We start from the raw sequence: 56,335 nt of genomic DNA, 5'->3' as shown, positions 1-56,335 counted from the left end.
AAGATTTCGCTCGACCTGGAGTTCGAAATGCCCGGCGCACTGGCCAGTCTGGCCTTCGGCACCGTGTTCAATCAAATCTGCAATACGATGGTCGCCTCGTTTACCGAGCGCGCCAAGGTGGTTTATGCCTAACGACAACGATTTGATCGTCGAGGTCGCCTACGCGCCTCCTGGCGTTCAGGCTTTGGTCACTTTGAAATTGCCCGCCGGCGCGACGGTGCAGCAGGCGATCGAGGCTTCGGGATTTTTAGGGCACTTTCCGGACATCGATTTGGCGGTCAATCCGGTCGGCATTTTCGGCAAAGTTTGCAGCCTCGACCAGGCGCTGAAGCCGGCCGACCGGGTCGAAATCTACCGGCCCCTGCTGCATGATCCGAAGGATGCGAGAAGGCAACGGGCGGTCAAAAAATAGCTGTCGCATCCGGCTATAGATTATCGAGAGGACTTATCCTCCCCTTGCGACCCTTGTTCAGCCCATGCGTGTAAGTCACCCCATCCAAGCGGTTGAAAATCGATAGGTGAATGGTGGGAGCGACGCCCACGTCGCGATTAAAGCCTCAAGTCGCGACGTAGGCGTCGCTCCCACAGACAAGTTTCATCTTTCGGGGAAATGAATGGCCGGTCCCTTCTCCTTTATGTCCTGTGGATACGGAGAGAGAGTTTTTCACTTAAATTCAGTTCAGTGCCCCAAACAACTGAGGACTGCCTGTATCTCGGACTGTGTCAGCACCACCGGCAAACGCTTTGGCGCCTTCGCCTTCGTCACGTTATCCAGCCACGGCAAATCGACTCCCAATACTTCTTTATAAAGGAAAAGGAGCGCACATTTCGCCTGGTTTTGCGTACTGGCAGAAACATGACGCTCGACCGCCAGATGCGATAAAAATGCCTCGACTTCCGCAGCCCCCATATCTTTGGGATGCCGCTTACCGTGATGCCTTATATAGCGTTTTATCCAATCGACATAACTTGTCTCGGTACGCAGGCTGTAGTGCTTAACCCGCATTCTAGAAACAACTTGATCTAATAGCCTTGGCGGTTTGGTTGGGTCGGGTGTGTTTAGCATGCTTGATCGGTGCTATGTTGGGTGCACTAAAATTTATTTGCCTTATGATATTGTTTGAATTATAGTCGCGCCTAGATATTTAGCAGACTGACTCCATAAATTTTTAGGTCTTTTTTTGGGGTCTAATTTTAGTTATGTTTGCTCAACCTCTACCAAAAGGAAAAAGTTATGTTAAACAACGTCTTGAGAGTGGCATTTGCATTAACGATCATTTTTAGCCTACCTAATGTATTGGCGGATGATCCTAATGACGGTCCTGGAGATACACCAGATCACCCTGACGTTTGGGTGGATACGACTCCATCCGGTGGGCAAATTATTACTCCGGGCGACAATCAACCAGTAAACGAGAGTCGAGAGGGAAATACCATTAAACTTGATTTTGATACGGAACCAGCAGCAGATAGCGACGTTGTTGATATATCAGGTGGTGGAGATGCTGATTCGTCTGGCGAAGGAAATAGATAATGTTGAACTGGCTTTGGCCGGATTGTGCCTGGATATTTGTCAGGAGTATTTTGCCGATATTTATGATATTGGTATCTCCCGTAACATTTGGAGAAACAGGTGTTTGGGCCAAAAGTGGAAGTTCTGCACAACTCCACACGCGCTGCCTTCAAACTTGGAAGTGCGGTCCGAAGGAAGACATTATCTATGGCGGGGATAAAATTCTAAAAGCCACCTCCCCTAAGTCAACCTTGGGAGTTTGTTCAGCAGGTGACGGGCCTATAGATAGTTGCAACTATTGCCTGGCAAATCCGCCTAAAGACACCTGTACTTGGACCCTTGAAAACAGAACTGGCCAATAAACATAACATTGCGCTCCAGCCGACCGCTTTCCGCTACGCTCCAAGCGTCGGCTGAGCTCTACGTTAGCGCTTAGGGATCAAGAATGCCCTCAGAAATCAAGGACACTGCTGAGCAGGTGATCCGTCGAGCAGAAGAGATTCTGCAGACGGCTCAGCACGGTCTTGAAGATCTCAAATCAGGCAACGGCTCAAAACGCTTTGCTGGTCTTCAAAATCTATTGGTTTTTGGCCGCTCGGTAACTTTCGTAATCCAAAATCTGCGGAGCGTGGTTGAAGACTTTGATCGGTGGTACAGCCCAATACAGGAGCAGCTGCGAGCTGATGAGGTAATGAAGTACTTTGTTGAGCTCCGAAATCAAATTCTGAAACAAGGGCGTCTGCAAACCGCGATAGAGATTAATGCGTCGTTTTCCTCTAACGACCTTCAAAAGCTCGGAACTCCGCCACCCGGCGCAAAGGGTTTTTTCATTGGGGATCAGTTTGGCGGCAGCGGCTGGACCATTGAACTCCCAGACGGCTCCGAAGCGAAATACTACGTCGAGCTTCCAAGGAGTATTGCTGAGGTGAAGCAAGTCTTCGCTGATGTGCCGGAGTCAGCAAGGGCGGCCATGGAAGGAAAGAGCGTTGAGGAGCTTGGCGAGCAGTATTTAGCCAAGCTTGGGGAGATTGTTGATTCGTGTCGCAAGCATTTCCTTGGAGCACCGGCGCAAAGAGTGGGCGGTAGGCGTCTTCCGCCATACCTTCGGGTCGTAAAATGAACCGCGCGCTAACAAGAGGTTCAAGGGCCGACGTCCCCGCCTTCGGCGGGGACGCGCCCTTAACCTGAGCGTTAGGCCGCACAGGACACACCTCTTTGCCCGCAAAAATTCATTCACTGAGACCCAAAATCGTGGAAGAAAATACAGCCGACCCGGATGACTGGAGGGCAATCGCGTTCTCGCACCAGCAAATCAAGGACTTCCTTGAGATCGCCGCTCTGCCGGAGGCAACAGCTCGTGAGATATTCGGCGGTCGATCAGCTCAGCTACGATGCTTCGGAACTGGCTTTTACTTCTTTTCTCGCGCGATCGAGTCGGAGTTGAATCCGCAACTTGCCAATGACCTATCCAGTCTCGCAGTTAGGGTCGAGCAATTTTGTCTAAATGACACTCTTGGTTCATGGACACAAAACGCAGCCGAAGCATCCCGGTTACTCGACCTCTTCTTTCGGCCGTAGCACCGCGATGCGCGGCCTAACAATTCATTCAAGCCGAAGCCGCTTCGCGGCTCGGCTTAATTCAGGCGTTAGCGTTTACTTATTGGGGTATTTATGCATATTCGCGACAAGACGATATTCGATATTTTTGGTGATCTCATGACTCTCAAACCTTCAGAAGTTTGGAAGCTATTAGGAGCAGTCATAGTGTTGCTCTCCGGCTTCAGTGGATCGGGATATTACATCGGCGGTTTGGAATCGAGACTTGATGCTGCTCTCTGCAAGATGTCACTTGAGAGGCGTACCCAAATGCTCTCGGACTTTTCCGATCAAGCCGCAGGTGAATTGCAAACACAGATTCAATCTGAATTGAAAAGTACAAGGAATAGATAATGAATACTTCTGGCCGCTCACTATTACTGTTTGCAATATTGCTTAGTACAATTCCGACGGGTAGCGCGTTTGCAGCAGACTGTGAAAGCCCTTCTGATTATGTTAGAAAGGTGTACAGCACTGAAGAAGGGAAAATAAATTATGAGCTTGATCCGGCGCTCAATTACAAAGAAATTACGGTTACCTTCTTTGGAAAGCGTGGACAAGTTAAGCGAAATAATACTGTGGTCAAGCTCGATAGCCACACAGGCACTATCTCCGTACCCGAAAGCGCGCTTGCTCCACCAGCGCAGTTGTGGTTCAACTTTATTGTGAAAGATAGTGCTGACTGCACACGATGGGGCTTGGTGAATGAAACGCCGCTGAACATCAAGGACAACCTTATTGGAATTGACAATCCGTCAGGTGAGGGTGATGCGTTCTTCATCAAGCCAAAGCGCTAACACAGCGGTCAAAGGGACGCGCCGCTCTAAGACGGTTTTGAAGGTTTGCTTTTTAATCGGATTTGGCGGCTTCGCTTGGTTTCCTTTAGCGGCGCGCCCCTTACCTCTACGTTAGGTTTTACTTATGAGTTGCATCGAGGACATCGCTCCATGAAAGATGAAGACGTTCAGGACCGTAGGATGCGGTGACGATAGGAACCGCATCAATCGCGAACGATGCGATGCGGTTCGTTCCTCACCGCATCCTACAAAGACGCGATTCATGGCCGGCCTAACACGACTGTACAAGGGACGCGCCGCTCTAAGGTGGTTTTTTGAAGGTTTGCATTTAAATCAGGCTCGGTGGCTTCGCTGAGCGTCCGTTGGCGGCGCCCCCTTTACGTTCGGCGGCGCAAAGCATCAAGCCCCTGAGCGTAACGGTTTTTTGCCCCCCCGTCCCAAACGTTTGAAGGCTGTTCCCTTGCAGCACGGTAGGATGCGGTGAGGCACAAACCGCATCGATCGCGTTATTCACCTGCAGCCACAGCCGATAAATTGATTTCATTGCCCCAATTTTCTGGATACGCCCCACGTTTCACATAACCATGAAAACTTGAATGCGGCCAATCTTTAGCGCATTGCACCCAGCCATGTTTAACCGGATTCCAATGAATGTAGTCGATATGTTGCTGATAATCCGTTTCGTCGCGAATAAGGTGCTCCCAAAACCGTCGCTGCCATACACCCCGTTCACCCCGTTTTTCGCGGCTTTTGGAGATCCTCTCTCCTTTTTCGATGTGGCGGGAAAAATACGCCTTGATTAATCCCCAGCGAGTGGAAAAGTCGGAGTCACCCTCCGGCAATGTCAAAATGCAATGTAAATGTTCAGGCAATATGACAACCGCATCGATTTTATAAGGATGCTTGGTTTTAACATGAGCAAAGGCCATCCTCAGCACGTCAAGCCGATCGGTTAATAAACTGTTGCCATGGCGCTCGGCCAGATTGACCGTAAAAAACCACGTGGCTCCGGGATGTTGAAAACGGCGGTATTCGGTCATGATTTAAATAATGCGGTTGAGTTTTCGATCGATGCGGTTCGTGCCTCACCGCATCCTACCGGGCTAATCTATGCGGGCTCTCAAACATTACGGACGGGATGAATATCCCGTCCGGCTCTAGTGCGCACCCGTGGCTCATCCCGAGTCAAAGGCGCCAATCAAGACCTCATCAGAGCTGCCGCAGTTGTGCGCAATCACCCCATGCCACGGCGTCGCCGACTTCCTCGAACAAGGCCGGCAGCGCCGTTTTGGCCTTCGGATGAACGTCATGAAACAGCATGACCCCGTGCCGTTTGATCAGCATCAGCGTCAGCATGCGGTTGCGGATATCGTCGGACGTGACATGGTTGTTCCAGTCCTGCGAATCCAGATTCCATAACGCCACATGCAAACCCTGGGCTTCAAAAAACGCGCCGCTGTCCGCTTGGCGTTGCCCGTAAGGCGGCCTAAACAACGGCATCACCTGTTTTTCAGCGAGCGTATCCTGCAACAGGACTTGCGTTCTTTTAATCGAATCCTGCCATTGCCCCCATTTGGCATGCGACTGATGTTCCCAGCCGTGAGAGGCAACGCATTGGCCTTGATAAAGCGCCGCCACCGTCGACGCCTTGGACCGGTCGACGCGTTTTTTCAGATTTTCGCCCAATACGAAAAAGACGGCGCTCTTGCCCTGCTTTTTCAGCATCGCCAAGGTGTCGTCGCTGTTTCCGTTCGGGGTGGAAGGGCCGTCGTCAAAGCTCAAAAAGAACTGGCGATCGGGCAAGCTGTCGCCGGTCCATTCCCGGTCGTTGAAACGGTCGATCTCGCTGCTGACCTTCGGAAATAACGCGGCGAGACGCAATTGTTCGGCAAGATAGGCATGGGTGAAGCCATCCAGCTTGGCGCGCCAGGCCCGAAGCGATGGCGGCAGCTTGCCGTTCGCGTCGGCCGCCTTGTCGAGCAATGCCTGCGGGGTTTCGGTGTCGCCCACGCAAGCCCAATCGGCTTCGGCGCAGGTTTCCGCCGCACGCTGATAATTGGCGAGCGTATTTTTCAATTCCTGGCTCAGCCATTTTGCCACCGACGCCCGATTTACGCTCTTGATCTTGAACGCGGTCAGCATGTCGCTGTCCGACAGTTTCTGCATGTCCTGCAAGGCCAGCGCATACGCCAAAATCGAAGCGCGCGAGGCTTTATCAAACCCGGCCGGCGAATTGACCGCTTCCGGCCAAAGATGCGGATCAGCCTTGGCAACCTGCGCCGGACCCGCCGCGCCCGCATGCGTCGAAAACCCGAGGAACAGCAGCGAAGACAGTTTCAACAAGAAGGATTTAGGGCGGCGCATCATTTGGCTCCCTTTTCTTGCATGCGCTTGATGCCCTTGTCATACGCCGGATTGGCTTTTTCGGCCTTGGCATATTGATATTCCCGTAGCGCGTCCTGCCATTGGCCGGCCGCCTCGTAAATCTTGGCGTTGTTGAAATGCGAGCTGGCGCGCACGACCGGCGCGGTGGCGCCGTCGGCCAGCGCGATCGCCTTGCGGTTGGCCCACATCGCCTCGGCCACGCGGCCGGCTTTTTGGAAGGCCAGACCGAGATTGCTGTAGGCCTGGCCATAATTGCCGTTCTGTTCGATCGCGCTTTGATACAGCCGTATCGCCTCATCCAGCTTGCCGGCATGATAGGCCGCTTCGCCCTGGGTATTGAGTTCTTTGGCGCTGTCCTGGCTGGCGGCACTGTAGCTGACGGTTTGCGCGGTGCTCTGGTCGATCACGCCTTGAAACTCGGAGGTTTGCAGGCGCTCCTCGCTGGTCACGCCCTTGATGGTATTGAAATCCTGGAACTCGCCGCCCTCGGTCACCGCGAACACCGTCCAGAGATTGCCGACCTTGTCGGTCGGGACATAATAGGTCCGGATCAGGGTCTGGCCGACATAAACGAACACTTTCGCGTTGCTCTTCGACAAGGCCGTCGATTCCGGGTTTTTTCCGTCCGAATAATTATGCACCGCATAGACATAGCGTTCGCCATCGTGCTTGCGGCTGATCGTGATCGTCTCCGGGCCGAAGCTGGTGGTGTCGTCCACGTCGAGCTGGGCGTCGGCGCCGCTCATGCTCGAAAAATAGACATGATTGTTCGGGTACACCGTGTGCGAATCGAGGTCGAGAGGCTCGGCGCCCCAGTTCAGCACGATGCGCATGCCGTCGAGATTGTTCATCACCGGGCTCAGCGCATAGGTGGTGCCGTTGCACGGACATTTGACGACCAGGTCGGAATAGCCGGGTTTTTTGATGATCAACAAGGCGGAGGCGTCGTCGGCATAGGCCGTATTCAGGCTGACCTGGCCCTGGGCATTGCTGACGGCGCTGACCGACTGCTCGCCGTTTTTTTGCAGGGTGGCGCTAGCATCGGCAATCTTCTGATCCTTGACCGTGGCGCTCAGAATTTGCACGTCGACCGCGCCGAGGGCGTTGCCGCTGACAGCGCCAAGCATGATTAACGAACTGGTTTTGAATAGGTTCAACACCCTGGCTTTATTCATAAGAATCCTTGCAACTGCATTAAGAGTTTGGAATGATTTTTCCCGGCGGAAAAACAAAAATCCGTGCAAGTATAGCAGATTCGTTAGAATCACCTGGCTTTGCCATGGAGGGAGAAGAGACTTATGATCTGATGTTACGCAGTGTCCAGGAACCTTCAGAACTTAGGCTCCTCGGCTTTTTCCGCATTTTCCGGTTGCGGATTGCCGCCGGTGCTTTGCTTCGGCGCTTCCGCATCGGCAGGCGCGCCCTGCCCTTGCTTAGGTTCCGCCGGCTTTTCCGAACTCGTTCCGCCGGTCAAGGTTTCCCATAAGCCTTTGGATCCCGTTTCGATCTCCTTGTCCTTGACCTCTTCCGCCTTCGCCGCCGTTTTATCAGAACTGAACCACCCGGTCAGCGTGCCCCACAAACTGTCGTCGAGATTCCGCTTCGGCACGTCCACGGTGGCGTCCGGCGAAGGTTTCAGCACCGGCAACTTGCTCGGCTTGAAGTCGCCTTGCAGACCGACGATCTTGTCGCCCTCGAAACGTAAGGTGATTCTTTTTTGCTGACGATCCTCGCCGCCCGGCTGGTTCGAATACAGATATTCCCAGCGGTTTTCATGAAACGGATCCTTCAGCATCGGCGAGCCCATGATGTAAAGCACCTGGCGCTTGCTCATGCCGGGCCGCAGCTGATCGACCATGGCCTGATCGACTATGTTGCCCTGTTGCACATCGACCGTATAGACGCCGGGCAGGTTGTTCAAGATCATCGAACAGGAAGCAACGGACAGGCTAGCCAACAGCGCGGAATAAAATAGAGGCTTACGCATGAATCTCGAGTATCATAGAAAAATACGGAATCATACCCGATGTGAAAAAATAATCCTATGAGACTTTTGCCGGGATACGCGCCTTTGCTGCAATCCGACACAGGCGCGAAGCCTTCATCTTGTCATGCCATTCGCGGCCAAAAAAGGCTACAATGGTCAATTGCTTTTGAAAACGGCTGATCTCGGCTCTATCGGAGATAATTAAGTGGAATCGCACGATTTAAGAAACGCCGGTCTGAAGGTGACCCTGCCTCGGGTCAAAATCCTCCAGATCCTGGAAAATCAGGTCAATAACCGGCATTTGACCGCGGAACAAGTCTATAAAATTTTGCTCAGCGAAGATGAGGAAATCGGTCTGGCCACGGTCTATCGCGTCTTGACTCAGTTCGAGGCGGCGGGACTCGTCACCCGCCATCATTTCGAAGGCGGCAACTCGGTTTTCGAACTGGCCAGCGGCGACCATCACGACCATATCATGTGCATCAAATGCGGCAAGGTCGACGAGTTTACCGACGAGGTGATCGAAAAGCGCCAGCGCGAAATCGCCGAACAGCTGGGTTATCAGCTGACCGACCACGGCCTTTATTTATACGGCTATTGCCCTAACTGCAAGAAATCCTGACTTCTCCCCATCCTGACTCAACTTCATGTTCAAACCCCTGATCTTGTATATCGGCCTCCGTTACACGCGGGCCAAGCGCCGTACGCAATTCATTTCGTTCATTACGCTAACGTCCGTTTTCGGCATCGCGCTCGGCGTGACCGCGCTGATTACCGTATTGTCGGTGATGAACGGCTTCGAGGCCGAATTGCGCGAACGGATTCTCGGCATGACCTCGCATGCGACAGTCACCGGCCTGAACGGCCAGCTCGACAACTGGCAGGAAGCCGACGCTAAACTACGGAACCAGCCGCATGTCGACGGCGCCGCGCCGTTCATCAACGGCCAGGTCATGATCAATGCGGAACGGCGCGTCAGCGGCACGATGCTGAACGGCATCCTGCCCGATTATGAGGACAAGGTGTCGAAAGTCGGCGCGAACATGGTGTCGGGCAAACTGGCCGATTTGACGCCGGGCAGCTACAACATCATCCTCGGCGCGGAACTGGCCAATTATCTCGGCGTAATGGTCGGCGACAAGATCACCGTGATCAGCCCGCAGATCAATTCGACGCCGGCCGGCATTTTGCCGCGCATGCGCCGATTCACCGTGTCCGGCATCTTCAAGGTCGGCATGTACGAATACGACCGCAACATGGCGCTGGTCCATATCGACGACGCGGGCAAGCTGTACCGGATGGAAGGCGCCGTCTCGGGCCTGCGCATCAAGCTCGACGAAATCTTCAATGCGCCGCGCATCACCCGCGACCTGGCCTCGCAATTTTACGGCGAATATGTGGTCAGCGACTGGACGCAGGCGCACAGCAACTTTTTCCGCGCGGTGCAGACCGAAAAGCGGGTGATGTTCATCATCTTGTTGCTGATCGTCGCGGTCGCGGCGTTCAACATCGTGTCGACCTTGGTGATGGTGGTCACCGACAAGCGCGGCGACATCGCGATCCTGAAAACCCAGGGCCTGACATCAAAAGCGGTAATGGGCATCTTCATCGTGCTCGGCACCATCATCGGCGTGACCGGCACGGTGATCGGAACGATCGGCGGCATCACCTTGGCCTTGAATGCGAGTTCGATCGTCCGAAAGATCGAAACCTTCTTCCAGGTCAACTTCCTGCCGGCCGATGTCTATTACATCAGCGAATTGCCGTCCAAACTGGTCGCAACCGACGTTTACGCGATCGCCGGCATGGCTTTCTTACTTTCCCTTCTGGCCACGCTGTACCCTGCCTGGCAGGCCGCCAAAGTCAACCCTGCCGAGGTCCTGCGCTATGAATAACATGAACATTCTCGAATGCCGGCAATTGACCAAGCGCTATACCCAGGGCGAACTGGACGTCGAAGTCCTGAAAGGCGTCGATTTGACGATCGGCGTCGGCGAACGCGTCGCGATCATGGGCGCTTCGGGTTCCGGCAAGAGCACCTTGCTGCACCTCTTGGGCGGGCTTGAGAAACCCACCAGCGGCCAGGTCGTGCTGGACAACGTCGACATCAATAAAATCAATGCGTCAAAGCTCGCCAAACTCAGAAACCGCGCGCTCGGCTTCATCTACCAGTCGCACCATCTGCTCGGCGAATTTACCGTGCTCGAAAACGTCGCGATGCCGCAGTTGATCGCCGGCAAAACGGTCAAGGAAGCGCGCCATAATGCGGAAGAACTGATCAGGCGCGTCGGCCTCGGCCACCGGATCGAACACAAGCCGGGCGAACTCTCCGGCGGCGAAAGACAGCGCGCCGCGGTCGCGCGGGCTCTGATCAACAAGCCTGCGCTCGTGATGGCGGACGAGCCGACCGGCAACCTTGACAGCAAGACCGCCCATCAGGTTTACGAATTGATGCTGGAATTGAATCGGGAAATGAACGTCAGTTTCCTGGTCGTCACGCACGACCATGAGCTGGCGTCGAGAATCGGCAAGGTGCTGCATATGGAAGACGGCGTGATCGTTTACTAAAACGATCCCTCGCATACGCTAATCCCCTCGGGTAGAGGGGATTAGCGGCTCACCTAAAAAAATAACTTGCCGGTTGAAGACCAGCGAGGTTTTAAAAACCTGGCAGGTCTTCGGGGACGTTATTTATATTCAAGTACTGTTTCTGGATCATGAACGCCAGAACGTGCATTGGAACGGATTGCCCTTTGCAAGCCTATGTTTCCGCTCGGCCCATTTTTTGATGATGTGCAGCCGCCAAAAGTATTGAATGCCGAAATAGCCGGCGGACGAGCACAAAACTCCCAATATCAGGCAACCCAGCAAGAACGGCTGCCAGACATCGCCCAATTCAGACAATATATTGCCGACCGAAAATTCGGCGCTTTGTTCGGTGACCGGACCATTCGTAAACAACAGCCCGACCCGGTAGGCGAAATAAAACAGCGGCGGCATCGTGAACGGATTGGTCACCCAGACCAGCGCGACCGACAACGGAATGTTGGAACGGAAATAGATCGCTCCAACCGCAGCAAACACCATCTCCATCGGCAACGGAATCCAGGCGCAGAACAAGCCGACCGCAAAGGCCTTGGCGACCGAATGCCGGTTGAAATGCCAAAGATTCGGCTCGTGCAGCCGGTCGCCCAAAAACTGTAAATGCTTGTGCTGCTTGATCACCTCCTGATCGGGAACCAGCTTGTCCATTAGCCGTTTTACAAATTGTTTTGCCATAATGCTTATAATTCTGTTGAGGCCTTATAAACTCCCGCGCGGAAAGGCGTTCCCGGCAGGCATGGCCTAAGTGTAACAGTTTTTCGATTGTGCTAAAAAAATATTGCGGACGGCCTTATGATCACTGCGGCGCTCTGCTTTTTGACCGGCATCGTGCTGGTTCAGCAATTGCCAGGCCTCCCCGAGCCGGGCTATTTATTGTTCCTTGGAACCGCTCTGGGTCTTTCGATCTGGCGGCGCCACTGGCGTACAATGTTTCTGCTGCTGGGCGTGGCCTGGGCGATCGTATTCGCGCTGATAAGACTGGATGACCGCCTGCCCGCGCGGCTGGATGGCAATGACATCCCCGTCACCGGCCGCATTACCGGTTTGCCGCTGGCGGAAGATAAAAGCGTCCGCTTCGACTTTGCGCCAATCCGATCCGAACCCCGCTTGCCGTCACGGCTGCGTTTGACCTGGTACCAAACGGCATCTGTCATCAAGGCCGGGCAAAGCTGGCATTTCACGGTCAAACTGAAACGGCCGCACGGCACGGCCAACCCGGGCGGCTTCGATTACGAGCGCTGGCTGTTTAGCGAAGGCATCGGCGCCACCGGCTATATCCGCAGCGCGCCGCCGCCGGAGTTGATCGAGGAAGCCGCAGACGCCGACGTCGCGGGCTTCCGGCAAGCGCTTGCCGACCGGCTTTCAGGATTAGCCGCGAATGCAACCCGCCTCGCGCTGATCCGGGCGTTGACGCTAGGCGACGGCAGCCAGATCACGCAGGCCGAGTGGGATGTATTCAGAAAGACCGGCACGACGCACCTGATCGTGATTTCCGGTTCGCATATCGGCCTGATCGCAGGCTTCGTCTATTTCCTGGCGCTCAAAGGCTGGGCCCGAATCGGCTTGCTCCGCTGGCCGCCGCCCCGGGTTGCCGCGATCATCGCGCTGCTCGCGGCGGTGTTTTATGCGTTTCTGGCCGGTTTTGCGGTGCCGACGCGCCGCGCGGTGATTATGCTCGCGATCGCGATGGCCGCGGTGCTCTGGCAGAGAAACGCACGGCCCTTTAACACCCTGGCCGCTGCCTTATTGGCGGTGTTGATCGCCGATCCCCTGGCCGTATTATCGGCAGGCTTCTGGCTGTCTTTCCTGGCGGTCGGCCTGATCCTCTTCGCGATTTCCGGACGGCTGGAAAAACCGAACCTTTTTATTGGGGCACTCAAACTGCATGGGGTCACGTCACTCGGTCTCGCCCCCTTCCTGCTATTTTTCTTTCAGCAGGTCTCTTTGATCGCGCCGCTGGCGAATCTGATCGCCGTGCCGGTCATCAGCGTGATCGTCCTGCCTTTGTCGCTGCTGGCCCTGCTGCTCCTGCCGCTGTCATCGGCCGCCGCCAGCCTGTTGCTGCTGCCGGCCGGCTACACCTTGGAAGGATTGATGTGGCTGCTGAGCCAGATGGCAGAGATTCCGGCCGCGACGATCAATCATCCGGCGCCGTCTTACTGGACGCTGCTCGCGGCGATACCCGGCGCCTTGCTCCTTCTCGCGCCGTTAGGCACGCCCTCACGCTGGCTCGGCGGCGTGATGCTGCTGCCCTTGATATTCGTTACCGCCGACCGGCCCGAACCCGGCGAAATCCGAATGGCCTTGCTCGATGTCGGCCAGGGTCTTGCGGTCAGCGTACAAACCGCCAATCATAGGTTGGTGTACGATACCGGAGCGCAATTTTCGGCCGCGAGCGACATGGGCCGCAATGTGATGCTGCCTTATCTCCATGCCGAAGGCGCGGACAAGATCGACACGCTGATCGTCAGCCATGGCGATAACGATCATATCGGCGGCGCACAGTCGATTCTGAGCGCTCTGCCGGTAGCCCGGCTCCTGACCAGCGCGCCGGACAGGCTGAAGGCTCATGCACCTTCGCTCTGCAAGGCCGGACAAACATGGCAATGGGATCGGGTAGATTTCACGATGCTGGCGCCGGATCAACTCGACCCGGCGACGGACAACAATAATTCCTGCGTATTGAAGGTTCAGTCCGCTCACGGCGCGATTCTGTTGACCGGCGACATCGAAGCCACCGCCGAATCCTGGCTGGTCGATCGCTATGGCAAAGGCCTGCGCGCCGATATTCTGGTCGCGCCGCATCACGGCAGCAAGACCTCGTCGACTCGGGCTTTTCTGGAGGCGGTACAGCCCCGCTATGTTCTGATTCCGTCAGGCTACCGGAATCAGTTCGGCCATCCGCATCCGAGTGTTCTCGCGCGCTATCGGGACATCAACACCCGCTGGCTGACCAGCGCCGATAGCGGCGCGATCCTGGTCAACCTCAGCGAACGGCGGATGACCGTAGCATCCTACCGGGAGCTGGACAAAAAATATTGGCGCGCGAGGGATGGCTCATCCTCGCCGCCTCATCTACTGTCTGAGTTGTCTGAGCACGTCCCAAAGTGAGCGCACATTCGATTTGGGATCGGACAATAAGGCGGTAATCGCAAGTTCTTCCAGCGATGCGCACAACGATACGATGGCCGCCATACGCAGCGGCCAGACCGGACCGCCTAAAATCAAAATGAACAAGGAAACGCCGACCGATGCCGCGGCCAGCTTGACCAGCCAGGTATGGTAACTGGTGAGTAATCCGAACTTGATCATGCCCGCCACGGGCGGCGCAAGACAACTGCCGACAATCAAAGCCACATACACCAGCTCGCGCATGACCAGTTCGGGCCACAGCCAGTAACTGCAGATCGCGATGGTCATATAAGTCAGCAAATCGGCAAAGCTATCGAGCGTGGCGCCGAATTCGGTCACCTGCCCGGTCAAGCGGGCAGCCAGACCATCCAGCACGTCGCTTAAAAAAACCAGCGCCAGCAGGACCATGAAGGCCTGTTGATGACCCAGCCAGGCAAAGCCCAACAAACCGGGAGCCGCGACGAAGCGGAAACTGGTCAGCAGATTGGGCAGGGTCAGCAAGGATTTAAAAAAAGGAGTTTGACTGTTCATAAGGTAAACGTCGCTGCCAACGGCGCATGATCGGATAACTTGCGCCAGGGAGAGCCAGCCAAACGTTCGCAGCCGAGCGGCGTCAGCCCGCGAAAATATATCCGGTCCATCTGCAAAATCGGCATCCAGCTGGGGAAAGTACGCGCATAGTTGCCATGGGTGAGATGAAAAACTTCCCGCAGCCCCAAATGCTGTTGAAAATGCCGCTCCGCCTGGCTTAGCCAGTCATTGAAATCGCCGGCGACGATCAACGGCGCGTGATGCGGCACATGCTGATCGATGCGCTCGCTCAGGCGATCGAGCTGGGCGCGCCGCTCCTTAGCGGTCAGGCCGAAATGAATGCAGACGATGTGCACTTCGGTATCGGTGCCCGGCATTTGAATCACGCCGTGCAACAGGCTGCGGCTGGCCCAGGGAAACGGCGAGACATTGATGTTTTCCCAACTGACAAAAGGAAAACGGCTCAAGATCGCGTTGCCGTGATGCCCGGTGTGGTACACCGCATTCTTGCCGTAGATATAAAACGGCCAGATCCCTTCGGCGATAAACTCGAATTGCGAAATCTCGGGCCAGTTTTCGACTTCCTTGGCATGCCGATGATGCTCGCCCTGCATTTCCTGCAGAAACAGCAAATCGGCCCCCGCCTCGGCCAGCGCCTCTTTCATCTGATGCAGGACGAAACGCCGGTTACCGGGGTTGAATCCCTTATGAATGTTATAGGTTAAGACCTTCAGACCCGGTTTTTTCATATTCTCTGCACTAAATTAAGAACTGATGTTACGCATTGTCCACGAAAAACACGAAAGGCACGAAAAATTTCATGACACAATCCGTTCAACCGTTGCTTTCGGATAGCGTCCAACGTTGACCAGCAAACTCAAACGCGCTTCCGCTGCTTTCAGGTAATTCAGCGCCTGCGCTTTATGCGCCCCCCTTGTATAGCGGAAAGCGCTTTTGTTTGGACTCATAACGAATAAAGCCAAGGGTATAGGTGTGCCATAGGGTATCGCCGTTATACCCAACCTCTACACCCATTTTTTCGTGCTTTTCGGGTTTTTCGTGGATATTAACGTGTATAACATCAGTAAAAAACTAAGGGTGTTTACGCAAATGCCATTTGTACAACAGAGGCGACGACCATGACTCGATCAGGTAAAAGACGCCGACCAGAAAGGCGATTTCGAACCAACCTATGCCCAGTTGCGATTTTACCGACACGAGCGGCAACAGCGATTCGAGCGGGGTATCGAGCCCGCGAAGATGGCTGCCTTCCTCCCGTCCCAGCCGTCTTTTGCAAAAGCTGGCCAGCAAATCGCCCGCCATCGCCCAGGCCGCAAACCATAGGCCGGTAGACGCGCCATATCCCAACCCGTACGCGACTAAAGCCGTCGCGGCGAGCGCGGCGAATAAACCGCGCCAGGTCTTGGCCGCGCCAAAGAGGGGGCGGCCATCGCCGAGCCGAAAACCGCCGTCGATGGGCATCGCTGTGCGGGCATCGGCCAACACGCTCGTCAAGACCGGCGCGCCGTTCGCGGCCAGCAGCAAGACAAGTCCTTTAACAACGGCGATCCAGCTCAAATCGACCGTCATGATATGACATCGTCAGTGTCGTCGGCCGGCAAAGCTATCTAAGCCACACCGACACATGCTGCCAATACACGCCTAGCATAAAACATCCTCCCATTAGGCCCAACTTGCACAACCAAAAATCCATCAACGGCCGGTGATAGTGGCTCATGACGGCTTCCACTTTATTTTTCACTTGATCGTGCATATGATATTTTCTTTGCATGATAGTTCTCCTCGGGTTAAATTACTTGAAAGAACGGTAGCTCCGCATCTGGCCGACCACGACGCCCTGAATGGCGACTTGTTCCGGCCGGTAGGCCATCGCCTGCATGCCGGCATTGGCCGGCACCAACAGTACACTGTCCTGGGTTTGTTGAATATATTTCAATGTCGCTTCCGATTGGTCGATCAGAGCGACCACGATCTCGCCGTTGCTGGCATAACTGCGCTGTTCGATCACCACCCAATCGCCGTCGAAGATGCCGGCCTCGATCATCGAATCGCCCTTGATCTGCAACACGTAGCACGGCTTATCGGTTTGCAGCGCCTCGGGCACCGTCATGTACTGGATGTTTTCGACCGCCTCGAGCGGCCGGCCGGCGGCGATCCGCCCGACCAGCGGCAGGCTGTGCTCTTGGCAGGAGCGCGAGAGGCGCTGGGCCGGATCCGTCAGCCTGACGCCGCCCTGTTTGTTGCTTTGGAAAGGCTCCACCAGACCCGCATCGATCAAGGCCGTGACATGTTTATAAAGCGATCCGCGCGAGGCCATGCCCAGCGCGGCGCACAGTTCGTCCAGTGTCGGCGGATACGCAAAGTTTGCGTGGTTTTCGCACAAAAAATCGAAAATTTCCCGCTGTCTCCGGGTCAATACATTCACTCGTCAGTCCCTCAAAATCGAAAGTGGCTAAAGATTATCAAAGACTCGCCAGAAAGAGAACAAAAAGAGAACAGAAACCGGGAAAATTTTTATTACACCATAAATATCATAATGTTATAAAAACAACCTTACAAACTGCAACGGTGCTTTTTGCGGTTTTTCCGGGTTTCATAGCCCTTAAAGCTCTACCTCGGATAGTGAGAAAAACCTTCTCGAAAGCGTCTCTATAAGGAAGCGGCTTTCGCGAACCCGGACGCCGACCCGCAAGCTTGCCGACGAAGCCCATTTGTTGAAAAAAGACTACTCTTTAGCCATCGACTCAACCTGATACAAAAGGACGTGTAAACATGACCCCGCCACTTTCAGCCCCCCAACTCCCGCTTTCGGTATTCCGCTTCCATTTTTCGGTCGAGCGGCCGATCCAATTGCCGCCCTACCCCGGCTCGGCCTGGCGCGGCGCCTTCGGCGCAGCGCTCAAAAAAACCGTCTGCATCGTCAAGAACACGCCATGCGGCGATTGCCTGCTGAAACATTCTTGCGCCTATTCCTACCTGTTTGAAACGCCTCCGCCCGGCGATGCGCAAAAAATGCGCAAATACACCGCGGCCCCGCATCCTTTCGTGCTGCAATTGCCCGAGGATACGCGCGACGACTCGGCCTATGCGCTGCAAACGGTAGTCTTCGGCCATGGACAGCGTTTTTTCCCCTACGTCGTGCATGCATTGAAAACCGCCGGCGAACAAGGCCTGGGCGCCAAACGCCAGGCCTTTCTGCTCGACCATATCGAACAATTGAGCTTGACCGCGCCGCCTACGCTGATCTATCAGCACGGCAAACTCGAACCGCTCACGCCGCCTGCGCCTCCCGGCATTCCGGCGATGCCGCCGCGAATACGCCTGACGATCCATACCCCGATGCGGATCAAACAGGACAGCAAAAACCTGAATGGCGCGCATTTCAGGTTTGCCGCCTTTTTCGGCAACCTGCTCAGGCGGATTTCGATGCTGACCTATTTTCATACCGACACGCCGCTAGAAACCGATTTTGCCGGGTTGGTGCAGAAGGCCAGGACCGTCGAATTCTCAAAGAACAACCTGAACTGGTACGACTGGACCCGCTATTCCTCGCGTCAGCAAACCGAAATGCAACTGGGCGGCGTGATCGGCACTCTGGAACTCGACCTCGAAGGACTGGACGATTTTTGGCCCTACCTCTGGCTCGGCCAATGGACGCACGCCGGCAAGGCGACCAGCATGGGCATGGGGCGTTACAGCATCGAAAGCGCCGACGGACACGCAGGCGATGGATGAGCATAATCATCGTGGGAGCAAGGCGTTTTTCCTGCCGCGGACATCGCTGATCAACCAAAAACTGAAACAAACTTTGACAGTCGCGGTCCCGGCTTATCACGGCTACAGGCAGGCGCCCGCACACGCGCTACCGCATCCACCTGAGCAACGAGCGGATTCATTTCATCCTAAGGAGACCCAAAGCATGGCGATTAATCCCTTGCTGGAGCAATCCAGCCGTGTCGCATTGGCGGCATTTTTGCACGATCTCGGCAAATTTGCCGAACGGGCCAAACTTTCGGTCGACACGGAAGCGCTGGATGCGAACAAACAGCTGTATTGCCCGCATCGCAAAAACCACGTCGACGACAGAGGCTGGTTCACCCGCGTCCATGCGGCTTACACCGGTTTGGCGATGGATGCGATCGAGGACTTTCTGCCCGATCTGACGGGAACGGATTTCGCGCCGTTCGGCTCGTGGAAAACGCAGGACGCCGACGATTCGTTCATCAATGCAGCCGCGATGCACCATAAGCCGAAAACCTTTCTGCAATGGGTGATCGCAACCGCCGACCGGGTCGCATCGGGTTTCGACCGGGAAGAATTCGAGCGCTACAACGCGGCGGACGAAGGCACCGCAACCGGCAAAAACCACTACACGGCGCGGCAACTGCCTTTGTTCGAACAGATCCGTCTGCATCGCGGCGCCCCGCAAAACCATCAATACCGCTACCCGCTCAAACCGTTGTCGCCGAGCAGCATTTTTCCGGTCCAGGCGGCCGGATACGAAAGCGACGACAACGCGGCCGCGCAGCAAGAATACCACGCCCTGTGGCAGGGCTTCACCGCGGCGCTCGGGCAGATGCCTCCATCGCACCGCGCCAACTGGTCGCTATGGCTCGATCATTTCGAAACGCTCTGGGGCGTATATACGCAAGCGATCCCTGCCGCGACCGCCTTCAACGTCCGCCCCGACGTGTCCCTCTACGACCATTCCCGCGTCACCGCAGCGCTGGCGACGGCCTTGTGGCGCTATCATCACGAACGCGGCGATACCGGAGAGAGCGCCGCCGAGGCCCTGCAAGACCCGCAAAAAAGCTGGGGCGAAAACAAATTCCTGCTGATTCAGGGCGATTTTTTCGGCATTCAGGACTTCATCTTCGCCAGCGGCGGCGAAACCGGCAAGCGCGCGGCCAAACTGCTGCGCGGGCGTTCGTTTTATGTGTCGCTGCTGACCGAATGCGCGGCGCTGAAGGTGTTGGATGCGCTGGATCTGCCGTCCACCAGCCAGGTGATCAACGCGGCCGGCAAATTCATGATCGTCGCCCACGACACCCCGGCGACACGGGAAAAACTGCAACAGGTGCAAAACGCACTCGACGCCTGGTTTTTGGAACACAGCTACGGCCAGGCCGGCGTCGGTCTGGCCTGGACCGAGGCTTGCTGCAATGATTTCCGCCGAAATCCGGTGGTGGGAGCGACGCCCACGTCGCGACATGACGATAGCCGCAGTCCATATCGGAAGCTGATCGACAAATTGATAAGACAAATGGACGTCGTCAAAAACCGGCGCTTCAACCTATGCGTCAATCCGGATGCTCCGATCGTCATCGAGGATTTTCTCGACCGTTTCGACAATACCAAGGGCGTCTGCAAGATCGACGGCCGTTCGCCGGCGACCGAACCCTTCGAAGATGTCTACATCGGCGGGCTCGCCAAGGACCAGATCGACATCGGCGCCTGGCTGGCAAAGCCAGACAAACAGCGCATCCTGATTACTCGCGACACATTGCACATGACCAGCGCGGTATCGATTCCGATTTTCGGTTACCACATCAGCTTTACCGGCAGCGAGGCGGACAAAGGCAAATTTGGCCTGGAAGCGAAAACCGGCAATTTGCTCAGGGCCTGGGACTTTTCCTTGCCCGAAAAAGATCCGGACCGGGCGCTTTGGAACGGCTACGCGCGCCGCAACATCAACGCCTACGTGCCGATCGCCACCGAGGCCGACAAGCTGGAAGAAGCCTGGGATAAATACATCGGTATCGAGGAAGCGCTCGAAATCGGCGCCGCCAAAACCCTGAACCACCTCGCCTGCAGCGACAGAATCCAGGAAAATCAAGGCAAATGGATAGGCATCAGCGCCTTATCCACCCTGAAAGGCGACGTCGACAATCTCGGCCTGATCTTCGAGAAGGGCCTCGGCAACGACATCAGCTTCAGTAAAACCGCCGCCCTGTCGCGCCAGATGAACAATTTTTTCACCGTCTACCTGCCCTGGTTCTGCCGGACCGAATTTAAGGACAGCTACACCGTCTTCGCCGGCGGCGACGACTTTTTCCTGATCGGCCCCTGGCTGTCGCAAATCCGGCTGGCCGGCGCAATGCGGCAAGCTTTTCAACGCTATGTCGCGAGCAATCAGGAGGTACACTTCTCCGCAGGCATCAGCACGACCAAGCCGGGACTGCCGATCGCGCAGCTTGGCGAAATGGCGGAGGCCGCGCTGGAAGAGGCCAAAGGCCATAACCCTACAGACCAAAAGCCGGCGCCCAAAAATGCGGTTTGCTGCTTCAACCAATGCATGGCCTGGGACGAGTTTGCGGAATTGACCGGCCATCGGCAAATGCATCTGCAGCGGCTCAGCGCGGACAACGGCTTGAGCACCGGCTATGTCTACGGCCTGCTGAACCTGATCGAGATGGCCGAAAAGGTCGACCAGAACCCGGAAAACGCCCTCTGGCACAGCTACTTCGCCTATCGCACCGCCAGAATGCTGGAGCGCAAAAAGCTGGACAAGGACCAGCGCAAACGGAGGCACGCGGAATTGGCCGAAGAAATCGCCAATGCGGGAATCGTTCGGCATGGCGGCAACTATCGCGTGACCCTGTTTTGCCATCTGTACCAGCAACGCGATTAACGAAATAATCGTTCCCACGCTCTGCGTCACTGCCATTAAGTTAAGCCGTCATCCCGGCATGGATTGCCGGGATCCAGACTACAGGGATGTATTAAAGCTCGCCATCCCTGGCGACTGGATTCCGGCATTCCCTGCCGGAATGACGTGGTTTTCTTAACTTAATGGCAGTGACGCTCTGCGTGGGAATGCAGCTTTTACCGCTCCCGCGGTACGGGACGCGGAGCGTCCTAAACCCCGTTACCACGCAGAGCGTGGGAACGATGTAAAACAAATTTTTTTGCATACGACCCAGGAGAAATCAATGGCGACCTACCCCCCACAACGGCAAGGCCACGGCTATCGCGGCGGGCACGACGACAAGCCGGCCCACAAACCGCTGGATACAGCGAAAATCCAGCTCAAGGACATCAAGGCCGATCTGTTCGACGTGATCGCCAGGGAAACGGCCGAAACGATCGCGGACAACAGAAACAGCAACAAGCCGACGCAATTGCGCCGCTTCTATGAAGAAATCGTGATGTGGGAAAGCAAAGCAAGCCAGCACCCGGACAAGTTCGACGAATACCTGCCGTTCATCCGGATGATCAACGCGAAGGCCGCCTACGCCCTGGGCAGAAAACTGGTCGACGACAACTATGTCAAGCTGATCAACGACGGCCTGCAACAGGTAGACAGCCTGAAGACCCTGCGCCACTTCAAACTGTTCATGGAAGCCTTCATGGGCTTTTACAAAGAAAAAAGACCCAAAGACTAACGGAGATTCGCGATGCAACTGACTCATATCCAAAAACTGACCGGCCAGATCGAACTGCTCAGCGGCCTGCACATCGGCAGCGGCAACACCGAAATCCACATCGGCGGCACCGACAATCCGGTCATCAAGAACCCGATCACCCAGGAACCCTATATCCCCGGCTCCAGCATCAAAGGCAAAATCCGGAGCCTCTTGGAGTGGCATCTGGGCGTCGTCGGACACACCGACGGCCAACCCTTGAGCTTCAGGCACCTGAAAAAATTGGACGGCAACGTGCTGGATAAAGCCAAGGCCTTGATCAAGCTGTTCGGCGGCGCGCCCGATGGCGAGATCGACGAGGCCCTGGTCAAAGCAATCGGCCCCACCCGCCTGTCATTCTGGGATTGCTCGCTGGACCCTCAATGGGTGAAAGAAATGGACGCCAAAAACCTGCTGCTGACCGAAACCAAAATGGAAAACATGATCGACCGCATCCGCGGCACCGCCGAGCATCCCCGCAACACCGAGCGCGTGCCGGCCTCGGCCCAGTTCGACTTCAAACTGACGATCCGCGTGCATGACCACGAAGACCTGACCGACACGATCCTGGTCGGCCTCAAGCTGCTCGAACTGACCGGCCTCGGCGGCTCCGGCTCGCGCGGTTACGGCAAAATCGCCTTTAGAGGCTTGCAGCTCGACGGCAAGGACATCCAGACGAAACTCGATCAGTTGATTCTGCAAGAGGCGGCCTGATGCAGAGCATTCGAGTGTCGCTTAAACCTTTGTCGGCATTCGCCACGCCGCTCAAGGGCGATACGTTGTTCGGCCAGCTCTGCTGGGCGATTCGCAACCGCTTTGGCGAGGCCAGGTTGATCGAATTGTTGAACGGTTACACCGAAGACAGGCCGTTCGCGGTGATCTCCGACGCCTTTCCGGAAGGGTACTGGCCGTTGCCGAAACTGCCGGGCAGTTTTTACGAACTGCCCGAAGGCGAAGACCGCAAGGCGGTCAAAAAGCGCGCCTGGCTGCCCGAAGCCGCCTTCGACAAACCGCTCGCCGACTGGCTGCAGCAATCCGTCACCGCCTCCACCATCGCCGCGCGTCAAGCCGTGGGAGCGACACCCACGTCGCGACTAACAACGCTCAGCGAAAAACACCCCCAACCCCACAACACCATCAACCGCCTGACGAATACGACCGGCGCCAACGGCTTCGCGCCCTACAGCATCGAACAGGAATGGTTTCTTCCGGGCCTACGCTGGACGCTGCGCCTGCTGCTGGATACCGATCGATTCAGCTTGGAACACTGCCGGCAATGCCTCACCGACATCGGCGACTTCGGCTTCGGCAAGGACGCCAGCATCGGCCTCGGCAAATTCGAGATTGCGGATTTTCAGGCAGCCCCCCTGCCCGCGCAAAACGGCGCCGACGCCTGCCTGACGCTCGCGCCGTGCGCGCCGCAGGGCCTGGGTTTCGACAGCCGGCGCAGTTACTATCAAGTGTTTACCCGCTTCGGCCGGCACGGCGACATCGCCGTGCACCAGCAAGGCAAGCCCTTTAAGAATCCGGTGTTGCTGGCGCAAACCGGCGGCGTTTTTGCCGTCGACCCGCCGGCGCGCGGCTTCATCGGGCAAGGCATCGGCGGCGGCAGGCAATTGTCCAAAACCCTGGATGCCACGGTGCAGCAAGGCTACGCGCCGGTGCTGCCGATCGCGGCGCCTTTTTGAGGGAAGTCATGAGTTTTTTAAAGCACTACACGCTGAAATACACGCCGCTGTCGCCCATCCATATCGGCACCGGCGACAGCTACGAGCCGACCAATTACGTGATCGACGACGACACCCTGTACGAATTCGACACCGGCGCCGCGGTCGCCGCGTTGACCGAAAATGACCGGGCGCAACTGTCCAAAATCGTGTCGGCAAGACCGGACACGCAAATGCTCAAGGCCGTGCAGAAATTCTTCTACGACCGCCGCGAAGCGTTAAAGCCCTGGGCGGTCAACGCGATTCCGGTGCTGGATGGGGTCGTCAGGCTTTACGAAGACCGGGTCGGCAAATCCGCCAATCGCGAGGCCGACGGCAAACAGGTGATCAACCGGCTCGAAATCGACCGCACCGCCTACAACCCGGTCAATCGCCAGCCGGTGCTCTTCGGCTCCTCGGTCAAAGGCGCAATACGCACGGCGTTGCTGGATAAAATCAATGCCGGCGCCCGCGCCCGTCCGAACGAGCGCAAGGGCCTGCATGAATTTCAGGGCCGCTTGCTGAAATACTGCGATCCCGAGCGCGGTAGATTGCAGTTGGAACTCGACCCCCTCCGCCTGATCAGTTTTTCGGACGCGATTTGGCAGCAGGAGACAAATCTTCCGACTTCACAGGTATTTTTGGCGGTCAATCGCAAAAAATCCCCGGTCGTCAATCAAGAAGGCAAGTTGCGCCAGGCGATGGGCGAAAACCTCTATCAAATTCTGGAGTGCGTGCCGGCCTGTTATGCGCGCACCTTTAGCGGCCAGCTCAACCTTCAGTCCGTCGGCTCCGATAATCACCGTGCATTGCCGGCGGCCGAACTGCGTTTTACGGCCGAAGAGATAGCCCAGGCCTGCAATCTTTTTTATCTCCCTATTCTGACCGCGGAGCGCAAACTGATGCAGGAGAGAAACTATCTGCATGGCGGCTGGAACCAAACCCTCACCGAGATACTGGCCTTGAATCAGGACAAACTTAAAACCGGCAAAGCCTTCGTTCTTCGTGTCGGCCGGCATTCCGGCGCGGATTCGGTCACCGTCAGCGGCGCGCGCAACGGCAACATCAAAATCATCAAAGGCAAAGGCCAGCAGCCCGGCTATGCCGATTCGCCCAAGACCCTCTGGCTGGCCGCCCAAACCAAGGAGCAGCGCACCGACCTGCTGCCTTTCGGCTGGGTATTGGTCGAAATCGAAGCCGACATATCCGCCGCAAAGGCATCGCCCGAGCTAGCCGAACTCTGCGCCAGTCAACAGCACGACGCCCGGCGCTGGGCCGAAAAGCAGGTCAGGCAAAAAGCCGAACTTCAAGCAAAACGCCGCGAAGCCGAACAACGCCGCGAACGCGAGGAAACCGAACGCCACCGGCAAGCGGAACTGGCGGCGCAGGCCGAACGGGAGCGGCTGGCAAAGGAAGAGGCAGATCGTCTACGGCAGCAATCGATGACGCCCGAACAACTGCAAATCGATGGCCTGAAACAAAAGCTGCAAGAAAAACAGGCCGCGAATGCCCGCGAACAGATCGGCGGCCCGCTTTACAGCGAGCTGCGCGAACTGATCGGCGGCGCGGCGGCTTGGCCGGCCGAAGACAAAGCCGGATTACACAATGTCGGCAGAGACATCCTGAAATTCATCGGCGCGGAAGGCAATAAAAAGGCCAAGGAACTGTTGAAAACCTTACAGTAACCTCTTCAGGAATATCTGGTATGACGACTTGTAGCCATCCTTTCTTTAGTCGCGACGTGGGCGTCGCTCCCACCGGCTCCACAGGGGTGGGAGCGACGCCCACGTCGCGACTAAAAAAACCCAAACCCGACCCGCACAGCAAATCACTGCGCAAGGGCCGGCGCTCCATACCCCATCAAATCTATCTGATCACGGCCACCACGCAAGATCGCGTGACAGTGTTCGCCGATTTTTATGCGGCACGGACACTGATCCGCCTCTTGCACACCGATCCCGAAGCCAGGACCCTTGCCTTTGTCGTGATGCCGGATCATCTGCACTGGCTGATGCAATTGGGGCAAATCCGCTCACTCAGCCAGGTCGTCGAAAGCCTCAAAACACTCTCCGCCAAAAAAATCGGCAAACCGTTTTGGCAGGACGGTTTTCATGATCATGCCTTGCGTCAGGAAGAAGATTTACGGGCGGTTGCGCGCTATATCGTCGCCAATCCCCTCCGCGCCGGCTTGGTCAACCGAATCGGCGATTATCCGCATTGGGATTCAATATGGTTATGAGTGTTGCCGAAGCAATGGGAACAGTGAGAACAGTGGGAGCGACGCCTACGTCGCGACTGAAGCCTGTTTTTAGTCGCGACGTAGGCGTCGCTCCCACCGAACTTGATTGTTAACCGCATGACTACTTACTTCGTCTCCCGCCACCCCGGCGCGATCGACTGGTCCCAGCGCCAGGGCATCCGGGTCGACCAGCAGATCGAACACCTGGACATCGCCCGCATCAACCCCGGCGACGTCGTGATCGGCAGCTTGCCGGTCAATCTGGCCGGCGCGGTCTGCGCCAAAAATGCCCGCTACATCCACCTGACGCTGGATTTGCCCTATGATGCACGCGGCGTCGAGCTGGACGCGGAAGACATGCAGCGCTACGGCGCCAAACTCGAAGAATACCGGATCACCAGGGTAACGGCATGACACAAAACCTCTTCGGCTGGAGCGACCAGGCCTGGCAAACGCTCGACCAATTCGGCATCCTGTTCGGCGACCTGATGCTGCTGATCTCGATCGGCGGTCTCGTGTACGGCCTCTACAAACGCAACGACATCCGCCAATGGCTGACCCGCAACCGCTTCCCGAGCATCGGCGGCCGTCCCGAACTGAGTCGCTGGCAAGGTCTGATTTTTACGGTCAGCCGCGCCAACGTGCCGGCCTGGGTAATAGACCAGATTCAACCCGAGGCCGTCGGCTTGCTGCTGACCGACTCCAGCCAGGGCGAGGGCGAGCAGATCAAGGCGCAGGCGCGGCAAATAGGCGCTAAGGTCGTCATTCGCCACATCGACAACCCCGACGACCCGGCCGAAGTCAAACAAAAAACCGCCGAGATCGTGCGCGAGATGCAAGAATCCGGCATCTCCCCGATCGCGGTCGATGTGACCGGCGGCAAAACCCCGATGAGCCTCGGCGCCTTCATGGCCGCCGAAGAAGCCTCTATCGACACCCTCTACGTGACCGCCGCCTATAAGGACAACAAACTCGACATGGCCAGCGCCAACATCATCGCAATCTCGCAAGCCGGAGCGCACGGATGAAAATCCCAGTCCACCTGATCCTGGTTTCCGCCCAGGCGGTCCCGAACATCACTCCGGTGCTGGACGAAGACTTCAGACCCGACACCGTGATCCTGCTGGTCAGCCCCGACATGCAAACGCGCGCAGACTGGCTGGAAGCTGTGATCAAAAGACGCGGCATCGCCACCCGGCGCTGGCCGATCGACGATCCCTGGGACATCGAACACATCCAAAGCCGCGTGATCGACCTGCTCGACGCGCAGGCGCAACAGCCCATCGCGCTGAATGCGACCGGCGGCACCAAGCCGATGAGCATCGCCGCCTATGAAATTTTTCGCGAATTCGAAAAACCCATCTTTTATGTCCACCCCGAACAAGACCGGATCGTCTGGATGTATCCGCCCAAACAGCCGGGCCAGGCGCTTGCCGACCGGATCAAACTGCCGGAGTTCTTCCAGGCTTACGGCGCGACCGTCACCGGACAAGGCGACAAACTCGGCGTGCCGCCAATCTACCGGACCTTAACCGAAGACATCATCGGGCACATAGGCCCGTATGAAAAAGCGCTGGCGACGCTAAACTTCCGGGCGGCCAGAGCCGAGCGCAGCCTGGCGGCCGACTTGAACGACGACGAAATGCGGAACGGCGCCCTGCGCCAATTGATCGACCGTTTCGAGAGCGCGGGAGTGCTCGCCCTGGAAAAAAACCGGCTGACCTTTCCGAGCGAAGACGCGCGCTTCTTCGTCAACGGCGGCTGGCTGGAGCAGCATGTTTACGGCCTGTGCCTGAATTTGAAAAAAGCGGCCGGTATCCAGGACATTGGACGCAGCATCGAAGTGGAACGGCTGCATCGCAATCAGCCGGTCAAAAACGAGATCGACGTCGCCCTGCTGAAGGACAACCGGCTCTACCTGATCGAATGCAAGACCAAGGTTTTCAACGGCAATCATGCCGTGCACAGCGAAGGCGCGCAGACGCTCTACAAACTGGATACGCTGAAAGACCTCCTCGGCGGTTTGCAAGCCCGCGCAATGCTGATAAGCTTTACCCAACCCAGAAAACACGATCTGCAACGCGCCGGCGACCTCGGCATCGCGGTGTGCAGCTATCGCGAGCTGATGAACCTGAAAGAAAAACTGCGGGTCTGGATGCAATGACAACGGTTAACTTTTCCAATATGCAAAATCGCCCCAACCCCATTGCCAAGCCATTGATTAATAAAGGAGGAAAACACCGAGCTATTTAAAACACTGACCTTATAAAGAAGGGATTAAGACTGCTGCAAGTTTATCTGCTTTAAATGTTTCCTTCATTTAAAACACTGACCTTATAAAGAAGGGATTAAGACCCAGGTCTTAGGTTTAACGTATCTGATAGGGTATTTAAAACACTGACCTTATAAAGAAGGGATTAAGACGCAGGTTTTGCAACTCTGCCCATCGTTTCTTGTATTTAAAACACTGACCTTATAAAGAAGGGATTAAGACAATGCGGATTTACTTAATGTCGGATCAAGTTTATTTAAAACACTGACCTTATAAAGAAGGGATTAAGACTCTTCATAAGGTTCTGTTTCTCGCCATTTAAGAATTTAAAACACTGACCTTATAAAGAAGGGATTAAGACGTTTGACTCTGGAATGGTTAAAGTCATTTCGTTATACACAATTCTGAGCTTCCCGCATCGCGCGAATGCCGATGGCGAAGTCCATGACGCGCTGAAGACCGATCCAAAGTGTTTTGGCGCCGGGCTCACCATCGCCTTTGCGTCCGAGAAAGCCGCCGAAACCGGCAATCACTCTGATGATCTCGTTCAAAGTCGGCGGCTTATCCGGTAGGGGTTTGCGCGCCACTAGCCAGGCCGCCTGCCATTCTTCCCGTTCGAACACCGCTTCGCCATCCATCTCCGGGCAGCTTCGCCCCAAACGCATCAGGTAACCGATCCGCCAAGCGGTAATCAGATAGAAAGCCAAGGCCAACTCGACGCGGGGCATCGCCGACAATTGTAAGGCTTCCACCTTGCAGCCGTTTTTGAGAATGTTGAAAAACATCTCAATCTCCCACCGGCATCGGTACCAATCGATTAACTCCCTCGCTGCGTCCAACGTCGACGCCGGAAGATTTGTCATTAAGCGCCATTCCACCGCCTTTTCGCCTTCAGGCGGGGCGATTTCGCGCGCCAACAGAGCGCTCACTTCAAACGTTCCACCATTGCCATCGGCTAAGCCGACACGCAGGCTGCGTAGCTGTTGGCTTACCTCGCGCCCTTTCTGTCCCGGGCGTGGCTGCAGATGAAAGCGAATCTCGCCCAAGACCTGCGCCCGTTCGACCTGCTCCCACAACTTGGCCTCATCCTTCCCAAGTTTGCGGTTGTGCTGGGATCGGATCAGCCAATCGGCTGGATTCTTCAGGGCATGGGCGCGTTGCATTAGTCCCAGGATGTCGGCTTCGCGGTCTGCCACATAAACCCAGCGCGTGTCCGGGTGTGCCTCCGCAACCTCTGCTACGCGTTCGTAACCTTCCCGCCAGCGCGCGCTCTCACAGATTCCACGCCGCTCGCCATCGGCGTCTTTCGGCTCCCGTGCCCACATCCAGGCATCCAATACGCCCAGCGGCAGCCGTTCTGGCGTCACCGCATACGTCGGATGCAAGTACATCCCTCGCTGCGCTTCATATGACAACGGCCCCAATCCCTCGATTGACTGTCCGTTAAAATTCAGCTCCGTGGTGTCTTGTAGGCACAGCACCACCGGATAGGCTTGACTGCGTATCAAGGTGCAATCGATATGCGGCTGCAGAATGTCATTCCACGCAATCCCCTCTTGCCCGAAAAACCGGTACGCCGCCAGGGTCTCACTCCAACCTCCACAGGCTGTCGGTATGCTCGCGCTCGGCTTCGACGCAAAACTTTTCAACAGCTTCGCCGATCTTTTGTTCAAACGCTCATCTCCCAGTTTGATTCCAGATAATTCCTTTTTCACCCACTCCATTTGCCTTCTTGTCCTTGGTTCGAAAAAATCGCGTAGCTTACAGGATTAGGCAAGTTGTGTATAACGAGATGGGTTAAAGTTTCGTCAATTTAAAACACTGACCTTATAAAGAAGGGATTAAGACTGAATCAGTTGGTGGTATTAGATCCCAGTAGGATTTAAAACACTGACCTTATAAAGAAGGGATTAAGACTAAGAGCTAGTTCCATCGTGCGAATTGACAAGCATTTAAAACACTGACCTTATAAAGAAGGGATTTTTCATCGTTCTTACGCCCCGCATCAATGCCATCAAGTTAAGCCGTTCTTTGAACGAAGCGCCGGCCTGAGCCCCCCGAAGGCATGCCCTTATACACAAGTTCGTCATTCCGGCAGGGATTGCCGGGATCCAGGCTACAGGGACGTTTAAGGCTTGCCATCCCTGGCCCTGGATATCCCCTTCCCGGCGGATATGACGGCATTTATGTATAACGGTATGCGCCGAAAGGTCCAAGCGATTGTTTGACTTCGGCTCCGCTCAGCCAACGATAAGTTTTGCAAGTAAGCTCTTAACCCTATCAGACATAAGACGGCTTTCCTTATCCCGTAAAAAACTCGTTCGTGGGAGCGACGCCTACGTCGCGACTTGAGGCTTTAATCGCGACGTAGGCGTCGCTCCCACCAATCGCCAATCTATTTTCATTGATGCAGTGGTCCGTAGATACCGAATCCAATGCCAGGGACGCCAAGCTCAAAACATCCCTGTAGTATGGATTCCGGCAATCCATGTCGGAATGACGGTTTTCCTCATCCCAACCTCGACTTCCCAAAGACAGCCTGCTTGCCAATCTGACAAGCTTGTCAACCCTGAAATTCGGCTGCTTCATGCGTATGCTGTACGCATGAGCCAACGCCAACTTTACATCGCCGCTTACGACATTCGAGACCCCAAGCGTCTGCGCAAGACCTTGAGGGTGATTCGCGCCTATGCCTCCGGCGGCCAGAAGTCGGTTTATGAATGTTTTTTGAGCAAAACAGAGAAGGCCGCCTTGTTATCCGAAGTGAGCGACGTGATCGACACCGAAGAGGACCGCTTTTTTCTGCTCAGGCTCGATCCGCGCGGCCGCGTTTATACGCTGGGCAAGGCCTTGCCGCCCCAGGACGGCGCTTTTTATTACGTCGGCTAAGAAGTCCGTGCAAACGAAAGTGCCGGTGGGAGCGACGCCTACGTCGCGACTTGAGGCTTTAATCGCGACGTAGGCGTCGCTCCCACCCTAGATTTTGAACTAGGAGACACCATGCACACATTGTATTTGGATAGGAAAAACCTGGCCGTCAAACTCGAAGGCGGCGCGCTGGCCCTGTACGAAAACGGCGAGCGGCGCGGCACGGTGCCGCTGCATTTGCTGGAAAAAGTGGTCGTCAACGGCGGCGTGGAAATGGACAGCCAGGTCTTCGGCGCATTGAGCGAGCGCAGGATCGCATTGCTGTTCTTGTCGGGCCGCGCCAGCCGAATCAAGGCAATGTCGTTCAATCCCTCGCATAACGATATCAACCGGCGGCTGGGCCAGCTTCGTGCTTATTTCGATGCGGATAGCCGCCTCAAGATGGCGCAAGGCCTGGTGCTCGCGAAGATTCACAACCAGCGCCAGTTACTGCATGAAGCGATGGCCGCGCGCGCCGACTTGCGCAGGCCGTTGTTTGCCGCGGTCGAAACTCTGGATGCGATTGTGCAAAAACTGGCGTCTTCGCAGTTTGAGATAGAACCCTTGCGCGGCTACGAAGGCAGCGCTTCGGCGGCTTACTTTTCGGCCTATTCGACGCTGTTTCCTCCGTCACTCGAATTCGGCAAGCGCATCAGAAGACCGCCCACCGACCCGGTCAATGCCTGCCTGTCGCTGGGCTACACGCTGCTGCATTTCGAGGCGGTGAGCAGTTGTCTGGCGACCGGGCTCGAACCTTTACTGGGGTTTTATCACGAACCGGCCTATGGCCGCGAATCGCTGGCTTGCGATTTGATCGAACCTGTCAGGCCGCGCCTGGATAAGGTCGTGTGGACGCTGTTCCGCGAGCGCGAGCTGGACCAGAGCCATTTCACGCTGGACAAGGGTCGCTGCGTGCTGGGCAAAAACGGACGCCGGCGTTTCTTTGCGCGTTACGAGCATTTCGCGGTTCCGGTCCGGCGCTGGCTGCGCCTGCAAGGGCATAAGCTGGCCAAGACCTATCTGCAAACCGGCTGGGACAAACCGCTGTGAGGCCGTTATACATCACCGGGTCGCAGGACACCGAAGTCGATTACGAGGAGCCGGCGTTGGCGGTATCGGCGCCCGGCAAGAGCCGGCTGTTATTCCCGTTGTCCAGAGTGTCGCGCATCGTGGTGCAGGGCTTGGTCGACTGGAAAATGCCGGCGCTGTATGCCTGCGCGGAGGCCGGCATCGCGGTCGTGTTCATGCACGAGAACGGCGAGGTGCGGGGGCGCTGGCTCGGCTGCGTGCGCGACCGGCAGAACCTGGAACAGTTATACGAAGATTTTTGGCAACATGCCGACGCCCCGGAGCGCTATCGGGACTGGCTGAACGGCATGCAGCGCATGGCGGTGCGCAGCGCGGCCCGGCGCTTGGGCTTTGACGACTGGCAGGACGCCGATGCCGTAAGCTTGCGCCGCTGGTTCGAGGTCTCGGTCGATCGCCCCTGGCGCAAAAACATCGAGCCGATGAGGGGCTTTTTACTGGCCGCCGTGTTGCAGGCCTTGGGCGAGGCGGGTCTGGATGCGCGCTGTGAAAACCTGCATGACGAACGCGTCACGCTGGCCGACGACTGGTGCGGAATTTTATGGTGGGACTTTTATCCGGCGCTGCGGGACTGGCATGCCCGCTCCCCTGCCCCGCCCGCACCTCAGGCGCTGGCGGAATTTTACGAACAGCGCCGGGGCCGCTCCGAACATTTGCTGCGCGGCCTGTTGAGCAAATGGCATCAATGCCTGCTGGAGATCCGCTGATGGCCAAACAGCGTAAAAAACTGTATCTGATCAGTTACGACATCAGCGATCCGAAGCGCCTGAGCCGAATTCACCGTGTATTGAAAAAAGCCGGACTGCCGCTGCAATATTCGGTGTTTACCGCGGTATTCAGCCAAACCCGCCTGGAGCGTCTCTTGACCTCGATCGAGCATATCATCGATACCCGCGAGGATGATGTCCGCTGTTATGTGCTGCCGGCAACGGTCGAATGCAAAACCCTGGGACGGCAGATGTTTCCCGACGATGTGCTGTTGTTTGCGGGCGGCATCAACCAGTTGCTGGGCTAAGCGCTCCCACACACCCTTTGCCGCGAACTTCTCCAATAAACGGATGTCGCATTGTGTGCAACTTCTTAGGAGAAATATCTTATGCCATCAGAAAACCCAAGCAGACCCAAAGGGCTCGCCGGTGCTGAAATCGCCAAGGCCGCAGAGCTGGTAAGCTACCAGGACGGCTCCGTCGTCAGCCGTGAAATCGTCAAAAGGCAAACCGGTAACGTGACGATCTTCGCTTTCGACGAAGGCGAAGGCCTGAGCGAGCACACGGCGCCTTTCGATGCGCTCGTGCATGTGCTCGAAGGCGAGGCGGAAATCAGCATCGCGGGGCGGCAGCATCGCTTGCATGGCGGCGAAATGATTCTGATACCCGCGCAGCAGCCGCATAGCCTGAAGGCTTTGCAACGGTTTAAAATGATACTGACGATGATTCGATCCTGAACCGCGGGAGAGCGCGATATGAGCACGGCGAAATTCGATACGGTTGGACAATATCTCCTCAACCGACTCTATGAGGCGGGCGTCAAGCATATCTTTGGCGTTCCGGGCGATTACGTCCTCGGCTTTTACGATCTGCTGGTCAACAGCCCCATTCAACATATCGGCACCACGCGGGAAGATGCCGCCGCCTTTGCCGCGGACGCCTATGCGCGCTGCCTGGGACTGGGCGCCATGGCGGTCACCTACGGCGTCGGGGCGCTGAATACGGTCAATGCGGTGGCGGGCGCCTACGCGGAGTCCTCGCCGGTGATCGTCATCAGCGGGGCTCCGGGCATCCGCGAACAAAGAGAGGATCCCTTGATCCATCATCGCTTCGGCCCTTTCACGTTCCAGCGCGAAATTTTCGAACGCATTACCTGCGCGACCGAAGTGCTGAACGATCCGGTAATCGCATTTCGCCAGATAGACCGGGCCATCGCGACGGCTCGCCGCTTATGCAAGCCGGTCTACATCGAAATCCCTCGCGATCTGGTCATGGCGGAAGGCTATCCGATGCCGGCCGAGGCGCTGGAACCGTTGGCGAGCGACGAAACCGCCTTATCGGAAGCGGTCGCGGAAACCCTGGAACTGCTGGCCAAATCGGTTTCGCCGATGGTCGTCGCGGGCGTCGAGCTGCACCGGCGCGGTCTTCAGGGCGCTTTGGTCAATCTCGTCGAGCGCGCGCAGTTGCCGGTCGTAGCCACATTATCCGGAAAGTCGGTGATCGCCGAGCGCCACCCGGCCTATCTCGGTATTTACGAAGGCGCGATGAGTTCGGAAAACGCGCGCTACATGGTCGAGCAATCCGACTTACTCCTGATGCTGGGCGTGACCTTGAACGACATCGATACCGGCATCTATACCGCAAAGCTCGATCCCCACCATATGGTCCGTGCGGCGCAGAACGAGGTCGTGATCAGCTCCCACCGCTATCCACGTGTCGCCTTGGCCGATTTTTTAACGGCCCTGGTAGGACAGATCAAAACGCGCGGCGAAGGATTTTCATCGCCGCCGCCAGCGCTTGAAGCGAGCGCCTTTCCCGAACCGAAGCGGCCGATAACGACGGCACGCATGATCGAACGGCTCAATCAGGCGCTGAGCCCGGATATGATCGTGGTTTGCGACGTAGGCGACTGCCTTTTTGCCGCGATCGATCTTCAGGTGCATGAGCAGAGCGAATTCCTCGCCTCCTGCTACTATGCCACGATGGGTTTTTCCGTGCCCGCCGCCCTGGGCGCGCAAATCGCCCGGCCTGACCACCGTCTGCTGGTGCTGGTCGGGGACGGCGCTTTTCAAATGACCGGCACCGAGCTTTCAACCCATGCGCACCTGGGCCTGAACCCGATCGTGGTGGTTTTCAACAATTCCGGCTACGGCACCGAAAGGGGCATCCTGGAAGGCCCTTTCAACGACATCAGCAGTTGGCGTTTCGATCGACTGGGCGAAGTCTTCGGTCCGTTGAAAGGCTACGATGCCGCCACGGAAGAAGACTTTGAAGCCGCGCTGACGAATTCCCTGAACAACCTAACCATGCCGAGCATCATTAACGTCCATCTCTCGGCCGATGATGCCTCTTCGGCGATGAAACGCCTTGCGGAACACTTGAAATCCAGGGTGAAAGGCGGAAGCTGAGCGATTTCCCATGCAAATATGGGTTGATGCGGACGCCTGTCCGAAAGCGATCAAGGAGATTTTGTTTCGGGCGGCGGAGCGGATGGCCATAACCACTACGCTGGTTGCCAATCAATTCGTACAGACGCCGCCTTCTCGCCATATCAGGCTGCTGCAGGTAACTTTGGGTTTCGACAGGGCCGACAACGAAATCGTCAAAAGAATGAACGCCGGCGACTTGGTGATAACCGGCGACATTCCGTTGGCGCATGAAGTGATCGGCAAAGGCGGCCATGCCATCAATCCGCGCGGCGAGCGTTACACTCCAGACAATATCAAGGAGCGTTTGAATATGCGCGATTTCAACGACACATTGCGCGCGAGCGGAATCAATACCGGCGGGCCGTCTGCGTTGAATGCACGCGACATACAATCCTTTGCGAATCAGTTGGACAGATTCTTGGCCCAGCAGCGTTAGTTTTCGTCCTGAATCCGTCTCCCGGTAGTCGGTGCCTCCGACCGATCGCACAACAAGACCCAATGTGCGTGCTCGATTGTCGTCCCTGGCAAAACCGCCCGTTACAGGTTATTCGCCAAGGGCCTTGGCCACCGCTCGCTGAAATACCGCCTCATCGGGTTTGATGCCGGTCCATGCTTCAAATATCTGCATCGCCAGCTGCACCAGCATTTCCACGCCGTTGACGATCGGGCAGCCCATGTCTCGCGACGCGTTCAGAAAGGGCGTAATGCGCGGATTGGTAATGACGTCGACAACGGTTGTGCTCTTAGAAACAGTGCCCCAATTAACGGGCACGGGTTCCAGCTGAGGCGCCGCCCCCAGATGAGTCGCATTCATCAGAATATCCGTGCCTTCGGGAACGCAAACTTCGCCGCTCCATTGCACCCATTCGGCCGGCACGCCGGATGCTCTGGTCACGGTTTGGGCAACCTCGGTCCCTTGGGCCTCCCTTCGTGTGATGAGGGTCAGGTGCGAAGCCCCTGCCCAGGCCAGTTCGACCGCCATGGCCCTGCCTGCGCCGCCGGCTCCGAGCATGACGACCCGCTTGCCTGCGATGGGCGTTACCTTCTGTATGGCTTTGACGACACCTTTGCCGTCATTGTTGTGCCCAATCAGACGACCGTCCTTGATGGTCATGTAGTTGACTGCACCAATCGCTTTGACATCTTCATCGATCTCATCGAGATGCGGAATGGAAACGACCTTGTAAGGCACAGTGATACAGGCGCCGGCAAAACCCAAGGCTCTGACACCTGCAACGGCGGCCGGAATGTTGTTTTCCGAAGTCACATCGCACTTCCAGAACTGCCAATGCAGACCGTAGTGAGCATAGACTTCATCGAACATCCGATCTATCGGGTTTTCCGCAACAGGATGACCCAGCATTGTGGTCATTTGTTTTTGTGGGGGTAATATAATATTCGACATCAATGAGCTCCTTATCTTTTTTTCGGTCCCGAAGAACCCATGCCTTGACCGAAAACAATGTTATTTTTTGAATCACTCTCGGCGATTAAGTTCTTTTTTCTACGTGACCAATAAGCGAGCTTAATCATTTTATCGAGAAAGTTGTGTTATCCCTATAAATCATTCGCATCACAACAAAAAGGAAGAACGATGAATCATTTGAAATGGGGCGGGCGTATTTTGTTCATCAGCGCCGTGGTCTGCGCTGCAAGCTGCTCCCGGATAGCAAAGCCCGGCGCTGCCGCACCTACTGAAAATAATATGCGCGAGGCGCATTTTTCGATTTTGCAGGTGAACGACACCTATAAGGTCGAGGGGCTCGAAAACGGCCATGTCGGCGGCTTTGCCCGGCTGCGCACCTTGCGCCGCCAGCTTCAGCAAGGCGGCAAACCCGTATTGATGCTGCACGGCGGAGACTTTCTCTTTCCCTCGATCATGAGCAAGTATTTGAAAGCCGATGCGATGATCAGGGTTCTGAACCTGATGGACGGCGACGCGTCGGCATTCGACGACGACATGGTCGTCGTATTCGGCAACCATGAATTCGACGATCCCGATCCCGGCGTGCTGTTGGGGCGCATCGCGCAGTCGGATTTCGCCTGGCTGTCTTCGAATATCCGCTACCTTTCCTCCGAACATTCATCCGGCGTTCCCTTCTCGAAGCGGCTCGGCAATGTCCATGACGTGCTGATCAAGGAGTTCGACGGCGTCAAGGTCGGCCTATTCGGCATTACGCTGGACATCAAGAAGCCGCCCTATGTCGGTTTCGATTACGCGCTGGGCGCCCGCCGCGCCGCGATCAAGCAGGCGATCGCCGACTTGAAGGCAAAAGGCGCCGCCGTGATCATCGCCCTCACCCATCAGGATTTCGATCAGGATCAATGGCTGGCGCGCGAGTTTCCCGAGGTCAACCTGATCGTCGGCGGCCATGAGCATTTCTATATCGAAAAAGCCATCGGCAACACCTGGATTACCAAGGCCGACGCGGATAACAAAAGCGCCGTGATCCATGATGTCCGAGTGTCGCCCGACGGCAGGGTCGAAACGAGTCACCAAAAAATCGACCTGGACGACAAGACCGCAAAAGACGCACAGGTGGATGCCGAAGTCGGCAAGCAACTGGACCGCTTGGCGCAAGCCTTCAAGAAACAAAACAAGGATCTGAACCAGGTCGTGGGCCAGACCCGCTATTTACTGGAAGGCGTCGAGCCGGCGGTACGCGGCCGGGAAACGGCGCTGGGCAACTTTCTGGCCGATGCGATGCGCGAGCGCATGAAAACCGACATTGCGTTCATCAATGGCGGCGCCATTCGGATCAACGACAACATCCCTCCCGGTCCGATCACGGCTTACGACATGGAAGGCCTCTTTTATTTCGACAACGAACTGGTCAGTTTCGAACTGTCCGGCGCGCAATTGCTCGAAGTCCTCAAAAATTCTGTATCCAAATCCCATCTCGGCGACGGCCGTTTTCTGCAGGTGTCCGGGCTGCGTTTCAAGTACCGCGCCCAGCAAGCGAACGGCGTTTATGCTTATGCGATCGACCCTGCCGATGTTCAGATCAAGCCGCAAGGCGCTTCAGTCTACACGCCGATCGACCCGAACAAGCGATATCGGGTCGCGACCGTCGATTTCATCTGGGAAAAAGGCTTTAGCGACGGCTATGCGATCTTTGCGAAGGGCGACGGCAAGTCGAGCCCGCCGCGCCTGGACAACGGGACGGCCGTCAGTTTCCGCCAAGCCGTCGAGGAAGCGATCGGCAATCTGCCGAATAAAACCGTGACGAACCGGATTGAAGGCAGGATCATCCGGCTTGAATCAAACCAGTAGACGGTCGATCGAATCGCACTCCCCGGTCGTGAGTTCAAAATCGAAAATCGCCAGGTCTTCCCGCATGTGCTGCTCGGATGTGGTGCCGGTCAAGGGGATAATGCCGCTTTGAGTCAAGAAGCGGAAAAACACCTGCGCGCTGCTGCGGCCGTATTTGGCGGCCAGGGATTTCAAGACCCTATCCGCCAGCACGCCGGGGTTGGCGGTCAGCGTCCAGAAGCTTTGATAGAGGATGCCTTGTTGCCGGCAAAAATCGCGCAGGGAGCGATCGTAAGCGGTGTCGGCATAGAAGCGGTTTTGCAGCACCGCCGGTTTGACCGCGGCGGCATCGTATAAAAACGCGAGCGTCTTGAGTTCGTAACAATTACTAATGCCCAGTTGTTTGGCAAGCCCGTCGGCAAAGGCCTTTTCCATCGCCTGCCAGACTTCGAGCAATTGCTGCCGGTTTGCCAGCGGCGAATGCAGGACCAGGCAATCCAGATAAGACGTTTGCAGATTTTTTAACGAGCATCGAATCGATTGCGCGACCTGATCGCTCAGGCCGGCATCCGGGTCATAGGGAATTTTTTGCGGATCCTGGCCGTCGCGCGGCGTGAACTTGGTTTGCAGGTACAGGTCTTCGCGCGTCACGATGCCTGCCTGCATGCACGCGGCAATCCCTTCGCCGACACCGGCCTCGTGATAATGCTTGGGCTGACAGGCGGTATCGATACCGCGAAAACCGGTGCGAATCGCCTTTTCGACCAGGGCGGCGGTTTTTTCCTGCTTCCAAGCGGTGCCGTAAACGATCCGCGGCATCCTGACGCCGAAAACGGAACGTACAAAATTCTCAGGGCTCATAAATACTCCTGGGCAAAAACAAAGATCGGATGGCTTGCAATGGATCGTGTTTGGGCATGTCTCGTCAGATACCCCATTTCCTGTTTGTTATTGTTTATTTTACAGCGATAACGATTACCGTCGCGGAAAACTCCTGCATCGCGTCCTCTTTTCAAAAACAACGCGTCTCCTCCGTTCTCGCGCCGAGCCCTACCGCCGATTGAACATGCGTTATAATCACTCGTTAAAGTTTTGATCAGACCTGACAGATTCCATGATTAACCCTCGCAGCCTAATTAGAGCGCTCGATAAACACTGGGAAGCCATCGAGCGCATCGTTGCGCTGGGGCAAGAGCAAATCGCGTATGAACGCAACGAGTTGCTGGCGCTGCTCGAAAAAGTCTATGTCCACGAAAGCGGCGAACAGCGCCTGGAGCGTTTGCAGCAGATGGTCAACACCGAACTGCTGATCCCGATGTCGCACAGTAATATGCTGCAACTGAACGACACGGTGCGCCAGTTCGTCGGTAGCCTGCTGCACGAGCATGAGCTGGGCTTGTCCGATATTTTGAAAGCCCGCATCGTCGATATCAAGGACGGCCTGGAGCAATTGCATCGGGCGCTGGACGAGCATGACATGGCGGCGCTGCAACGCGGCGCGGTGCGCATCGATAATCAGCTGCGGCAAATCTTGCAGCAACTGGACCAGGACAGCCATGCGATTCAGGCGATCGCCGAGCGCGCGAAGTCGGCCGACGAACGCATGCCGCTGGCCCGGCGCTACCGGGAAGTGCTGGAGGCTTTCGACCGCTATATCCTGCCGATGACCGATTTGATGGATACCGGCGCCGGCGGCAGTTTTTATCCGCTGCTGGAAGAGGCCGGCCGCACCCTCGATGCCTTGGCGCAAAAGCTGGCGGTTCAGGGCGGGCTATACAGTCATCAGTTGATGCTGCGGCAGGTAGGATTCCGGGTCAAGGATTTGCGCAACCAAGGGCGTGAAACCTTGAAGCACTGCACGAACACCCTGATGCCGCTGCGCGAGGAGATGCGCCGGCATAACCATTTGAGCGCGGCGATCGCCCTCCTGCTCGGCGAGGTGCGCAAAAAAGGCCTGCGCCGCGCGTTGCCGGCCGATCGTCTGCCGCTGTGGCGAAAGGAACGCGGTTTTTTGGTCGCGATCGGGCCGGAACTGCTGACGCTGATGGAACAGGCGCGCGGCTATCGGGCCAAGGGGGTCGAGTTTCCGGAAGCGATCGGGGAAGCCTCGGACATGCCGATGGAACGGGTCGACGAGGACGCCATTCGCGCCCATCTCCAGCAAAACCTGCCGGTGACCGATTTGCTGAGCTGGCTTGGCGAACATTACGGGCATTATCAGGACGTGACTGTGCTGCGGCTTTATCATAAACTGATTCGTTTACCCGACATCGAGGCGACGCCGAATCCCGAGGAAACGCGCATCACGTTGAAGCGGGTCGCGATACGGCTGCACAGCCACCGCATGGAAACGCATGAACATCAAATTAAGTGAACTCGGCCGCCTGCAGGATTTGTTCAAAAAACTGAGCGCCGGCAGCCATATCAATCATCAACAAGACAACGAACTGTGGGTCGATCTGGAAATTCAGCGCGATGCCTACCAGGCGCTGTTCGCCGCGCTCGGTTATGAACTGACCGTCGACAGCCGCGGTTTTGCCTATTTCAACACCGACCAGGCGTCTTCCTATACCGGCAAATTGACGCGGCGGCTGGCCCTGCTGCTGATGCTGCTGTTCGAATATCAGGCCGATCAGGGCGCGCATCTGTTTCAGTTTCAGCAATGGCGGCTCGACGGCACATTGCTCGAAAAGCTTTGGCAGACTTATCGCGCCTTGCTGGAAGCCGAGGAGATCGGCACGGCCCAAGCCTTGAAAGAAATTTGCGACAGCGCCACCCGCGTCGGCTTTCTGCTCGCCGAAGACGGCGCCTACCGGCTGCTGCCGGCCGTGCACCGCTATCTGGATTTGTTCGAGGAACTCGCGCAGGCGGAGCGGCACGAGGAGGCATTTGCAGACACGGAAGACGACGCACCGGAGGATAACCTTTGAGCCTGCTGAACTATGGCTTTCAAAAACTGGTGCTGCTGAACAGCGCCGGTTACAGCCGCGCCGAATTGCCGCTGGACGATTCGGTGTCGCTGATCGCGCCGAACAATACCGGCAAAACCAGCCTGATCAATGCGCTGCAGTTTCTGTTGATCATCGACCAGCGCCACATGGATTTCGGCGCGCACACGGTCGACAAATCCCGGCGCTTTTATTTTCCGGACAACAGCGCCTATATCCTGCTGGAAGTGCTGCTGCCTTCCGGCATGGCGGTGATCGGCTGCGTCGGCAAGGGCCTGAGCCACGACTATGAATATTTCGCCTACCCCGGCGCGCTGGACCTCGGCGATTACCGGCTCGATGACGGCCGTCTGGTCGCCCAGCCGCAACTGATCGCGCGCCTGTTCGAGCGCGGCAAGGCGGCCAGGATTTATCCGCAGGCTGAACTGCGCGCGCTGTTGTACGGCAACCGGCAGAAGCAGCGCGCGGACGAGCCCGAATTGACGATATTCCCGCTCGAGTTCAGCTCGCAGGCCGCCACCTATCAGCGCATCCTGACCCGCACCCTGCGCCTGGACCGGCTGGACAGCCGCGATGTCAAAAACTATCTGCTGGAAATCTTCAAGAACGACCTGCAGGACCGCCAGGTCGATTTCAAGAGCGAATGGGACAAGTCCTTCGCCGACGTGAATTACGACAAGGCGCAGTACGACGCGGTCTTCCGCAACCGGACCCTGATCGCCGCGATGGCGGAGCAGCAGCAGGCGCGCCGGGCCTTGCGCGGACGGCTGCTGCGTTGGCGGCCGTTGATCGAACAGGGCTTGCAAGACTGGGAAGCCTATTTCAGGAACACGCTGAACGCCATCAAACAGCGCGCGGAAAACGCGGAGAAAGACCTCGAAACACTGGATAACCGCCAACGCGCGATTTATAAGGAACAGGCCGAAACCGAAAGCGAAAATAAGGCGCTCGCCAAAGCCGAGCAGCATTTTCAGGCGCTGACGCTGCGTTTTCAGTTCGTCCGCGATGCGGAGCAATTGCTCGAAAGGCGCCAGCAATTGCAAGAACAGCGCGACGAGTTGATGCGCCTGATCGGCAACGCGGAACAGCAGACGTCCCCGGAGGCCCTGCAACGCCAGATCGACAAACTCGGCCGGGAAAAACGCGAGTTCGAACAACAGCTCGCCGCGATCGACAACAACCTCTATCTGCAATTACAGCAATGGCTGTCGGCGGACAGCTTCGAGGCGCTAACCCGTCTGTTGGCCAAACCGGTATTGAGCCTGCAGGTGGGCGACGGTCAGGCGGCAACGCTGACCGACCCCAGCGCATTGCAAAACTTTGCCGCGCAACTGGAAGATAAACTTGCGGAAAACCGGCTGCATTTGCCCGGCTTCACGCTCGACCTGTCGTCCCTGCAACCCAATCTGACGCTCAAAACCGCGCAGGAATTGGGCGCCGAAATCGCCGACAGCGAACGCCAGGCGGCCGAACTCGAACGCCTACTGAAAACGGTGCAAACGCTGGCCGAACAAAAGCAGCAGCAAAAGGCGCTGGAAAAGCAGCTCAAGGACCAAGACCAGGAGATCAAGGACTATCAGGATTTGCTCCTGCTGAAGGACACGGCACCGGACCGTCAACGGACGCTCGCGGCACACCAGCAAAAACTGGACGCGCTGCAAACCGAGGAAGCCTCGCTGAAGGAGCGCAAGAAGCAGCTTTCCGAACAACAGGAAGCGATTAAGTCCGAGCAAATCCTGCTACACGGCCAGCACAAACGCATCCACACCGCGCGCGAACAACGCCTGGACCAGCAGTCACCCTTTACATTTTTGTCCAATCTGCCGCACCTTCCCTGCATGGACGCGGCGGAACTGGCGATGCGCGAACTGGCCGACCGTCTGGAAACCTATAACGCCGACTGCAGACGCCTGCTGCTGATCGACGACGAACTGGAACGCCGGCTGACCGCCCTGCACCGGGAGGGCATCGACAAGTTCCAGACGCAGGATTCCGCCGAAAAGGAACTGGACGCCTTGTTCAATTACACCGCAGAACTCGGCCAGGAACAGGCCGCGATCGAACGCAAGGCCCGCTCGGCCGTGGTCCAGGTCGCGGCGATTCTGCGCGATTTGCGCAACAGCCTGGACACCTTCAAGCGGCGGATGCACGAGTTCAACAAGAAAATCAACCGCCGCCAGTTGTCCGACCTGAAGGTCTTCAAGATCGAACCGCGCGACGAAGACGCCCTGGTCAGGGCCATACAAACGCTGATTTCGACCTCCGAGCAGGTCGAGTCCGGCAGCTCGTTCGACCTGTTCGATCACAATGCGGTGCTCGACGACAAGGAACTGAATGACGCGAAAGACACCTTGATCAGGGAAGGCGAAGCGCGCGGCGACTTGCGCGTCGAGCACCTGTTCCGCCTGGTGTTCAGCATCGCGAAGGAAAACCAGACTCCGGCCGAATACGAGGACATCGACAGCGCCGCCTCGAACGGCACCGTGCTGATGGCCAAGCTGATCACGGGACTGGCGATGCTGAACCAGATGCAGGACCCGCGCAAGGCGATCAAGACCGCCTGCTATCTGGACGAAGCGGCGTCGCTGGATCAGCACAACCAGCGTAATCTGATCGAAACGGCCGCCGAATTCGGCTTCTCGCTGATTTTCGCCTCGCCCGAGCCGCAAATCACCGCGCGCTATTGCGTCCCGATCGGCACCCACAACGGCAGGAACCACATCAGCCGGCTGAACTGGCAAATCCTGGAACCTCTCGACGAGGGCAGCGAATGAATGCACTGGCCGAAGCGCTGAAGCGCCTGCTCGACAGCGACGAACCCTTGACCGCATCGGCCTTCACCCCGCATCAACGCAAGCAACTGGAACAATTCGCACTCAGCACACGGCTGATCGATATCGGCAAACAGGGCCGCGGCACCCTTTACCGAATCGTCAACCGGCCGAGTGTGATCGCTTATCTCCAACAGCTACAGCCGCTGGCTGAAGACGAATTGCCAGACGCTATCCCCGTGCGCGGCAAGAATATCGGCACGCATCGCGACAGTAAAAAAGGCAAATCGGGACACGAGTCCTGCTATTTGCTGATCAAAGCCTGGGACAAGCAGGTGGTTTGGCGACAGGCCGGCAAAACGCTGAATCCTGCGGAACTGACCGAAAACTTCGGAGTCGCCGCTTTGCAAATCGGCCGCGATGCCGGCTGGCATAGCAACCGCCCCTTGCTGTTGGTCGAAAATCAGGCCCTGTTCGATTGCTGCGACTGGCTACCCGAGGGCTTCAACGGCAGCCTGGCCTATTATGCCGGGCAATTGCCGGACGTGCTCCTGCAATGGCTGGCGGCTGAGACGCGCACGGACGAGGTGATCCTGTTTCCGGACTACGACGGCATCGGCCTGGCGAATTATGCCCGCCTCATCGACGCCCTGCATCCGGCCACCCGCCTGCATTTTTACTGGCTGCCGGATTGGCAAGACAAGATCGCCCGCTTCGGCAATCAGGGCGCCTGGTTAAAGACCCGCGTTCAATTCGAAGCGGCGATCGCAAAGCTGGATGCGATGCAGGCGTTAACCGACGATTTCAAACAACTGGCCTCGTTGTCGCAACGCCACGGCAAGGCGCTGGAACAGGAAGCGATTTGGCTGTGAACATTTTATGACGGCTTACGCGCGCTGTACGTGGACACGGTGCCGGCCAGCGTCGCACGCTGAGACGTTTCTTCCACATCGATGAATCCCGCATCCTGGAATATCCGCGGCAGCAAGCCCTGTATATTCTCCATCAGTTCTTCGGTCCAGCGCAGCACAAACGAAACCGATAAACAATAAGCGGTATGCGGTTTGCCGAAATCGAGAACATGCAATTCGCCGCCGGGGCGCAACACGCGAAAAACCTCGGCCGACGCGCGGCGTTTATCGGCATGGGTCAGATGATGCATCGCGAAACTGCACAACACCCGGTCGAAAGCGCCATCGGGATAAGGCAGACGGACGGACGTGGCTTCATGTAAAGCGATTGTGACGCCTGCATCCTGCACCTTGCGCCGGGCTATTTTTAAAATTTCGGTGTCGATATCGATGCCGATCACCGTAGCCTCGGCATGTCTTTGTTTGATCAGCAAGGCGAGCGTGGCGGTGCCGCAGCCCAGGTCCAAGACCTTATGCTGAGGCCGTATCTCTGCCTGCTCGATCAGCCGTTCCTTCAATTCCCTGTCGGGGAGCGTCCAGTTGGTGAGCACATCGAAGTAGGGTGTCAGCCAGCGAAAATGCATGGCGGGGATGAAGCGTGTTTGCGGTTTCATAAAGTTAACGAATTTCCTTGTGATGCAGGCTGATTTTAACCAGCGCCCATCCCAGAAAAATCATATTGATGCCCAAAAGCAGACCCAGCAGCCACTGCGAAGTTTCAGACCAACTGATCGAGATGATCAGCGCAAAAACCAGGGCGGTCATGCCGCTGAACAGCATCAATCCCCAGTTAGGCAAAGGACGCATCATGAAAGCCAAAGAAATTTTGGCAATGCCTTCAAAAGCAAAAAACAGCGCCATCAACACAGTCAACGTCAATACGCCGGCGGCGGGTTGCGTAATGAACAGGTAGCCCACGACTAGCTGCAAAATCCCCATGAAAAGCCAGACGGCGAATCCGGGCATCGCGGAAAAGACAAGGGCCCGGCCGATGTGAACGGCGCCGCCGAACAGGATGATCCAGCCCAAAAAAATCACGATGGCCACGGTAAAGAACTGGGGAATCAGCACCGCGCAAAGCCCCAGCAGAATAAAAAGGATGCCTTCCAGCAAAAACAATTTCCAATGCGTCTGAAAATAATTCAGCATTTCTTGCCGCAGGCGTTGAATGTCGCTATCGATATTTTCTGGTTTGTTCATGCATCCCCCTGAAATGATGGGCAATTGATCAGAAATCCTGCTCGGACGGGATTCGAAGCTCGCCTGCCCATTGCGACGAAAGCCGCATCCGCCGATGCCCGCCCCTTTTTCTATGACCGTAAATTGCGAGGTTCTGCTCAAATCGAAGCGGGGTGGGAGCGGTTTGCAACCGCGACTCAAGGCCGCGTTTTCAGGGCTGCCCCCCCCTGGTCGCGCTTGTAAAGCGCTCCCACGGGGATGCTTTCTCGATGAGCTAAAGCATCTACCCAAGAAGTTATTTGTATCCAGTTCCTAAAAACGTCAGAGGATTAAAAACATACAAAGTCAGTGCTGATAGCTGGAAAGCGGATGGCGTTTATTGACCATATCATCCAATTGACTATGCATGAGATTGGCAAACTCTTTGGCGGGTAAAGGGCGACTTTTGATATAGCCCTGATAGGTATCGCAATGACGTTCGCGCAAGAATGCCAGCTGCTCCGGCGTTTCTACGCCTTCCGCCAGGACTTTTAAGCCCAAGGTATGGCCCATCGCGATGATGGTGGCGGCGATTTCCATGCCGTCCTTGCTATAAGGGATATCGTCGATAAAGCGCTTGTCGATTTTCAACACATTCAGCGGGAAGCTTTTCAGATAGGCCAGAGAGGAATAGCCGGTGCCGAAGTCGTCAATGGCCAGCCGAATGCCCTGACTGCGAAGGCTGTCGAGAAGCTCCATCACGTTATCCTGATTTTCCATGATGCCGCTTTCGGTTATTTCCAATTCCAGTAGCTGAGCCGGAAAGCCGCTTTCGGCCAGTACGGTAGCCGCCAAGGCGTTAATGTCGCAACGCTTTAACTGGTATGGAGAAATATTGACCGCCAGGGTTATGGGCGGTAATCCGGTCACCAGCCAATACTGACCCTGGTTACACGTTTCCCTCAGCACCCACTCGCCAATCTCTTCGATCAGACTGGTTTCTTCGGCAATGGGTATAAAGCGAGCAGGCGGAATGAGGCCTTCGTTGGGGTCTATCCAGCGCACCAATGCCTCGGCGCCGACAATGAGGCCGCTGGCAATATCGACCTGGGGTTGATAGTAGACGCAAAGCTCCTGCTGTTGAATCGCCCGGCGCAAACGGGCTTCCAGCTCGATGCGCTCGCGCGCGGCAATCGTCAGGTCTTCGGAAAAATAGGCAAAGCAGCCACGCCCCTGGTCTTTGGCTTGATACAACGCCTTATCGGCATGATCCATCAGTATTTCGAGGCTGTCGCCGTGTTGTTGATAAAGGCTGATGCCGATACTGGCGCCAATCCAGACGTCATGGTTTTCACTCAACGTAAAGGGTTTGCTTAGTTCCCTGATGATATCTTCGGCAACCCGGGAGGCATCTTGCGGATTGACGATGTTTTCCAGCATGACGATGAATTCGTCACCCCCCAGACGGGCAACCATGTCTACGTTGCGCAAGCGATTGGTAATTCTTTCGGCGACTTGCTGCAATAATTCATCGCCTGCCTTATGCCCCAATCTGTCGTTGACCGCCTTGAAACGGTCCAGATCCAGCATCAGCAAGGCCAGGCGGTTCTGTCCGGCGCGCCGTTCCACTTCAATACAGTGCTTCAGCCTGTCCCTGAGCAGCAGGCGGTTGGGAAGCTTGGTGAGCGGATCGTAGAACGCCAGACGTTTGATCTCTTCCTCCATCGCCTTGCGCTCGGTGATGTCGATACGCATGCCGACGTAATAAACGACCGCGCCGGTGAAATTCTTCACCGCCGTGACGAATAACCACGACAGATAAATTTCACCGTTCTTGCGCCGCTCCCAGATTTCCCCTTGCCAGTTTCCGCTGCGGTCGACGCTCTCCTGAATGGCCTGATAAAAATCGTCCTCATGACGCCCGGATTTGAGCAAGCCGATGCCCCGCCCCACCACATCCTCCGGCGTAAAGCCGGTGGATTCGGTGAAGGCATTGTTGATGCGCAAAATCACATTGTTGGCATCGGTGATGACCAGCGCTTTCTGTGACCACTCGAAGGCGATCGCGTCTATCTGGCAGTTTTCACCCGCCAAGAGCACGAGCGAAACCAGTCCCAGGGATGCCAACACGGCGCACACGGTACGCAACGACTGCACGGAAGGGTCAAACAAGGAAAACGCTAGAAATGGGGTTGGCGGACTCAGATCCGGCTGAAACAGCATGAAGGAGGACGCGCCGTAACAGACGAATACCAGTCCGAGAATCAGCAGCCAGCCCGCTTTGGGTCCTGTCCTGTCCCGCTTTGTCAGCGTGAGCACGGTGGCGAACAGCGCAATACCCGATAACAAGGTCGCAAAGGCGACGACAAATAGACGCAAAACGTCCAGCAACTCGTCAACGGAAGCCGACGAACTCAGTGCCAAGCCGGCCAACATCAGGCTCGCCGTACCGAACATCCAGGGTTCGGATAATCGAAACGAACGAAATATCTCGTTCCAAGTACGCCGGGTAAACTCCAGCAGCGGCACATAGGACGTTAACATCAAGATGCAGCTAGACCAGGTCAGCCACTCGATCGGATTCTTCAAGCGCTGCATTTCGAAAAACTCCGCCATCCCGTGCAGAATGCTAAAGGACGCCAGCAGCGACAGGTGTGCCGCGAAACTCCATGTCGTATTATACTTTGGCAGCATATAGACGATGATGAACAGCATGAAAAAAACCACGCCATAGACCAGGAAGTCATAACCCAAAGCTTGGAAATTCCAAAAGCTCAATCCTGCTCTCCTATAGAATCAAATGTTGTGAAGACGGTGGTGTTTTAGATAACGGCAACAAAGCATCGCAGCATGTAAAAGACACTCTAACATCCTAGTTGTTGCAATTGGTTTTATTACTTTAAAAATAGTCCAATTTGGCAGCTTACGCCGAACTAGCTTTTAAAATGAGTTTTTCAAGACATGAACAATCCCGCGCCCTTGCCGTTATTACCCTATTGCCCTGCAAGCCTCGCCGCACAACTGCTGACCGGCCGGCACAGGATTTTGCTTTATGGCGAGGCCGGTATCGGCAAATCCACCTTGACGGCCGAACTCGCGCAGAAATTCGCCGAAAGCAGCCTCACCTGTTTCTGCCTCAGCGCCGATCCGGGATCGCCCGGCTTCGGCTTGCCTGGCACGGTGTCGCTCGGACAGTGGCAGGAATCCGGCTGGCAAGTGCTGGCCTTTGAAGCGCTTTGCACGCTGGATGCCGGCCGCTTCCGCCTGCCGCTGCTCTCCGCCGTGCACAGGCTGATCCAAAAGACTCCCCCAGGCCTGCTACTGATCGACGCTCCCGGCGTGGTCCGAGGCGTTGCGGGTGCGGAACTGCTGACCGGCATGGTCGAGTTGCTGGAGATCGATACCGTCTTGATGCTGACCCGCCAGTCGAAACCGTTCCCCTTGATGAAGGAACTGTCGTCGCTCGGCGTCCCTATCCTCCAGGTGCATGCCCACCCCGAGGCCTGCCGTCCCGGCCAAAAGGCGCGGGCGCACCGTAGAACCCGGCAATGGCAAGCTTATCTTGCCGATAGCCATCAGCTAACGTTCCGCCTTGCCGATCTTCGATTGATCGGCGCACCGCCGCCGATCGATGTCCCGGATGCCTGGGCGGGGCGCCAATGCGCCTTCATCGCTGAAGGCCCAACCGCCAGCCTCGGAGAGATCGTCTCCCTGCAAGCAGGGATGCTGCAACTTCGACTGCCGATGGCGGCGGCAACCACCGAAACCCTGCTGATGCGTGATGCGGTCAGCAATAAAAGTGGCCTGCTCGTCAGCGCCGCGCCGTTTGCATCCGGCAATCTGCAATTCATGCCGCCTCCCGACGCGATGCCGTATCCGACGCCGGATTACGCCGGAGGGCCGCGGCCGGCGGTCAAATTGCGCGGCATGTACGCCACGATGATCAACGGCGTCTTCGGCGACCCGCTGCTGCATCTCAGGCTGCATCAGCAGCAACGCAGCCTGCTGTTCGACCTGGGCGACTCGGGCAGATTGCCGACCCGCATCGCCCATCAAGTCAGCGATGTTTGCATCAGCCATGCCCATATCGATCATATCGGCGGCTTCCTGTGGCTGCTACGCTCCCGGCTCGGCGATTTTCCAAGCTGCCGGATTTTCGGACCGCCAGGATTGATCGGCCATATCGAAGGCATGATCGCCGGCGTCCTGTGGGATCGCATCGGCGATGCGGGGCCGCGTTTCGAAGTCGCCGAAATCCATGGCGACCGGCTGCGGCGGGCCCGCCTTCAGGCCGGTTGCAGGGATGCTGTCGAGCTCCCCGAAATTCGGCTTACTGGAGGACTGATCGTGGACGATCCCCAATTCTCGGTCCGCACGATCAGCCTGGATCACCACACGCCGGTACAGGCCTATGCCTTCGAGAGCAAGGCCAAATTCAACGTCGACAATAGTGTTCTGAAAGCCTTGGGCCTGACAGCCGGCCCCTGGCTGAACGAACTGAAGCGGCTTGTCGGCAGTGGCGACCGGCGGGCGATGATACGGCTGCCCGATAACAGCCTCCGGGAGGCCGGCGAGGTGGGCGAGCGCCTGCTGACCGTCACGCCCGGCGAAAAACTGGTCTATGCGACCGATCTCGCCGATACGGCCGCCAATCGCGCGGCGCTGACAGCCCTGGCGCACAAGGCCGACTTATTATTCTGCGAATCTGCCTTTCTCGAAGCCGATAGCGAACAGGCCCGGAGGACAGGCCATCTGACCGCAAGTGCCTGCGGCGAGATCGCGACCGAGGCCGATGTCAAACAACTGGTGCCGTTTCATTTCTCAAGGCGTTACGAAACCAGGCCCGAAGCCGTTTACCGGGAAATCGCTGCCGTCTGTTCCCGCGTCGTCATGCCGCCGATAAAATAGCTGAGGCCTGCCTATTCTTGCTGCTGAACTTCGAGACGCCTGAATTCGCGCGGAGAACAGCCGAACTGCTGTTTGAATGCGCGGCTAAAATGCGCCGCATCGTTAAATCCCCAGCGAAACGCGATATCGGAGAGTCGGTGGCCGGCATAAACCGGATCCAGCAGTTCCTTCCGGCAATGCTCCAATCTGCGCTGCCAGACATAGCGCATCAGCGAAGTCCCTTCCATTGCAAACAGGTCGTTGATATAACGCGGCGACAAGCCTGCGTAGCCGCTAATCCGGCGGGTATCGAGATCAAGATCCCGCAGATTCTGTTCAATAAAAGTCTTGATCGCGTTAAGCGAGACCGCCCGGCTTCTGGACAGGTTAAAGCGAGCCGGACGCACCGAGCTGACCGCCAGAGTCAGCAAGTCCAGCGCTTGCTCGGAAAGGTGGGGGAGTTCGTGGGCTTGCAACGCGTCGGCTTGAGCGGCCGAAGCGCGCAGGAAATTTGCCGCAATAAAGCCGACGCCCCTGTCTCCCGGAATGCGTAATGCCGTACAAGCATCTATCCCGGCAATTCTATCCCTCAACACGGTCCGGGGGATGGAAAGAATCAGCTTGGTAAAGGCGCCGGGACACTGGATGCGATGGGGCCGGGTCGCGTCATAGAGGGTCATATCGCCGGGCTGGAGTGACACTTCGCGTCCATTTTGCTCCAGCCGGTAGTCGCCGGAAACCAGCATCACCGCGAAATAGGCGTCCTGGCTGTTCAAGTGCGGCTCCCTCGGCAAGCGCTCTAACGCGATCGCACTGGATTGAATGGTCGACAATTGCAACCTCCCCCACGGATAAATACTCAGGTCTTGAGACAGCTCGGCCTTCGAGGGCGAGGTGATGTCGACATGGGCGTATTCCCTGCATATCACCTCACGCAACCAGTCGTATCGGTCACGCGGCGGAATGGCGTTTGTCGAAAGTTTGAGACAGCCTCTGTCGGCGTTAACCGCCAGTTTGGGGGGCAATGGGGTCATAGTCACGGCCCAGACCTCGCTTAAGAAAAGGGTTGTTGGTCAAAACGGATGTTTCGAATTGTGAATAACGTCGGCGATGTAACCGCAAAAACCGCCGTTTCAGCCAAGTTTTGCTTCCGTTTCACACCAGCGCTAAACACTAAAAATCCTGATAATAAAAACTGATCCGCCGTAAAGCCTTAACCGCTCGGCATAACATTCAAAAAACTCAAGGACAACACGATGGAAGCCTTACTGACCCACACCGCACCGCGTATTGCACTGACCGCCGCCGGCATTTTTTTCATGGCGGGCCTGCTGACCGGTTTATGGAAATATTTATGCATGCGGCGGCACCCGCAGGCCGAAGCCCCCCACTATGTCAACACCGCCCATCGCGCCGCGCTGATGTACGCCTTCTCTGCCCAATTGCTTGCCGTTTTCGCCGCAACCAGCGCATTTTCCGATCGCGTGAATACCGTCGCCGTGATCTTTCCCCTGCTCTTTTTTGGCATCGCCATCGGCCACTATATCCGGCTTGGCCTGAGCTCTCACAGCAACAACAGCTTGCGGGATTCCGCCGACAAAGCCAAAGATTATTTTATCCTGAATCTCCTGGCAGCCGCAGAGATCGGCGGCTTTTCGGTGCTGTTATCCGGCTTTTTTCTGCGCTTAGGGTCTTGATGCAAACGGGCCTATTCGCTTGCGCTTGGTCCCGAACCCGACAACTCCAGTAGATTGATCACATTCAACCGGATCGCCAGCCGCGTCAGTTCTATGTCGCTGGTTACACCGAGTTTGCGCTTGATCAAATAATGGCAATTGCAGACCGTTTTCGGACTGATGTTCAGGGTCTGCGCAATGTCATCGATCGATCTCGCTTCGACCAGCAGGCGCAGAATCTCGAATTCCCGCACCGTCAGCGTCTCCAGGGCCATGCGGTCGCCGCCCAGTTTTTCCAGCGCCAGCGCCTGGCCGATGTCGGCGCTCAGGGTATGGCGGCCGGCATGGACTTCGCCAATCGCGCGCAGCAGCACCTCCGGCGCACTGCTTTTGGTCACGTAGCCCAAGGCGCCGGCGCGGCTCGCCTGCACCGCGAAACTGGGGTTCTGGTGCATGCTGAACACCAGGATCTTCGCCTCCACACAGCGTTGTTTGATACGGCCGATCAGATCCAGACCGCTGCTTCCGGGCAGGGAAAGATCCGTCACCACGACGTCGGGACTGCATTCCTTGAACAGCTGATAGGCCTGAACGGCATCCGCCGCTTCCGCGACCACCCGCAAGCCGGGTTGCTTTGCCAGCAGCGCCCGGTAGCCTTCGCGGACGATGGCGTGATCGTCAACCAGCAAAAGAGTGATCATCGTCATGCCTGAGCCACGGCAAGTGGGTCTATAGGCAGCCCGACTTCGACCCGCAAGCCGTGCGGCTGGACGATGGCCAGCGCCAGGTGGCCCTGCAACGCTTCGACGCGCTCCCTGATGCCGAGCAGGCCGATGCCCGGACCCTCGGCGAAGGGCAGCGCGTCGGCGATGCCGTCGTCCTGGACCGTCAGAGTCACCCTGTCTGAATTCACGGTCAGCGTCACCTCGGCATGGGCGGCCGCCGCATGTTTGGTGATATTGGTCAGGCATTCCTGGGCGATACGGAACAGCGTGACCGCCTGCGGCTCAGGCAGCGCGGCGCAATCGCCGACGATGTGCAGTTGAAAACGGGTCTGGCTTCCGCTATGGCTATTCCATCCTGCCACCAGGCTGTTCAGACTGGCGGCAAGCCCCAATTCATCGATCTCGGCGGGACGCAAGCGCCCCAATAGTCCACGCACATTGCCCATCATGCGTTGGCTGATGCGGGCAATTTGATCGGCCTCCTCCACCAAGGCCGAGCCCTGTCGTTCTGCGGTCTGGGCAATGGAGGCGGCGACCGCGCTGATGGCCGCGAGGCATTGGCCGAACTCATCGTGCAGTTCCCGCGCCAGATAGCGGCGCTCTTCTTCCTGCAAATTGATCAGCTTCACCGCGAGCTTTTGGCGTTCTTCAAGCAGTTGCTGCTGACTGGCCGCGAGTCGATTGATCGCGGCCGCGGTTTGCTGCCATTCGAGCAGCTCGAACGGCGGCAGGCGGTAAGCCAAATTGCCTTTTCCCATCGTTTCAAGGCCTGCGACAATGATGCCAGCCGGCCGCAACGCCCGCGCGATGCTCAGGTAAACCAGGGCGCAAACCGCCAACACGGTAACCGCAGACAGCCCCAACAGGCCGCGGATATTGTCCCAGGCCTGCGCGATGTCCATCTCGGCGCTGGGCGTAACCGTCAGCGCGCCATACACCCGCTGATTCAATGCGATCGGCCGGCTTATTTCCAAACCGGGACTGAAAAGCCGACGGTAAAACGTCTCGAAAACCGCCGGCCATCTGTGCTCGGACGGCTTTGCGCCGTTGCAGAGGCTGTAGGGAGCCGCGGCGTCTGCCGCCTCGAAGCGGACACAAACCCCGGGCACGCCGGCGGTCTGCTTCCATAGCGTGAAATCCGGAAACTGGCGGGCATGGCCGAAGCCGGCATCGATGCTCAAAAGCTGAAATTCCAGCTGCCTGCCCAGGGACTCTGCGGTGACCTCTGTCTTCTGTCGGGATTGCAGGTCGCTGCGATACAGCACATAGGCGGAGGTGGCCAACAGGCACGCCAGGGCGACAACGACGATACGGAACAGTAAATGGACTTGTAGATTCATGGTCAAGCCTGCCAGGCAAATGATCCGGCGCTAGCTGCATTCTAAGGGACGCCAGGCGCTCTGCAAAGCGGCATTTTCATGCCCGGGCAAATTGCCCGTGCTTTGCGGGCAAATATCGGCTTACCGCTGAGCCCTCATGCCATAAACTGCTTCCTGCCCGGAGTCGATTATCGACCCGATGCCATCGAAAAGACTCCATCCCCAGCCCCTAACAACGACTAGGAAAAACCCATGACCCAACACCTATTTGACAACGCGAACATCCCATGGCAATGCTTAGACAATATCGAGCATTTGCATTATTCGATTCTCGACATCGACCGGCAGAACAAGATCGTTGACGTCGTTTTCAGGTTTGCCGCAAACCGGCAGATCGTATTGCACCGGCACAAGGTCCTGAACAAAACCTTCGTGATCCAGGGCGAGCATCACCTGTACGAAGCCGACGGCAGGCTCAAGGAAATCAGGCCGGTCGGCAGCTACACCTCCAGCCTGCCCAGCGACGAGCCGCATCGGGAAGGCGGCGGCGATGAAGACGCGATCGTCTTTTTCAGCATACGCGGCAACGATGGCGTGTTCTACGAGATTCTGGACGATGACTTGAACGTCATTGCGACGCTCGGCATGCAGGACTTCATCGACTTGTACGCGGCCCAGACGCGGTAATCTTTGCCCCACACCTTTGAGGAGAATACCATGAACCGTCCGACGTTAACGCGAATCCTCCTGTCCGTCCTGTTGCTGGCCAGCCATACAGGGCAAGCCGCAACGCGCATCGCAATCCTGAGCTTTGAATTGAACGATATGACCTCCCTGCCCAATACGCCCGAGGAGCAACGGCGCACCGCATCGATGCGGCCGTTACTGGAACAGGCCCTCGGCAAGGCGGGTGATTACGAAATCATTCAGATTCCCGCCGTAGACCAAGCCGCCGCCAATTCGGGCTTCGGCTATTTGTTCCGCGTGGATGAACTCGCCGCCAAACTGGGCGAGCGGCATGGTGCCGACTGGGTGCTTGTCGGCCAGCATAGCAAACCCAGCTTCTTGTTTTCCTATCTGCTGGCGAATTTGATTGACGTGAAGAGCCAGGCGCTGGCCGCAAGCTATGCGATTGAACTGAAAGGCAATCACGAAAAAGTCACCCAACGGGGCATCGACTCGCTTGCCGATAAGATTCAGGCATCGATCAACAAACCCAGTCTATAGATTTCGTGCTGCCTGCCCTACCCCATCATGCCGCCTACAATAACCCCAGCAGCGCCGCCTTGACTGCCGCTGCCGTTTTGTTGGCGGCATTCAGCTTAGTGACGACATTATTGATATGAAAATTGACCGTGCGCTCGGTAATACG

The 56,335-nt window shown here is 56.8% G+C and carries 57 protein-coding genes and 1 CRISPR repeat array (2 of these 58 only partly in view); of the genes, 36 read left to right on the top strand and 21 right to left on the bottom strand.

Annotated elements, in window-relative coordinates; translation table 11 throughout:
- A protein-coding gene (locus ACEPPP_RS16925; RefSeq protein ID WP_374088538.1) for a type II toxin-antitoxin system RatA family toxin crosses the window boundary here: on the top strand, positions 1–132 show its end. Its footprint begins 300 nt before the window's first position; only the last 132 of its 432 coding nucleotides appear in the window; its start codon lies beyond the left edge, outside the window; the stop codon is at positions 130–132.
- On the top strand, positions 125–412 hold the full coding sequence (locus ACEPPP_RS16920) for an RnfH family protein (protein ID WP_374088537.1): 288 nt from the start codon (positions 125–127) through the stop codon (positions 410–412). Before ACEPPP_RS16925 ends, ACEPPP_RS16920 begins: the two co-directional genes overlap by 8 nt.
- Before the next feature lie 267 nt (positions 413–679).
- Here ACEPPP_RS16920 and ACEPPP_RS16915 read toward each other — a convergent pair whose 3' ends face one another.
- A complete protein-coding gene (locus tag ACEPPP_RS16915) occupies positions 680–1,066 on the bottom strand; it encodes a phage integrase N-terminal SAM-like domain-containing protein (RefSeq protein WP_374088536.1) in 387 nt (128 codons plus the stop codon).
- A 168-nt stretch (positions 1,067–1,234) separates the two neighbouring features.
- Here ACEPPP_RS16915 and ACEPPP_RS16910 point away from each other — a divergent pair, with 168 nt between their 5' ends.
- The 4 genes from ACEPPP_RS16910 (at position 1,235) to ACEPPP_RS16895 (ending at position 3,906) form a co-directional block, all read left to right on the top strand.
- Positions 1,235–1,534 (top strand): hypothetical protein, encoded by a 300-nt coding sequence (locus tag ACEPPP_RS16910; RefSeq protein WP_374088535.1) that lies wholly within the window; start codon positions 1,235–1,237, stop codon positions 1,532–1,534.
- 424 nt (positions 1,535–1,958) lie between these two features.
- Entirely contained in the window at positions 1,959–2,633 is a 675-nt protein-coding gene (locus ACEPPP_RS16905) for a hypothetical protein (protein WP_374088534.1), read from the top strand.
- Positions 2,634–3,184: 551 nt separating this feature from the next.
- The gene (locus ACEPPP_RS16900) at positions 3,185–3,463 is read left to right on the top strand and encodes a hypothetical protein (protein WP_374088533.1); all 279 of its coding nucleotides are present in this window, start codon (positions 3,185–3,187) and stop codon (positions 3,461–3,463) included.
- A complete protein-coding gene (locus ACEPPP_RS16895) occupies positions 3,463–3,906 on the top strand; it encodes a hypothetical protein (protein ID WP_374088532.1) in 444 nt (147 codons plus the stop codon). Before ACEPPP_RS16900 ends, ACEPPP_RS16895 begins: the two co-directional genes overlap by 1 nt.
- 506 nt (positions 3,907–4,412) lie before the next feature.
- Here ACEPPP_RS16895 and ACEPPP_RS16890 read toward each other — a convergent pair.
- The 4 genes from ACEPPP_RS16890 to ACEPPP_RS16875 all read right to left on the bottom strand — a co-directional run bounded on the left by ACEPPP_RS16890 (position 4,413) and on the right by ACEPPP_RS16875 (position 8,278).
- Positions 4,413–4,946, bottom strand: a complete 534-nt coding sequence (locus tag ACEPPP_RS16890; protein ID WP_374088531.1) for a transposase — start codon at positions 4,944–4,946, stop codon at positions 4,413–4,415.
- 169 nt (positions 4,947–5,115) lie between these two features.
- Positions 5,116–6,273 carry a polysaccharide deacetylase family protein gene (locus ACEPPP_RS16885; protein ID WP_374088530.1) on the bottom strand — a complete coding sequence of 386 codons (1,158 nt, stop codon included), beginning with the start codon at positions 6,271–6,273 and terminating at the stop codon, positions 5,116–5,118.
- Positions 6,270–7,466: a tetratricopeptide repeat protein gene (locus ACEPPP_RS16880; RefSeq protein WP_374088529.1), complete on the bottom strand. Its 1,197-nt coding sequence runs from the start codon at positions 7,464–7,466 to the stop codon at positions 6,270–6,272. The genes ACEPPP_RS16885 and ACEPPP_RS16880 overlap by 4 nt, the downstream gene beginning before the upstream one ends.
- Positions 7,467–7,621: 155 nt before the next feature.
- Positions 7,622–8,278 carry an outer membrane protein assembly factor BamE gene (locus ACEPPP_RS16875; protein WP_374088528.1) on the bottom strand — a complete coding sequence of 219 codons (657 nt, stop codon included), beginning with the start codon at positions 8,276–8,278 and terminating at the stop codon, positions 7,622–7,624.
- Positions 8,279–8,483: 205 nt separating this feature from the next.
- Between ACEPPP_RS16875 and fur the strand changes: the two genes are divergently transcribed.
- Genes fur through lolD form a run of 3 tightly spaced genes read left to right on the top strand, consistent with a single transcriptional unit; the run spans position 8,484 to position 10,846 of the window.
- Positions 8,484–8,900, top strand: a complete 417-nt coding sequence (fur, locus tag ACEPPP_RS16870) for a ferric iron uptake transcriptional regulator (RefSeq protein WP_024298085.1) — start codon at positions 8,484–8,486, stop codon at positions 8,898–8,900.
- Between the two features lie 25 nt (positions 8,901–8,925).
- Positions 8,926–10,173 (top strand): lipoprotein-releasing ABC transporter permease subunit, encoded by a 1,248-nt coding sequence (locus ACEPPP_RS16865; protein WP_374088527.1) that lies wholly within the window; start codon positions 8,926–8,928, stop codon positions 10,171–10,173.
- A complete protein-coding gene (gene lolD, locus ACEPPP_RS16860) occupies positions 10,166–10,846 on the top strand; it encodes a lipoprotein-releasing ABC transporter ATP-binding protein LolD (protein ID WP_374088526.1) in 681 nt (226 codons plus the stop codon). Before ACEPPP_RS16865 ends, lolD begins: the two co-directional genes overlap by 8 nt.
- A 147-nt stretch (positions 10,847–10,993) precedes the next feature.
- On the opposite strand, the gene ACEPPP_RS16855 is transcribed toward lolD, so the two are convergent.
- Positions 10,994–11,557 (bottom strand): DUF2062 domain-containing protein, encoded by a 564-nt coding sequence (locus ACEPPP_RS16855; protein WP_374088525.1) that lies wholly within the window; start codon positions 11,555–11,557, stop codon positions 10,994–10,996.
- 117 nt (positions 11,558–11,674) lie between these two features.
- On the opposite strand from ACEPPP_RS16855, the gene ACEPPP_RS16850 reads away from it, so the two are divergent.
- Positions 11,675–13,993 carry a DNA internalization-related competence protein ComEC/Rec2 gene (locus ACEPPP_RS16850; RefSeq protein WP_374088524.1) on the top strand — a complete coding sequence of 773 codons (2,319 nt, stop codon included), beginning with the start codon at positions 11,675–11,677 and terminating at the stop codon, positions 13,991–13,993.
- On the opposite strand, the gene ACEPPP_RS16845 is transcribed toward ACEPPP_RS16850, so the two are convergent.
- The 5 genes from ACEPPP_RS16845 to lexA form a co-directional block, all read right to left on the bottom strand.
- Positions 13,958–14,545, bottom strand: a complete 588-nt coding sequence (locus ACEPPP_RS16845; RefSeq protein WP_374088523.1) for a CDP-alcohol phosphatidyltransferase family protein — start codon at positions 14,543–14,545, stop codon at positions 13,958–13,960. The genes ACEPPP_RS16850 and ACEPPP_RS16845 overlap by 36 nt on opposite strands.
- Positions 14,542–15,294, bottom strand: coding sequence for an endonuclease/exonuclease/phosphatase family protein (locus ACEPPP_RS16840; protein WP_374088522.1), 753 nt, complete (start codon positions 15,292–15,294; stop codon positions 14,542–14,544). Before ACEPPP_RS16840 ends, ACEPPP_RS16845 begins: the two co-directional genes overlap by 4 nt.
- Positions 15,295–15,363: 69 nt before the next feature.
- Positions 15,364–15,513, bottom strand: a complete 150-nt coding sequence (locus ACEPPP_RS16835) for a GxxExxY protein (RefSeq protein WP_374088521.1) — start codon at positions 15,511–15,513, stop codon at positions 15,364–15,366.
- Between the two features lie 124 nt (positions 15,514–15,637).
- Positions 15,638–16,135: a CDP-archaeol synthase gene (locus ACEPPP_RS16830; protein ID WP_374088520.1), complete on the bottom strand. Its 498-nt coding sequence runs from the start codon at positions 16,133–16,135 to the stop codon at positions 15,638–15,640.
- A 223-nt stretch (positions 16,136–16,358) separates the two neighbouring features.
- On the bottom strand, positions 16,359–16,991 hold the full coding sequence (gene lexA, locus ACEPPP_RS16825) for a transcriptional repressor LexA (RefSeq protein ID WP_374088519.1): 633 nt from the start codon (positions 16,989–16,991) through the stop codon (positions 16,359–16,361).
- A 347-nt stretch (positions 16,992–17,338) separates the two neighbouring features.
- Between lexA and cas6 the strand changes: the two genes are divergently transcribed.
- The 10 genes from cas6 (at position 17,339) to ACEPPP_RS16775 (ending at position 28,078) form a co-directional block, all read left to right on the top strand.
- The gene (gene cas6 / locus ACEPPP_RS16820) at positions 17,339–18,301 is read left to right on the top strand and encodes a CRISPR system precrRNA processing endoribonuclease RAMP protein Cas6 (protein ID WP_374088518.1); all 963 of its coding nucleotides are present in this window, start codon (positions 17,339–17,341) and stop codon (positions 18,299–18,301) included.
- Between the two features lie 184 nt (positions 18,302–18,485).
- Entirely contained in the window at positions 18,486–21,197 is a 2,712-nt protein-coding gene (gene cas10 / locus ACEPPP_RS16815; protein ID WP_374088517.1) for a type III-A CRISPR-associated protein Cas10/Csm1, read from the top strand.
- A 301-nt stretch (positions 21,198–21,498) separates the two neighbouring features.
- Positions 21,499–21,951 (top strand): type III-A CRISPR-associated protein Csm2, encoded by a 453-nt coding sequence (csm2, locus tag ACEPPP_RS16810; protein WP_374088516.1) that lies wholly within the window; start codon positions 21,499–21,501, stop codon positions 21,949–21,951.
- 12 nt (positions 21,952–21,963) lie between these two features.
- Positions 21,964–22,683 carry a type III-A CRISPR-associated RAMP protein Csm3 gene (gene csm3, locus ACEPPP_RS16805; RefSeq protein ID WP_374088515.1) on the top strand — a complete coding sequence of 240 codons (720 nt, stop codon included), beginning with the start codon at positions 21,964–21,966 and terminating at the stop codon, positions 22,681–22,683.
- Complete coding sequence (locus ACEPPP_RS16800) at positions 22,683–23,657, top strand: CRISPR-associated protein Csm7 (RefSeq protein WP_374088514.1); 975 nt, start codon at positions 22,683–22,685, stop codon at positions 23,655–23,657. The genes csm3 and ACEPPP_RS16800 overlap by 1 nt, the downstream gene beginning before the upstream one ends.
- A gap of 8 nt (positions 23,658–23,665) precedes the next feature.
- Positions 23,666–25,360, top strand: a complete 1,695-nt coding sequence (locus tag ACEPPP_RS16795) for an RAMP superfamily CRISPR-associated protein (protein ID WP_374088513.1) — start codon at positions 23,666–23,668, stop codon at positions 25,358–25,360.
- Between the two features lie 20 nt (positions 25,361–25,380).
- Positions 25,381–25,914 (top strand): transposase, encoded by a 534-nt coding sequence (locus ACEPPP_RS16790; RefSeq protein ID WP_374088512.1) that lies wholly within the window; start codon positions 25,381–25,383, stop codon positions 25,912–25,914.
- Positions 25,915–26,031: 117 nt separating this feature from the next.
- On the top strand, positions 26,032–26,328 hold the full coding sequence (csx16, locus tag ACEPPP_RS16785) for a CRISPR-associated protein Csx16 (protein ID WP_374088511.1): 297 nt from the start codon (positions 26,032–26,034) through the stop codon (positions 26,326–26,328).
- On the top strand, positions 26,325–26,942 hold the full coding sequence (locus ACEPPP_RS16780; RefSeq protein ID WP_374088510.1) for a hypothetical protein: 618 nt from the start codon (positions 26,325–26,327) through the stop codon (positions 26,940–26,942). Before csx16 ends, ACEPPP_RS16780 begins: the two co-directional genes overlap by 4 nt.
- A complete protein-coding gene (locus tag ACEPPP_RS16775) occupies positions 26,939–28,078 on the top strand; it encodes a Card1-like endonuclease domain-containing protein (protein ID WP_374088509.1) in 1,140 nt (379 codons plus the stop codon). Before ACEPPP_RS16780 ends, ACEPPP_RS16775 begins: the two co-directional genes overlap by 4 nt.
- Before the next feature lie 83 nt (positions 28,079–28,161).
- A CRISPR array of direct repeats spans positions 28,162–28,547; the repeat unit is 37 nt; unit sequence ATTTAAAACACTGACCTTATAAAGAAGGGATTAAGAC.
- Positions 28,548–28,578: 31 nt separating this feature from the next.
- Here the strand turns inward: ACEPPP_RS16775 and ACEPPP_RS16770 are convergent.
- Positions 28,579–29,910, bottom strand: a complete 1,332-nt coding sequence (locus tag ACEPPP_RS16770) for an IS4 family transposase (protein WP_374086177.1) — start codon at positions 29,908–29,910, stop codon at positions 28,579–28,581.
- Between the two features lie 880 nt (positions 29,911–30,790).
- On the opposite strand from ACEPPP_RS16770, the gene cas2 (ACEPPP_RS16765) reads away from it, so the two are divergent.
- The 7 genes from cas2 (ACEPPP_RS16765) to ACEPPP_RS16735 all read left to right on the top strand — a co-directional run bounded on the left by cas2 (ACEPPP_RS16765) (position 30,791) and on the right by ACEPPP_RS16735 (position 35,751).
- Positions 30,791–31,075, top strand: a complete 285-nt coding sequence (cas2, locus tag ACEPPP_RS16765) for a CRISPR-associated endonuclease Cas2 (protein WP_374088508.1) — start codon at positions 30,791–30,793, stop codon at positions 31,073–31,075.
- Positions 31,076–31,186: 111 nt separating this feature from the next.
- Positions 31,187–32,143 carry a CRISPR-associated endonuclease Cas1 gene (cas1, locus tag ACEPPP_RS16760; protein WP_374088507.1) on the top strand — a complete coding sequence of 319 codons (957 nt, stop codon included), beginning with the start codon at positions 31,187–31,189 and terminating at the stop codon, positions 32,141–32,143.
- Complete coding sequence (locus ACEPPP_RS16755) at positions 32,140–32,886, top strand: CRISPR-associated endonuclease Cas1 (protein ID WP_374088506.1); 747 nt, start codon at positions 32,140–32,142, stop codon at positions 32,884–32,886. The genes cas1 and ACEPPP_RS16755 overlap by 4 nt, the downstream gene beginning before the upstream one ends.
- Positions 32,886–33,194, top strand: a complete 309-nt coding sequence (gene cas2, locus ACEPPP_RS16750; protein WP_374088505.1) for a CRISPR-associated endonuclease Cas2 — start codon at positions 32,886–32,888, stop codon at positions 33,192–33,194. The genes ACEPPP_RS16755 and cas2 (ACEPPP_RS16750) overlap by 1 nt, the downstream gene beginning before the upstream one ends.
- An 81-nt stretch (positions 33,195–33,275) precedes the next feature.
- Entirely contained in the window at positions 33,276–33,623 is a 348-nt protein-coding gene (locus ACEPPP_RS16745; protein WP_374088504.1) for a cupin domain-containing protein, read from the top strand.
- Between the two features lie 18 nt (positions 33,624–33,641).
- Positions 33,642–35,294, top strand: coding sequence for an alpha-keto acid decarboxylase family protein (locus ACEPPP_RS16740; protein ID WP_374088503.1), 1,653 nt, complete (start codon positions 33,642–33,644; stop codon positions 35,292–35,294).
- A gap of 10 nt (positions 35,295–35,304) precedes the next feature.
- On the top strand, positions 35,305–35,751 hold the full coding sequence (locus ACEPPP_RS16735; RefSeq protein WP_374088502.1) for a YaiI/YqxD family protein: 447 nt from the start codon (positions 35,305–35,307) through the stop codon (positions 35,749–35,751).
- A gap of 108 nt (positions 35,752–35,859) precedes the next feature.
- Here ACEPPP_RS16735 and ACEPPP_RS16730 read toward each other — a convergent pair whose 3' ends face one another.
- Positions 35,860–36,720 (bottom strand): shikimate dehydrogenase, encoded by an 861-nt coding sequence (locus ACEPPP_RS16730; protein WP_374088501.1) that lies wholly within the window; start codon positions 36,718–36,720, stop codon positions 35,860–35,862.
- A 189-nt stretch (positions 36,721–36,909) separates the two neighbouring features.
- Here ACEPPP_RS16730 and ACEPPP_RS16725 point away from each other — a divergent pair, with 189 nt between their 5' ends.
- A complete protein-coding gene (locus ACEPPP_RS16725; RefSeq protein WP_374088500.1) occupies positions 36,910–38,589 on the top strand; it encodes a bifunctional UDP-sugar hydrolase/5'-nucleotidase in 1,680 nt (559 codons plus the stop codon).
- Here ACEPPP_RS16725 and ACEPPP_RS16720 read toward each other — a convergent pair.
- Positions 38,578–39,429: an aldo/keto reductase family protein gene (locus tag ACEPPP_RS16720; protein ID WP_374088499.1), complete on the bottom strand. Its 852-nt coding sequence runs from the start codon at positions 39,427–39,429 to the stop codon at positions 38,578–38,580. The genes ACEPPP_RS16725 and ACEPPP_RS16720 overlap by 12 nt on opposite strands.
- Before the next feature lie 253 nt (positions 39,430–39,682).
- Here ACEPPP_RS16720 and ACEPPP_RS16715 point away from each other — a divergent pair, with 253 nt between their 5' ends.
- From ACEPPP_RS16715 to ACEPPP_RS16700, 4 genes are read left to right on the top strand one after another with little or no spacing between them, the layout of a single operon-like run.
- Entirely contained in the window at positions 39,683–40,942 is a 1,260-nt protein-coding gene (locus ACEPPP_RS16715; RefSeq protein ID WP_374088498.1) for a hypothetical protein, read from the top strand.
- Positions 40,923–41,498: a hypothetical protein gene (locus tag ACEPPP_RS16710; protein ID WP_374088497.1), complete on the top strand. Its 576-nt coding sequence runs from the start codon at positions 40,923–40,925 to the stop codon at positions 41,496–41,498. The genes ACEPPP_RS16715 and ACEPPP_RS16710 overlap by 20 nt, the downstream gene beginning before the upstream one ends.
- Positions 41,495–44,290 (top strand): hypothetical protein, encoded by a 2,796-nt coding sequence (locus ACEPPP_RS16705; RefSeq protein ID WP_374088496.1) that lies wholly within the window; start codon positions 41,495–41,497, stop codon positions 44,288–44,290. The genes ACEPPP_RS16710 and ACEPPP_RS16705 overlap by 4 nt, the downstream gene beginning before the upstream one ends.
- Positions 44,287–45,159 carry a hypothetical protein gene (locus tag ACEPPP_RS16700; RefSeq protein WP_374088495.1) on the top strand — a complete coding sequence of 291 codons (873 nt, stop codon included), beginning with the start codon at positions 44,287–44,289 and terminating at the stop codon, positions 45,157–45,159. Before ACEPPP_RS16705 ends, ACEPPP_RS16700 begins: the two co-directional genes overlap by 4 nt.
- Positions 45,160–45,164: 5 nt before the next feature.
- Here ACEPPP_RS16700 and ACEPPP_RS16695 read toward each other — a convergent pair whose 3' ends face one another.
- The 3 genes from ACEPPP_RS16695 to ACEPPP_RS16685 form a co-directional block, all read right to left on the bottom strand.
- Positions 45,165–45,812, bottom strand: coding sequence for a class I SAM-dependent methyltransferase (locus tag ACEPPP_RS16695; protein ID WP_374088494.1), 648 nt, complete (start codon positions 45,810–45,812; stop codon positions 45,165–45,167).
- Positions 45,813–45,816: 4 nt separating this feature from the next.
- Positions 45,817–46,398, bottom strand: coding sequence for an HdeD family acid-resistance protein (locus tag ACEPPP_RS16690; protein WP_374088493.1), 582 nt, complete (start codon positions 46,396–46,398; stop codon positions 45,817–45,819).
- Positions 46,399–46,722: 324 nt separating this feature from the next.
- Positions 46,723–49,134 carry a putative bifunctional diguanylate cyclase/phosphodiesterase gene (locus ACEPPP_RS16685; RefSeq protein WP_374088492.1) on the bottom strand — a complete coding sequence of 804 codons (2,412 nt, stop codon included), beginning with the start codon at positions 49,132–49,134 and terminating at the stop codon, positions 46,723–46,725.
- A gap of 183 nt (positions 49,135–49,317) precedes the next feature.
- Between ACEPPP_RS16685 and ACEPPP_RS16680 the strand changes: the two genes are divergently transcribed.
- On the top strand, positions 49,318–51,264 hold the full coding sequence (locus tag ACEPPP_RS16680; RefSeq protein WP_374088491.1) for a Clp1/GlmU family protein: 1,947 nt from the start codon (positions 49,318–49,320) through the stop codon (positions 51,262–51,264).
- 11 nt (positions 51,265–51,275) lie between these two features.
- On the opposite strand, the gene ACEPPP_RS16675 is transcribed toward ACEPPP_RS16680, so the two are convergent.
- Positions 51,276–52,277, bottom strand: a complete 1,002-nt coding sequence (locus ACEPPP_RS16675; RefSeq protein WP_374088490.1) for a helix-turn-helix domain-containing protein — start codon at positions 52,275–52,277, stop codon at positions 51,276–51,278.
- Between the two features lie 222 nt (positions 52,278–52,499).
- Between ACEPPP_RS16675 and ACEPPP_RS16670 the strand changes: the two genes are divergently transcribed.
- Positions 52,500–52,940 carry a hypothetical protein gene (locus tag ACEPPP_RS16670; protein WP_374088489.1) on the top strand — a complete coding sequence of 147 codons (441 nt, stop codon included), beginning with the start codon at positions 52,500–52,502 and terminating at the stop codon, positions 52,938–52,940.
- An 11-nt stretch (positions 52,941–52,951) separates the two neighbouring features.
- On the opposite strand, the gene ACEPPP_RS16665 is transcribed toward ACEPPP_RS16670, so the two are convergent.
- Entirely contained in the window at positions 52,952–53,620 is a 669-nt protein-coding gene (locus tag ACEPPP_RS16665) for a response regulator (protein WP_374088488.1), read from the bottom strand.
- Between the two features lie 2 nt (positions 53,621–53,622).
- Entirely contained in the window at positions 53,623–54,984 is a 1,362-nt protein-coding gene (locus ACEPPP_RS16660) for a histidine kinase (protein WP_374088487.1), read from the bottom strand.
- Positions 54,985–55,215: 231 nt separating this feature from the next.
- On the opposite strand from ACEPPP_RS16660, the gene ACEPPP_RS16655 reads away from it, so the two are divergent.
- Both ACEPPP_RS16655 and ACEPPP_RS16650 read left to right on the top strand, forming a co-directional pair.
- A complete protein-coding gene (locus tag ACEPPP_RS16655) occupies positions 55,216–55,650 on the top strand; it encodes a regulator (protein WP_374088486.1) in 435 nt (144 codons plus the stop codon).
- Positions 55,651–55,680: 30 nt separating this feature from the next.
- Positions 55,681–56,190 carry a DUF3280 domain-containing protein gene (locus ACEPPP_RS16650; RefSeq protein WP_374088485.1) on the top strand — a complete coding sequence of 170 codons (510 nt, stop codon included), beginning with the start codon at positions 55,681–55,683 and terminating at the stop codon, positions 56,188–56,190.
- 34 nt (positions 56,191–56,224) lie between these two features.
- On the opposite strand, the gene ACEPPP_RS16645 is transcribed toward ACEPPP_RS16650, so the two are convergent.
- Positions 56,225–56,335, bottom strand: the 3' portion of a protein-coding gene (locus tag ACEPPP_RS16645) for an autoinducer binding domain-containing protein (RefSeq protein WP_374088484.1). It continues 600 nt past the right edge of the window; 111 of the gene's 711 nt are visible here — the last part of the coding sequence; its start codon lies beyond the right edge, outside the window — the gene reads right to left on this strand; its stop codon occupies positions 56,225–56,227.

Origin of the sequence: Methylomicrobium lacus (assembly GCF_041897535.1) — a bacterium.
In the GTDB taxonomy this organism is placed as follows: Bacteria; Pseudomonadota; Gammaproteobacteria; order Methylococcales; family Methylomonadaceae; genus Methylomicrobium; species Methylomicrobium lacus_A.
Note: the sequence above shows the minus strand (reverse complement) of the source record. Positions and strands in the feature narration are given on the sequence as shown.

Coding starts and splice junctions, on each gene's coding strand:
- ACEPPP_RS16920 (WP_374088537.1), top strand. CDS start 125: ATGCCTAACGACAACGATTTGATCGTCGAGGTCGCCTACGCGCCTCCT.
- ACEPPP_RS16915 (WP_374088536.1), bottom strand. CDS start 1,066: ATGCTAAACACACCCGACCCAACCAAACCGCCAAGGCTATTAGATCAA.
- ACEPPP_RS16910 (WP_374088535.1), top strand. CDS start 1,235: ATGTTAAACAACGTCTTGAGAGTGGCATTTGCATTAACGATCATTTTT.
- ACEPPP_RS16905 (WP_374088534.1), top strand. CDS start 1,959: ATGCCCTCAGAAATCAAGGACACTGCTGAGCAGGTGATCCGTCGAGCA.
- ACEPPP_RS16900 (WP_374088533.1), top strand. CDS start 3,185: ATGCATATTCGCGACAAGACGATATTCGATATTTTTGGTGATCTCATG.
- ACEPPP_RS16895 (WP_374088532.1), top strand. CDS start 3,463: ATGAATACTTCTGGCCGCTCACTATTACTGTTTGCAATATTGCTTAGT.
- ACEPPP_RS16890 (WP_374088531.1), bottom strand. CDS start 4,946: ATGACCGAATACCGCCGTTTTCAACATCCCGGAGCCACGTGGTTTTTT.
- ACEPPP_RS16885 (WP_374088530.1), bottom strand. CDS start 6,273: ATGATGCGCCGCCCTAAATCCTTCTTGTTGAAACTGTCTTCGCTGCTG.
- ACEPPP_RS16880 (WP_374088529.1), bottom strand. CDS start 7,466: ATGAATAAAGCCAGGGTGTTGAACCTATTCAAAACCAGTTCGTTAATC.
- ACEPPP_RS16875 (WP_374088528.1), bottom strand. CDS start 8,278: ATGCGTAAGCCTCTATTTTATTCCGCGCTGTTGGCTAGCCTGTCCGTT.
- ACEPPP_RS16865 (WP_374088527.1), top strand. CDS start 8,926: ATGTTCAAACCCCTGATCTTGTATATCGGCCTCCGTTACACGCGGGCC.
- lolD (WP_374088526.1), top strand. CDS start 10,166: ATGAATAACATGAACATTCTCGAATGCCGGCAATTGACCAAGCGCTAT.
- ACEPPP_RS16855 (WP_374088525.1), bottom strand. CDS start 11,557: ATGGCAAAACAATTTGTAAAACGGCTAATGGACAAGCTGGTTCCCGAT.
- ACEPPP_RS16850 (WP_374088524.1), top strand. CDS start 11,675: ATGATCACTGCGGCGCTCTGCTTTTTGACCGGCATCGTGCTGGTTCAG.
- ACEPPP_RS16845 (WP_374088523.1), bottom strand. CDS start 14,545: ATGAACAGTCAAACTCCTTTTTTTAAATCCTTGCTGACCCTGCCCAAT.
- ACEPPP_RS16840 (WP_374088522.1), bottom strand. CDS start 15,294: ATGAAAAAACCGGGTCTGAAGGTCTTAACCTATAACATTCATAAGGGA.
- ACEPPP_RS16835 (WP_374088521.1), bottom strand. CDS start 15,513: ATGAGTCCAAACAAAAGCGCTTTCCGCTATACAAGGGGGGCGCATAAA.
- ACEPPP_RS16830 (WP_374088520.1), bottom strand. CDS start 16,135: ATGACGGTCGATTTGAGCTGGATCGCCGTTGTTAAAGGACTTGTCTTG.
- cas6 (WP_374088518.1), top strand. CDS start 17,339: ATGACCCCGCCACTTTCAGCCCCCCAACTCCCGCTTTCGGTATTCCGC.
- cas10 (WP_374088517.1), top strand. CDS start 18,486: ATGGCGATTAATCCCTTGCTGGAGCAATCCAGCCGTGTCGCATTGGCG.
- csm2 (WP_374088516.1), top strand. CDS start 21,499: ATGGCGACCTACCCCCCACAACGGCAAGGCCACGGCTATCGCGGCGGG.
- csm3 (WP_374088515.1), top strand. CDS start 21,964: ATGCAACTGACTCATATCCAAAAACTGACCGGCCAGATCGAACTGCTC.
- ACEPPP_RS16800 (WP_374088514.1), top strand. CDS start 22,683: ATGCAGAGCATTCGAGTGTCGCTTAAACCTTTGTCGGCATTCGCCACG.
- ACEPPP_RS16795 (WP_374088513.1), top strand. CDS start 23,666: ATGAGTTTTTTAAAGCACTACACGCTGAAATACACGCCGCTGTCGCCC.
- ACEPPP_RS16790 (WP_374088512.1), top strand. CDS start 25,381: ATGACGACTTGTAGCCATCCTTTCTTTAGTCGCGACGTGGGCGTCGCT.
- csx16 (WP_374088511.1), top strand. CDS start 26,032: ATGACTACTTACTTCGTCTCCCGCCACCCCGGCGCGATCGACTGGTCC.
- ACEPPP_RS16780 (WP_374088510.1), top strand. CDS start 26,325: ATGACACAAAACCTCTTCGGCTGGAGCGACCAGGCCTGGCAAACGCTC.
- ACEPPP_RS16775 (WP_374088509.1), top strand. CDS start 26,939: ATGAAAATCCCAGTCCACCTGATCCTGGTTTCCGCCCAGGCGGTCCCG.
- ACEPPP_RS16770 (WP_374086177.1), bottom strand. CDS start 29,910: ATGGAGTGGGTGAAAAAGGAATTATCTGGAATCAAACTGGGAGATGAG.
- cas2 (WP_374088508.1), top strand. CDS start 30,791: ATGAGCCAACGCCAACTTTACATCGCCGCTTACGACATTCGAGACCCC.
- cas1 (WP_374088507.1), top strand. CDS start 31,187: ATGCACACATTGTATTTGGATAGGAAAAACCTGGCCGTCAAACTCGAA.
- cas2 (WP_374088505.1), top strand. CDS start 32,886: ATGGCCAAACAGCGTAAAAAACTGTATCTGATCAGTTACGACATCAGC.
- ACEPPP_RS16745 (WP_374088504.1), top strand. CDS start 33,276: ATGCCATCAGAAAACCCAAGCAGACCCAAAGGGCTCGCCGGTGCTGAA.
- ACEPPP_RS16740 (WP_374088503.1), top strand. CDS start 33,642: ATGAGCACGGCGAAATTCGATACGGTTGGACAATATCTCCTCAACCGA.
- ACEPPP_RS16735 (WP_374088502.1), top strand. CDS start 35,305: ATGCAAATATGGGTTGATGCGGACGCCTGTCCGAAAGCGATCAAGGAG.
- ACEPPP_RS16730 (WP_374088501.1), bottom strand. CDS start 36,720: ATGTCGAATATTATATTACCCCCACAAAAACAAATGACCACAATGCTG.
- ACEPPP_RS16725 (WP_374088500.1), top strand. CDS start 36,910: ATGAATCATTTGAAATGGGGCGGGCGTATTTTGTTCATCAGCGCCGTG.
- ACEPPP_RS16720 (WP_374088499.1), bottom strand. CDS start 39,429: ATGAGCCCTGAGAATTTTGTACGTTCCGTTTTCGGCGTCAGGATGCCG.
- ACEPPP_RS16715 (WP_374088498.1), top strand. CDS start 39,683: ATGATTAACCCTCGCAGCCTAATTAGAGCGCTCGATAAACACTGGGAA.
- ACEPPP_RS16710 (WP_374088497.1), top strand. CDS start 40,923: ATGAACATCAAATTAAGTGAACTCGGCCGCCTGCAGGATTTGTTCAAA.
- ACEPPP_RS16700 (WP_374088495.1), top strand. CDS start 44,287: ATGAATGCACTGGCCGAAGCGCTGAAGCGCCTGCTCGACAGCGACGAA.
- ACEPPP_RS16695 (WP_374088494.1), bottom strand. CDS start 45,812: ATGAAACCGCAAACACGCTTCATCCCCGCCATGCATTTTCGCTGGCTG.
- ACEPPP_RS16690 (WP_374088493.1), bottom strand. CDS start 46,398: ATGAACAAACCAGAAAATATCGATAGCGACATTCAACGCCTGCGGCAA.
- ACEPPP_RS16680 (WP_374088491.1), top strand. CDS start 49,318: ATGAACAATCCCGCGCCCTTGCCGTTATTACCCTATTGCCCTGCAAGC.
- ACEPPP_RS16675 (WP_374088490.1), bottom strand. CDS start 52,277: ATGACCCCATTGCCCCCCAAACTGGCGGTTAACGCCGACAGAGGCTGT.
- ACEPPP_RS16670 (WP_374088489.1), top strand. CDS start 52,500: ATGGAAGCCTTACTGACCCACACCGCACCGCGTATTGCACTGACCGCC.
- ACEPPP_RS16665 (WP_374088488.1), bottom strand. CDS start 53,620: ATGATCACTCTTTTGCTGGTTGACGATCACGCCATCGTCCGCGAAGGC.
- ACEPPP_RS16660 (WP_374088487.1), bottom strand. CDS start 54,984: ATGAATCTACAAGTCCATTTACTGTTCCGTATCGTCGTTGTCGCCCTG.
- ACEPPP_RS16655 (WP_374088486.1), top strand. CDS start 55,216: ATGACCCAACACCTATTTGACAACGCGAACATCCCATGGCAATGCTTA.
- ACEPPP_RS16650 (WP_374088485.1), top strand. CDS start 55,681: ATGAACCGTCCGACGTTAACGCGAATCCTCCTGTCCGTCCTGTTGCTG.